This window comes from Methylobacterium sp. R2-1, assembly GCF_014191355.1.
Taxonomy (GTDB): Bacteria; Pseudomonadota; Alphaproteobacteria; order Rhizobiales; family Beijerinckiaceae; genus Methylobacterium.
The window spans coordinates 168,159-223,945 of record NZ_JACHWM010000011.1 but is presented as its reverse complement, the minus strand read 5'-3'; the positions used below and the strand labels follow the sequence as shown (position 1 = coordinate 223,945).

Below are 55,787 nucleotides of genomic sequence, written 5' to 3'. Positions count from 1 at the left end.
TCTCCAGCGTTTCATGTTTAAACCGCAAAGAGCGGTAGGGCAGCTTCCCGTAACAGTGGTCAAAATATTCATCGATCGGCCCTGTGTAGATCATACGGCCAAACTCAACCGATCGTCGCACATCCCTGAAGTCGGCCTCAAGCCGAATCTCGATGTTCGGGCTTTCTAGCATCGCCTCGAACATTTTCGTGTAGCCATACTTAGGCATGGCTTGGAATGTGTCGGTAAAGTAACGATCATCCCGGTTCGTTCGCGTGGGAATTCGCGCCGTCACACTCTTATCAAGCTGCGAAGGGTCCATGCCCCACTGCTTTCGGGTGTACCCGCGGAAAAACTTCTCATACAGCTCGCGCCCGACAGTCGATACCACGACGTCCTCTGACGTCCGGATGTCGGGAATGTTTTCTGCGCGCTCTGCGAACCAAGACGGAAGCTCCTCCGGCGTGAGGTTAAGCCCGTAAAGGGAATTGACCGTGTCGAGGTTGATCGGGATCGGCACCAGCTTGCCATCGACCTCGGCAAGAACGCGATGCTCGTAGGGATGCCACTCCGTGAACCTAGATAGGTAATCTACGATCTGCTGAGAATTAGTATGGAACAGATGTGGTCCATATTTGTGATAAAGTATGCCGTCCTCATTCAATTCATCGTAAGCGTTCCCGCCGATATGGGCCCGGCGATCGATGACTAGAACGCGCTCACCGCGCTCGTTAGCCAAGCGCTCGGCAAGCACAGCACCGGCAAACCCGGCTCCGACAATCAACCAATTATACATAAATCACCCCGCCTGTAAGCTGCTTGCGCCTATCTGCTGCGCCCGGCGCTCGCATCTCCCGAAGCACCATGCCCTTACTTTTAATGCGGCGCCTGCATTCCCTCAGGCGCCTGTCCTTGTAGCTGTTCATAGGCCGCAGGCCGGAACTCGCGCCACCGAGGGATGTCAAGCAGCATCGGGGGTGCGATGACTTTCCCATCCTTCACGAGCAGCGTCATGGGGGAGGATTTCTGCATGAACTCGATCTCGTGGGGCAGCCAGTCGGCGCCTAGCTGCAAGCGTACCGTGGCATCGCAATCATGCCCTGCGGCTCGGCAGAGGTCCCGTGCAACCCGCTCGACCTCTTCTCTGCTCGCTTCTGCGTCCATGGGCCGGTCTCCGTACAATCGGGAGTGAATGGCGCAGGCTGAACACGAGTGCGCTGCCATTGTCCAGAGCGGTAGAGCCCAGCCCTCTCAACCCCGCCGGGTCCGCCCGAGCGGGGTTTTTCATGCGCCGTCCTTGGTCCCCGGATACTGCGCGCTGAAGCCGCCATTCGCCTCAACCTCGGTATAGTGCGCTTCCATGTCCCGCATCACCTGGGCGCCCTGCCTGCCGCACTTGGCGCAGCGGGCGTTCCGACCGAGCCGCGTCGGCGGCAGGTCGGCCAGCGTCACGGTCGCGAAGTGCCCGCAGCCGCAGTGCAGGGCCATCGTCTTCAAGCCCTCGGCGATCCAGTCGGCGACGGTGCGCTCTCGGGGCCTCACGTCTTCTGCGCCCGCGCGAGCACAATCGCAGTCCAAACTGCTCCACGCTTGAAGCCGAGGCTGATCTCCGGGCTGGCGACTACCGAGCTAGCCCAGCCATGACCGGCGATGGCCGCCGCGAGGTCGAGCACGTAGCCGTCGGCAATCGGATAGGCTCTGGTCTCGGGATCTTTCAGATATGCCTCGACAGCCGCGTTCACCTGCTCGTCGGTGACGGCCTTGGCTTTGAAGAGTTCGCCGACAGTCGAGGACGAATCAGCCATTCCGCGAGCCTATCCCGCGAGCCTCGTGGTCACCAACATGTCGCCCGCACAAGTTGCCGAATCAGGCGAATTCTGCTTTGCGAAAACCGTCTAAGCCACTGATAACTCTAGCGTCAAATATTCGGTCTTTTGCATAAAACAGCCTATTTTTCAACAATATGAGCCTGTCTGGGGGACAGGGGGTCGTCGGTTCAAGTCCGGCCACTCCGACCACTTTTCGGGCCAAGACCTCGTCCCTGCTGGAGGGCGACGTCACCGCCCTCCCTTCGTTCCCGTCTTTCATGGTGCTCTTCGAACCTCGAGACCGGCTGCGATCACGCCTTGAGGAGAGCTTGGTCAGGGGCCTCCACGATCACGATGCCTCAGCATCGAGGGCCGTCGGCCCTGGCCGGCGCAGCTTCACGATCGTCTCCCGTAGCCAGCGCTGGCTCGGCACAGCGTCGTTGGACGCGTGCCAGATCATCGAGATCGAGACGTCCGGCAGCGTGATCGGCGCCGGGCTCACGGTCAGGCCCATGCTGTCGGCGAAGAAGCGTGCGAGCCGTGCGTGCATCGTCGCGATGACGGGAGCCTGCCGCACCACGAAGGGCATCACGGAGAATCGCGGTGAGGTCAGCGCGATGACGCGCTTGCGGCCGATCTTGGCCAGCGCGTCGTCCACGACGCCGTGGGCACTCTCGACGAGGCTCGTCAGCAGGTGGGGCAGCCGCACGTAGTCGTCGAGCGAGATCGGCGCCGTCACCCCGACGAGCTCGGCGTTGAAGATGCAGAGGTAGCTCTCCTTGTTGAGGATCCGGCGCTTGTGGTGCGTCTGGCCCTGCTCGAACACGCCGATGCCGAGATCGACCCGCCCCGTATCGAGATCGTCGAGGATGCGGTGCCGATCGACCGTGTGCAGCAGAAGCTTCACGCCCGGCGCCACCGCCTGAAGATGCGCGATGAGCGTCGGCATCAGCAGCACCTCGGTTGAATCCGGGATGCCGAGGGTGAAGGTGAGGTCGGCCGTGGCCGGATCGAAGGCATCCGGCGGCGCCGTGATCTGCTGGATCTGGGAGAGCGCCGCCTGCACCGGCGCCATGAGCGCCAGCGCGCGCGGCGTCGGCCGCATGCCGTCGGGCGCCCGCGTCAGCAGCTCATCCGAGAAGGCGGCGCGCAGCCGCGCCAGGGCGTGGCTCATCGCCGACTGGCTGATGCCGATCCGTCCCGCCGCGCGAGTCACGCTGCGCTCCGTCAGCAGCGCGTCGAGGGCCACGAGCAGGTTGAGATCAAGACGGGAAAGATGCACGTGATCGATGCGCATTATGAAATCGATCCATTTGATTCATGGGCCATGGCCCAGCACATACAGTCTCACGAAGCGACGGGGAGCCCGCCGCCGGAAAAGAGGCTGAACTCGATGTCCAAGACCCTTCTTTCACTCACCACCGCCGCGCTCGCCTTCACCGCTGTCGCGACGGCCTCCGCCCGTGCCGACGAGACCGGCGGCGCTCACAACGTCAAGACGGTCGGTGCGCTGACCCTGGAGACCCAGGGTCTGGCGACCAGCGACCTCTCGGTCCACCGCCAGGGCGGCTTCGCCCTCCCCGGCTCGGTCCAGTGGATCAAAACCCCCGTCGATGAGGTGAGGACACGGCAGGCCGCCTTCTGAGCCGGCCTCATGAGACGCACGGATGTGCCACACGATCCTCCGGCGCCGAACGGCGCCGGAGACATTCTTGAGAAGTACGGGACTGGCCCGCGGTCAGACGCTGCGTCAGGATAGGAGCTTGGATCTGGGTTCCGAGACGCCCGTCACAGCGCGCGGTCCGCGGGCGTGAACCGGGCGAACCGCAGAGCCAGCATCGGCAGCACGGCGAGGTTGAGCACCGTCGAGGTGGCGAGACCGCCGAGGATGACGAGCGCCATCGGCCCCTCGATCTCGCGACCGGGCTCGCCCGCTCCGAGTGCCAGCGGCAGCAGCCCGAGGCCGGTGACGAGGGACGTCATCAGGATCGGCACCAGGCGGTCGGCAGCCCCCTCGACAGCGGCCGCTTCATTCCAGGGCCGGCCCTCCGCCAGCACCATGTGCTCGTAATGTGCGATCATCATGATGGTATTGCGCAGCGAGATGCCGAACAACGTCACGAAGCCGACGATCGAGCCCAGCGAGATCACGGCGCCGCTCGCCGCCACCGCCAGCACGCCGCCGACGAAGGCGAAGGGCAGGTTGACGAGAACGAGGGCGAGGTTGGTCAGCGAGCCTGTCACGACGAGGAGCAGGACCACGATCCCGAGACCGGCCAGTCCCGCGTAGAGCGCGAGTTCGCGCCGCGCCTTCGCCTGCGTCTCAGCCGCGCCCTCGAAGCCGATATCGATGCCCGAGGGCAGCGCGACCTCGCGGGCGATCTTCCGTTTTGCGGCCTCGGTGAAGGAGGCGACGTCGCGCCCCTCCACATTCGCGGTCACCACGCGCACGCGCTGCGCTCCGACGTGGCCGACGGCGTAGCGGCCGGCGGTCTCGTAGATGTCCGCTACCTGGGCGAGGCGGATATAGCTGCCGCTCGGCGTACGCAGGGGCAGGTTGCCGAGCGTCGAGAGGCGCGTGCGCGCGGCCGGTTCGAGCACGACGACGACGTTGAACACGGCGTTGCCCTCGTAGGCTTGGCCCACGATGTCCCCCTGATAGGCGGTGCGCACGATCTCCAGGACTTCGATCGCGTCGAGACCCCAGTGGCGCAGATCGGTCGGGCGCAGGCTCACATTGACCTGCGGCAGGCCTGGCGGCGACTTGAGCTGGACGTCGGCCGCGCCGCGCACCTCGGCGAGTTCGCGCGCCACGTCGCGGGCAGTGGCCTCGATCCGGTCGAGACTCGTGCCGGTGACGCTGACGACGACCGGCGCGGTGAAGCCCGAAACGACTTCCTCGATGCGCTCGGTCAGGAAGGTCTTGAGCGAGAAGCTCGCCCCGGGCGTGGCCGCCATCAGCGCGCGGATGCCGGCCTCCGCCTGCTCCTGCCTCTCGCCGTCGAGGCCCGATTCGAGATCGATATGGATCTCGCTGTCATGCGTGCCGCCGAGATCGTAGCCTGCCTCGGCGCGCCCGACCTGCTGGGCGACCGCGCGCACGCCGGGCACCGCCTTCAGCCCCGCCGCGATCCGCTCGCCGAGCCGAAGTGTCTCCTGAAGCGAAGTGCCGGGCGCGGAGGCCATGTGCAGGATGAGGTGCCCTTCCTTGAGGTCCGGCAGGAACACGCCGCCGAAGAACGGAACCGGCAGAGCCGCCGCGAGGGTCAGGGCGAGGCTGCCGGTCATGACGAGACGCGGGTGACGGTTGAGCCCGGCGAGCCCGCGGACATAGATGCTCCGCACGCGGCGGCTCACCGGCGGCTCGCGGGCCGGCAGGTTCGTGCGCCCGGCGAGTAGCAACCGGGCCAGTGCGGGCGTGACCGTCAGCGCCACGGCGAGCGAGGTCAGCACGGCGAGGATGTAGGCCAGCGCCAGCGGGGCGAACAGTCGGCCGGGCACGCCGGTCAGCGCCAGAACCGGCAGGAACACGAGCAGCACCGCGAAGGTGGCATAGGCGACCGAGACGCGCACCTCCAGGATCGCGTCGAGCACCACCCGCGCGCCGGGTAAGGGCACGGCGGCGCTGCGGTTCTCGCGCAGGCGGCGCATCACGTTCTCGACGCCGATCACCGCGTCGTCCACGACCTCGCCGATGGCGATGGCAAGGCCGCCGAGCGTCATGGTGTTGAGGCTTTGGCCGAACGCGCCGAGCATCAGCACCGCGCCGATCAGCGAGAGCGGGATCGCCGAGGCGCTGATGAGTGCCGTGCGCCAGTCGGCCAGGAAGACGAACAGCACCACGACGACGAGGATTCCGCCGAGCGCGAGCGCATGGACCACGTTGTCGGTGGCCTGCGTCACGAAGTTCGCCGGGCGGAACAGGTCGGTACGCAGCGTGATGCCGTCGCGCTCCAGGCCGGGGCGCATCTCGGCGAGCGCCGCCTCGACTTGCGCCGTCACGTCGAGGGTGTTGGCGCCGTACTGCGCGCCGACCATCATCAGCACGCCGGGCTTGCCGTCGACCAGCGCCGCGCTGATCGCCGGCTCCGGGCCGGCCACGACGTCGGCGACGTCGCCGAGCACCACGCTCGCCCCGCCCTCGTTGATGAGCACGGTGCGCGCCACCGCCTCCGGGGTCAGCGACTGCCCCTCGGTCTGCAGGGTGATGCGCTGGTTGGCCGTGTCGACGAAGCCCGCCCCGCGTACGCCCGTCGCCTTGCGTCCGGCTGAGAGCACGTCGTTCAGACCGATACGGAAGCGGACCAGATCCTGCGGCCTAACCTGGATGCGGATCGAGCGCAGGTCGCCGCCATAGACCAGAACTTCGCCGACGCCGGGGGCCGCGAGCAGGCGCAGGCGCAGGCGCCAATCGGCAACCGTTCGCAGATCCATCAGCGACTGCGTCGGCGAGGTCAGGCCGATGAGAAGCACCGAACTGGTCGATGAGGTCAGTGCCGTCATGGTGGGCGGCAGCACGCCCTGCGGCAGCCGGGCCGTCACCGCGGCCAGACGCTCGTTCACGAGCTGGCGCGCCCGGTAGATGTCGCTGCCTGAGGCGAAGGTGGCGGTGATGACCGACAGGCCCTGGATCGAGTTCGAGCGCATCGTGGCCAGTCCCGGCAGGCCGCTGATCGCGACCTCCAGCGCCTGCGTCACCAGCACCTCGACCTGTTCGGGGTTGAGGCCGGGCGCCTCGGTCTGAACCGTCACCGTGGGCGGGGCGAATTCCGGGAAGACGTCGTACTTGGCGGAATTGAGAGCGACGACGCCGTAGACGGCGAGCGCCAGGACCAGCGCCAGGACGATGCCGGGCCGGCGCACCGCGAAGGCGACCAGTGCGGACTGAGGGCCTGAAGGCACCGAGGCAGGAGCGGGAGCCGGCGCGTGGTCTCGCACCGGCTGACGGGCAGGCCGTTGGCCGAGCATGCTCAATCGTCGTCCGCGTCGGAGGCCTGGATCTGTCCTCTCAGCTCCTCAGAGAGGACGGCCTGCGGCCCGGTCACGACGATCTCCGCCTCAGGCCCGAGATCGTCCACGACATAGGCATCGGCCGAGATTGGCGCATCGGCCTTGAGGGGATGGCGGGCGAAGGCGTCGTCGCCGACGCTGCGGTAGATCCAGGCGCTTCCCTGCCAGTGCACAACTGCGCTCTCGGGCACGGCGATGCCGCTCGTCTCGCGCTCCGAGGTCAGGAAGGCCAGCGTGCTCATGCCCGGCAGAAGCCCGCTGTCGCCGGCCACCGTGTAGAAGTAGCTGACGCCCTGGATGCGCTGGTCGGTCCGGGTCGCGGGCGAGACGTAGCGCAGGGCGACGCGCTCGCTCTGCGGCGGAACCTCGGCATGGGCGATGGCCGGCGGCGCCTTCAGCGTCTCGCCGGGCGGCAGGGTTACCTGCACCAGGAAGTCGGCGCGCTCGATCAGACGGGTGATGACGGGCGAGCGCTCGATGATGGCGCGACCGATCACGGTGCCCCATTCCTGCTGCGCCGTAGCCGCGAGGGTGCGGACTTGGGACTGCGCCGCAGCGAGTGCCGCCTCGTCGGTGCGGAAGGTGCCCCCGGCGGTCTCGAGCTGGACCTGCGTCGCGTACTGGCCGAGGCTGCGCGCCCGGATATAGGCGGACCGCGAGACTTCCGTCTTGGCTTCGGCGGTCTGAAGCTGCGCCTTCGCGCTGGCATAGCTGTTGGTGAGTTCCGTGACCCGGGCGAGGTCGAGGACCGAGCCGAACGCCTGCACCTCGATGCGGTGGGCCATCCGCCTGTGCCTTGCCGTCTCGACGCCGATCCGGCCCTGCTCCTCGTCGCTCAGCCGCACAATGGGCCGGCCGCCCTCGACCGCGACCCGCGCCAATGGGCGGTCCTGCGACGGCGACCGGTGCACCGCGGGCGTGATTGCGCTGGACAGTCGATCACGCAGGTCGGAAAAGACAGGGCCGGCGTTTACACGCAGGCCGGATCCGGCGTCCGTCAGCACGAGCGCACCAAGTGCACCCACGCCGAGCGCCAGCCCCACGGGCAGGACGACCCGCCGCATCACACCATCTCCACAGCCCTCGCGTTCTTCGCGCGATTTGCCACTTTTGCCCGGTTTTGTTTGCGTGGTCTACCCGGATCTCGCGTGCTTGTCCGTTTCGAGTGGATGGTTGGATTCGCAGTGCCCCAAATCGTGCTCGGCCGCGCGATCGACGACGATGAAGGCGATGCATCGGCCACGTCGGTGGCATGGTTCGGGAACGGTCGTCGTGCTGCGCACCACCAGTGATGGGCCTGGTACCGGCCGGGATACGGCCAGCCTCCAAAGCACTGCACCCTGCGACCCTCCGAAGCCCGGAGAGGCGCCTCGTTCACCCGATTGTCCTCAAGCTGCACCGCCCAGTGCCCGTGCGCCGTGACGGCAGAGGATGACGTCTTTCGTTCCCGAGTACCGCCCCGCGGCACTGGACAGATGGGGGCAATCCGCGGATGAAAGGTCGCCTTTAACGAGCGAGTCCTTGAGCCGTGCGCGCCGTGAAGAAGTTTCTGAAGAAGGCGAAGCTGCCGGCCCTGACGACGCGGCGAGCGCCGTCCTCGATCGTTCGCACGCCGTTGCCGGGTTTTGATCCGATCTATTATCTGTATTGGTATCCGGACGTGCGTGCGTTTCCGCAGGGTCCCCTCGTCCATTACATCCATTACGGCTGGCGGGAAGGACGCGACCCGAGCGCCGGCTTCAGCACCGAGGGCTATCTGAAGGCCAATCCGGACGTGCGCGAGAGCGGCTGCAATCCACTCGTTCATTTCGTCGAGTGCGGCCTCGCTGAGGGGCGGCGGGGCTGGCAGAAGAATCCGGACGCGCCTCCGCCGAAGCCGCATCCGCTGGACTATCAATCGGGCAAGCTCCTGCCGCCTCCGAGCCGTGCGTCAGGCAACTGAGGCTGCTCCGCCCCTTCGTGCGGGACGATCCGACGAGGGTGCGGGAGCCCGTCGACGAGCGGGGATCGCTATGGCTTGCAGGCCCTGGATATTTGCCGTGAGGATTGAACCCGGTCATGTCTGAAGGCGATACGCTGGCCAAGGCCCTCGCTGACGTCAGGCAGCGGATGGCCGACCTCCAGGTCGAATACGAGCGCGTCTCCAGCGAACTGGCTAAGCTTCGGGTGGCGGAGACGTCGCTCGCGGCGATCGTCGAGGGAGCGCCGTTGGAAGGCATCATAGGCAGCGGGAGTGGGGGCGCGTCGGCGGTTCCCGGCGAGCCGCGTTCGAGACGCGGCGGGCGTGGCACCCGCGGGCCGCGGGCCAACTCGGCCAAGGGGCGGCTGAAGGCTCTTCTGGAGGGCGCCGGGCCACAGGGCCTGTCGCATGCCGAGATCGCCCGGCGCCTGTCCGACGTCGCACCCAACACGCTCAACACCTATCTCAGCGTCATGGCCAGCAGCGGCGAGGCTGTGCGCCGAGGTGACTTCTACGCGGCCGGAACACCCCGCTCCGCCTCAGACGAGACGCCGGCCGACGGGGATGCGGAAGCCGACGCGGCCGAGTGAGGCGGACGCCCCCAACGCGGGTTACTCGGGAAGCGCGAACACCACGAGCGCGTCACCGGTGCCGAACCCGGACGCCTTGGTGAAGGAAGCGCCGCCCGCGGCCACCGCCACGTATTGACGTCCCTCGACCGTGTAGGTGACGGGCGGCCCGCCGATTCCCGCCCCGCACTGGAAGCGCCAGAGGATTTCGCCGGTCCTCGCGTCGTGCGCGTCGAGATGCCCGTCCTCCTCGCCCGAGAAGACGAGGCCGCCCGCGGTGGCGAGGGTGCCGCCGGAGAGCCGGCTTCCAGCCTTGCGCGACCACGCCACCGCGCCTCCTCGCGCGAGATCGATCGCGGTCAGCGTCGAGAAGGTTGGCTCGCCCTTCGCCTCGCCGGTCTCGGTGTAGCGGATCTCGCCGCGGCTACCGGAAGCGGGCGCAGTCTTCACCGTGTAGGTCGCCGCCCCGTGCCGCACCTGGGCGAAGGCGAGCCCGCTCACCGCGTCGTAAGCCACCGGATGCCACGAGACCGCCCCGAGCGGGCCGGGGCTGACGACCGTCCCTTCCGGACTCGGCGGCACGAACAGGTTCTTGTGCGTGATGAGCGGAGCGGATTTGCCGATGAGCCGCCCGTCCGTGCGGTCGTGGACATAGATCCAGCCGAGCTTGCTCGCCTGGGCCACCGCCTTCATCGGCCCTTTCTCTGTGGGGAGGTCGAGCAGGAAGGGCGGGCTTGCCACGTCGTAACCCCACTGCTCGTGCGGCACCTGCTGGAAGTGCCAGCGGAGCTGTCCGGTCTTCACGTCGAGCGCCACCAGGCTCATCGTGTAGAGGTTGTCGCCCGGCCGGGTCAGTCCGAAATTCTGCGGCGCCGGATTGCCGGTGCCGAGATAGATCAGGCCGAGATCGGCATCGTAGGCCGGCGTCATCCAAAGCGAGCCGCCGCCGACCTTCCAAGCTTCCGCATGCTGAGCCGCGGCAGCCTTTTCCGCTGCGATGTCGCGGTTGAGCGGGATTCCGTCCGGCGTCTTCTCGGCGAAGTCGCCTTCCCAGCCATCGGCCTTGGTAACGTACCAGCGCCAGCGCTCCTCGCCGGTCTTCGCGTCGTAGGCCGCTAGCCAGCCGCGCCGGCCGTAGCCGCCCTCGATCCCGACAACGGCGCCGCCGTCGAGCCCGCCCCGCTCGTCCTCGACATGGAAGCCGTAACCCGCCCCCGTCACCCCGACGATGACGAGCCCATCGGCCACCAGCGGCGGCATCTTGAAGCCGAGACGGCTCGATCCCTGGACCGGCTTGTCGCTTAGGCTCGCGGCGAGTGCCGAGGCGGTCTCGGTCTCACCCTCCTCCGGGCGCACCGCCTCACGATCCCAAACCAACCGGCCGGTCTCCGCATCCAGCGCGATGACGCGGCCATCCATGGTCGCCTCGAAGACGAGGCCTCCGGACACGGCGACACCTCTGTTCGAGGGCGGCCCGAAAATCTTCTCCGTGCGCGCCTTGTGGGAGTAGGTCCACAGCACCTTGCCGGATTTCGCCTCCAGCGCCGCCACGTGGTTGCCCGTGGTCGAGACGTACATCACGCCCTCCACCACCACCGGCTCGGCCTGGAAGTAGCCGGTGACCCCGGTCTGGAAGATCCAGGCCGGGCGAAGGCGAGCGACGTTGCCGCGGTCGATCTGCGCCAGCGGCGAATGGTGGGTGTTGGCGGCGTCGCGCCGGAAGGCCGGCCAGTCACCGGAAGGCCGGGCGGACTCCTGCGCGGACGCGCCCGCCCTCGGCAGGAGGGCCGGCAGGAGCAGCAGCGCGGCGGCGAGGGTTAAGCCTGCCCGGCCGGGGCGCCTAGCCGCGGTCTCGGCAAGCGTTGTCGTATGGCCTTTCACTCTGATCCTCCCATCCGTTGCTTGCTGGCTTTCGGGGACGACGATCATGCCGAAGGGCCGCCAATGTCTTGGCCGCACGACTTTTTCGGAGCCATCCCGCGTTTCCGTCGTTGTCCGGACACATGTACCGTCGGTGCGCCGCCGATGCACCCCATCGGGATGCCTGCGCGGCGGTCACCATACTCAGACGAGAGGACTTGATGCGAACTCTGATCTTGGCCGCAACGCTGGTTTTCGCCGCGCCTGCCTTTGCCCAGACGACGGCGCCGACCGCGCCTCAGTCAGGCGCGCCCGTGACCGGCGGCCAGAACAATACCGGGTCCGATTCGAACGTCACGATTCCGCGGGGCAGCACCGGGGCGGATACGGTGCAGAGCAACTCGGCGGCCGGCGGGAATGCCAACCAGCCCTCACGCGCGGTGCCGCAGGGCAGCGGTGGCGGCGGAAGCGGCAGCGCCGGAGGCAACTGATTTCCGAAAACCGACCGGGACCGGCTACAGCGCCGGGCCCGGCTCAGTGGCGCGGAGCCATCCGCAACTCGAACTGTGCGCCCTTGCCGGACCTCAGCGTCAGTGTGCCGTCGAGCTGGCGGGCGAGATTGCCGATTACACGCATGCCGAGGCTCGCGCGGGCCTTCAGCGGGTCGAAGCCCGGTGGCAGGCCGACGCCGTCGTCGCAAACTGAAACGGTGAGCCCACCATCCTCCCGCATCCCCGCCTCGACGCGGATCTCGCCTTGGCCTTCGGGATAGGCGTACTTGATCGCGTTGGTGACGAGTTCGTTCACGAATAGGCCGAGCGGGATGGCGAGATCGGCCGGCATCGTCACAGCCGCCGCGCGGCAGAGCAGAGCGTGCCCGCCCGCGGTCTCCTTCAGCTTCTCGCACAGCGCTTCGAGGAAGCCGGCCACATCGATCCGGGTGAGGTCCGGCTGACGCCAGAGCTGGTCGTGGACCTGGGCCACCGCCTCGACGCGGGCGCGTGCATCCGCCAGCGCGCTCTTCACATCCTCGTTCTCGGTGCCGCGGGCCTGGAGCGCGAGAAGCCCGGCCACCACGGCGAGACTGTTCTTGACCCGGTGGCTCATCTCGCGGCTCAAGAGGTCCTGACGCTCCAGGGCGACCTTGAGCTGCGCCTCCGAACGCTGGCGCTCGATGGCGCTGCCGAGCAGGTTGGCGAAGCCCTGCATGAAGGCGATGTCGGCCAGGCCGAACACGCCCTCGCGGGTGTCATCCACCTCCAGCACGCCGTAATGGCCCTCCCGGTTGGTGATGATCACGTTCACCGCGCGGCGGATACCGTGGCTCGCCATCAGTTCCGGCGTGCGGAAGCGGGTCTCGTTCTCCAGATGGTTGGAGATGACGGGCCGGCCGGTCTTCAGGGCATAGCCCGCGGGTGAGGCAAGGTCGGCGCCGATCACCGCGCGGCCGATGCAGTCCGGCTCCCAACCGACGCCCGCGCAGACGAGGAGCAGGTCCTGGGCCGGTTGATACTCGAGCGCCTTGCAGAACTGCGCCTGCATGCCTTCCGCGCAGAGCTCGGTCGCCCGTTGCAGCAGCGGCAGGAGCTCGGTGGCGCGCAGGGCCTCGACACCGAAATCGGACAGGATCGACTGTTGGCGCAGCCGAAGGTCGAGGGCCTCCGGTGAAATCTCGATCATAGGGTCGTCTCAGGATTCCCGAGATGCGGGTTTCGCGCGAGCGATGCGCGATTGCAGACGACGGTGTCGGCAACATGGGAAGGTTGGGTGTGCAACGAAAAATGGAAAGGCCCGGCGCCGCCGAGCCCTTCCATTCCACGTTCTTATCGACAGAGCTCGGCCGCGTGCGTCGGTCTCAGGGCTTGGCGTCGAGGAGCTTCTCCGCTCGGCTGATGGCCTCCTCGCAGCCCTTGGCGTCGCCCTTGCTGTCGGCGGTGCGGGCCTCTTCCAGGGCGACCCGGGCCTGCTGGGCCTGATCGCCGCCCTTGCCGGCTTCCGCCGACTTCTCCGGAGGCGCCTCGCGCTGGTCGGTCTGGCCACCGGTGCCGGTCTGTCCCTCGCCCTCGCGGTGGGCTGCGACGGTCTTGCTTCCGGTCGAAGCCGAGATCGACGCCGAGGCCTCCGACTTCGCCCTTCCGTCGAGCTTGGCGATCTTGTCGGAGCAGGGCGAGGCGAGCGCCGACCCCGCCAGCAGGATTCCGGTCAGCGACAGGCCGAAGGTGAGGCGGGCGGTGAGGGTCATGAAGCGTCGGTCCTCGTGCAACACAGATGCCTGGGAAAGTCGCGAGGCGCCCTGAGAGTTGCCGCGTCTGCGCAAACCGGTTTCTGGGCCTACCGAATCCGCCCTCCCCCGGCGAAGGGGGAGGGCGTCGGCCACCGGCCTCAGGTGCTGAGCTGGTCGCGCAGCGGCAGCTCGCGCACCCGGCGTCCGGTGGCGGCGAAGACCGCGTTGGCGATGGCCGGCGCGACCGGGGGCACGCCCGGCTCGCCGACGCCGCCGAGCGGGCTGTCGTAGTCGTTCGAGGGTACGAGATGCACCCGCACCACCTTCGGCGCGGCGTCGATGCGGATGACCTCGTAGCCGTCGTAGTTCGTCTGCTCGGCCCGCCCGTTCTTGAAGGTGATCTTCGAGGTGAGCGCGAGGCCCATTCCCATGATCACCGCGCCCTCCATCTGCGAGCGGACGCGCTCCGGGTTCACCTGCGGCCCGCAATCGACGGCGATGTCGATGGCGTGGACCTTCACCTGGCCCTTGTCGTCGACCTCCACCTCGGCCGCGACCGCGGTGTAGGTCACGAAGCTGTAGTGGCCGGCGATACCGAGACCCCTGCCCTTCTCCAGCTTGCGGCCCCACTTGGCGCCGTCGGCCACCGTCTCGATGACGCGGCGCAGGCGGCCGGTATCGACGGGGTAGCGCTTCGGATCCTCACCGTAGTTCCAGACATCGCCGATCTCGGTCGGGTCGATCTTCCGGGCCGGGCCGATGAGTTCGAGGAGATAGTCCTTCGGATCGCGGCCCGCGGCGTGCGCGAGTTCGGCCACGAAGGACTGGATCGCGAAGGCGTGCGGGATGTTCGAGACCGAGCGGAACCAGCCGATCCGGGTATGGGCGGAGGCTTCCGGGTTCTCGAAGCGCAGGTTCTTCAGGGCGAGCGGGTTGTTGACGAGGCCCATGCCGAGCTCGAACGGCAGCTCGTGCTTCGGATCGGGTGCGAAGATCGAGCCGATCGTCGGCGCCACCGAGCGGTGAAGCCACGCCACCGGCATGCCCTTGTCGTCGACGCCCGCCTCGATCCGCTCGACCGAGATGGTGTGATAGTAGCTGTGCTGGATGTCGTCCTCGCGAGTCCAGACCAGCTTGACCGGCGCGCCGTCCACCGCCTGCGAGCAGAGCGCCGCTTCGACCACGTAGTCGGGCTTCGACTTGCGGCCGAAGCCGCCGCCGAGCAGCGTCACGTTCACCCGCACCTTGTCGGCGGGCAGGTTGAGGCGCTTCATCACCCGGTCATGGGCGGCCTGCGGACCCTGCGTGCAGGCCCAAGCCTCGCAGACGCCGTCCTTGAAGCGGGCGACCGCGGCCGGCGGCTCCATCGGCGCCTGGGCGAGGTGGGGCACGAAGTACTCCGCCTCGAACTTCGCCTTGGCGGTCTTCATCGCCGCATCGACGTCGCCCGCGACGCGCACGACCTTGCCCGGCGCGCGCGCCGCCTTCTCCAATTCCTTGCGGAAGGCGTCGGTGTCGTAGGACGCGTTCGGGCCGTCGTCCCAGGTAATTTTGAGAGCCTCGCGGCCCTTCATCGCCGCCCAGGTGTTCTTGGCGATCACCGCGATGCCGCCGAGTGGCATGAACTCGGACGGGATCTCGCCGCCCTCGATCTTGACGATCTTCACCACGCCCGGGACCTTCTTGGCCTCGGTGTCATCGACGCTGACGACCTTGCCGCCGTAGACGGCGGGGCGCGCGACGACGGCGTAGAGCATGCCGTCGAGCTTCACGTCGAGGGCGTAGATCGCCTTGCCCGTGGTGATGTCGCGGTTGTCGATCAGGCCGATCTTGCCCTTGCCGATGTAGCGGAAGGCTTCGGGCTTCTTGAGCTGCACGCTCTCGCGGGCCGGCACCGGCAGGCCGGCGGCGGCCTCGGCGACGTCGCCGTAGCCGAGCGTGCGGCCGGACTTGGCGTGGGTCAGGACGTGATTCTCGGCCTTCACCTCGCCCGCGGGCACGCCCCACTGCTTGGCGGCGGCTTGGATCAGCATCAGCCGCGCGGCGGCGCCGGCATGGCGGAAATGCTGGAAGAAGTGGCGCAGCGAGCGGGAGCCGTCGGTGTCCTGGTTGCCGAAATGAGTTTCCTCACCCCAGGCCTGGACCACCTTTACCTTCGACCAGTCGGCCTCCAGCTCGTCGGCGACGGTGAAGGCGATCGAGGTGCGAACACCCTGGCCCATCTCGGAGCGGTGGTTGGTGACGGTGACGGTGCCGTCCTTGGCGATGGCGACGAAGACCTTCGGATCGTCGCGCCAGCCGTTGGGCATGCCGTCGGCACCGAACTTCTTCGCCTTCTGCTCCTCAGTCTGACCCTCGTCGGCCTTGGCACGATCGGAGAGCGAGAGGGCGAGCACCAGAGCGCCCATGCCGCCGAGGATGCCGCGGCGGCTGAAGTTGTCGATCCGGACCGGACCGGCGGTGTTCTGGGAGGCGGCGAGTTCGGCCATCAGCTTGGCTTCGTGAATCACAGGCGATCTCCCTTGGTGGCGGGCGCCTGACCGGCAGCCTGATGGATCGCGGCGCGGATGCGCGGATAAGTGCCGCAGCGGCAGATGTTGCCGCTCATGTTCTCGTCGATCTGCTGATCGGTTGGCTTCGGCGTGTCCTTGAGGAGCGAGGCCGCCTGCATGATCTGGCCGGTCTGGCAGTAACCGCACTGGGCCACGTTCAGGTCGCGCCACGCCACTTGGACCGGGTGGTTGCCGTCGGGCGAGAGCCCCTCGATCGTCGTGATCTCCTGGCCCTCCGCCGCTGAGACGGGGGTAATGCAGGCCCGCGCCGCGGTGCCGCCGAGATGGACCGTGCAGGCGCCGCACTGGGCGATGCCGCAGCCGAACTTGGTGCCGGTGAGGCCGAGTTCGTCACGCAGGTACCAGAGCAACGGCATCTCGGGATCGCCGTCGAAGCTGCGTTCGGCTCCGTTGACCGTGAGTTTTATCATCGCTGTCATCTGCCGTTTCAGAATGGAAGGCGCGCGAGCGGATGGGATGTCCGCTCGGCGGCCGGATCGATCTGCCGTTCCCCATGGATGCCGTATCGGGACCGATCCGAGGCCCGACGAGCGGGTGGATCGGTGCCGTGGCGGCCGGTTCACGGATGATACCGTCCGGCTCTTGGTTCGTGCCTATCGTCGGTCGCGGGGGCGGCGTTGTCGCTCCGCCGCGACGATGCGGAGGCCGTGGAACGGCCTCGACTGCATTTCTTATCTAGAATTAATCAGAACTGGGAGGCCATGGCAATCGCACGACTCGGTCGTGTCCGAGGCTTTGGCGTCCCAGAGAGGGGTTCGGGCGTCGTGCGGACGAAACCCGAAAAACCGTCTGTGCGGTGCCGCACACGAACGTTGCAGCAAATGCTGCATCGGCCTCCTCTATTCCCCACCCGACCGCCTGCGGCGGTCGGGGTCGGCTTTCACGGCGTCAGGCAGGCCCGCGTACCACGCGGCGTAGGGCGTGTTGCCGATCATGCGCCGGTTGTGGTCGGGCGCGCCGTCCGTCCACCAGACCGGTCCACGCTCGCCGAGTCCGTGCTTTGCGGCATCCACGGCCGCTCGGGCGCGGACAAGCGCCGCCTCGTCGCCGGAGCGCTTGGCGGCGCGCACCGCGCGTCGGGCATCCATCAGGTCGCGGACCAAGCGGTCGCGCTGCAGGGGTTCGAGATCGGGCCGGTGGCGCCGCCATAGCCGGCCGTGCACGACGATGTAGCGCCCATCCGGTGTTTCCAGCACTCGCATCGCCGCTCCTTCGCGCTGATCCTCGGCGGCGTCCTCACGACACCGTACCGCCGCCCACCTTCCTCCTGCCGCCGCGCGCCGTTCGCGAGGGAGGCCGACGCGAGGACTGACGCCCTCGAATGATGGTTCCGGGTGTTCGCCTCAGGCGAAATCGCCGATCTTGTCGGCGATGACATCGGGCGCCGTCACCGAGGCGTGGCCTGCCTGCCAGAGACGGTGCTCATCCGAGCCTGCGGGATGCGGGTTCCCTGCTGCACCCTCGCGCCGCTCGGCAGCCTGACGGCCGTCGCGATAGGCGGGCGCGTCGGTCTCGTCCCGGTCGATGCCGTCGCCGACCCCTTCCATGGTGCGCCCTCCCCTCGCCGCTCGCGGCCCAGCCGATCCATGAATGTATTGCTGCCCGCATGGATGGCGAGTGTTCAGTCGGAACAACCGGACCGCCCCCTTGCGGAACGGTGTTCCCGTTCGGGCGCAGTTCACTTAAGCCGCGCTTAGGCTGTTCGCTGCGGCGCCAGCCCCGTCGGAGACGAGACGAGGCTTCGAGCGTTTCAGGAACAGCCCGCGCAGCCGGCCCTGCCGGCAGGACCACGCAACACCGAGTACGGCCCCGAGGACGCCCGATGAGTCGCCTGGACGAACTGAAGAACGACCCCGCCTTCCGCCAAGCCGCCCTCGCCGTGCGCGGCGCGGCCAGCACCCTGAGCGGGCGGGCGATGACTCACGAGGAGGCCGAACTCCTGGTGAGCTTCGCGCTCGCCACCTACGCCAATGCCGGCGGCCTGGCCGAGCCGAGCCTGAGCCGGCTGGCGCGCTTCGCCGGCAAGGTCGAGCCGGATGCGAGCTTCGAGAGCATGCTGAAGCACTGAGTCTCGAAGGGAGCCTCGGTGACCGGCCCCCTTCCGCCCTCAGCCGAACGCGCCGACCTCGTGCTGGATGATCCCCGAAATCTCCCGCACCCGCTCGAACATCCGCCGGATCGGCCCGAACAGAGTGTTGTGCTCGGTCTCGTAGGTGCCGACGTCGCGCGGGCCCGGCGGCTCGCCGAAATTGAGGCCCAGCGTCGGGTCGGGCGTAACCGGATAGATCTCGTCGAGCAGCTTCAGGCAGCCGTCGATGTCGAGGCGCAGGAAGCGCTCCAGCAGCATCTCCCGGGTGAGACCCGCCTGCGGCCGGAAGCTCGGGATGTGGGCGGCCAGGAACCAGATCCGGTGGATCAGTGCGAGGCGGATCGCGTGGAGCAGAGCGAGCCGGGTCGACATCGTGGCGAGGTCCGGCGCTGCGGCCTGGAGGAAAAGCCCGTCGCAGGTGAGCCGGCCGAACAGGCGGCGCAGGTCGGGGGCGAGGTTCAGCCGCTCGAGCGCTGCGGCGATTGTGACGAGTTCGTCGCGCCGCGCGTCGCGCCGGGTGCGGCGGGCGCGCTCCAGCCACACCGCCGGATCGAGCGTGTCGATATAGGCGCGCATCACGTCGAGGTCGCCGACGCTGGCGGCGTGCTGCACGAGGCGGAAGGCGCGGGAGAAGCGCACGGAGTTCGCCCGCATGTGGCGAAACAGCTCCGGCGCCCGGTGCGCGGCGCGGCCGACGCCGTGCAGCGAGTTGGCGAGATAGCCGAGCTGCTGCAGGATCGCGTTGTTGGGGATCGCACGCATCTGGCGCGGATGAGTGATCGCGGCCGGCCCCCCGCCGTCCGACTGGCGCGCCACGGGACGCGAGCCCGTGCGGTCGATCAGGCTCGGGCCGAAGGTGCCGAGCAAAGCCGCGTAGCCGCGGTCATCCACCAAGGTTTCCATGTCCTGGCGCACGACGCGAAAGAACTCGGCGGCGAAGTCGGCCTCCTCGTAGATCGGGTCCGCGGTGGGCGCGGCGGCCCGGTCGTTGAGCGCGTAGTCGGCGAAGGCGTCGTCCTCGGTCAGCGCATCGGCGAAGACGTGCTCGGCGATGCGCGCCACCGAGGCTCCGGCGAGTTCGGGCGAGCCGAACATCAGGTAGCCGTCCGAGCCCTGGAAGCTCGATTCCAGTCGCTCACGGATGCCGGAAGCAGCATTGCGCCGGCGCGAATCCTCCGGCGCGAGATAGGCGAGGCGGTCGCGCAGGCTCGTCGGATGGGCACCCCGGCCGATCGACTCGCCGTGGGTGTCGAAGATGACGAGTTCGACGTCGGAAAGGCCATTCTGCGTCATCAGCTCGGTGATGCGCAGACGCAGGCGCTCGATCCAGAAGGTCGCAGCCAACTGGCCGACATAGCGCCCGGAATCCGAGTAGCCGAACTGCACCGAGAGCCGGCCGAGGCGCTTGAGGTGGGCGCGCCAATGCGGGTTGCGCAGCGCATCATCGAGCACGCGGATGCCCTGTTCCAGCGCACTCGCGGTCTCAAACAGCGGCGTGATCTCGAGCTTGTCGGAGATGCCGTAATGGCGCGCGAGCCACAACGCCGCGAGCAGGGTGTAGCCGGTCTCGGTCTCGGCGATGAGGAAGCGCACCGGGTGGGTGCCGTCGACGTGCTTGAGGATCTGGGTGATCGTCATCATCAACCGCGCGGCCGAAGCTCGCTCGGCGGCGAGCGCCCCGAAATCGACGGGGACGGCGCGCACGTCGTTGAGCAGCGTGTTGATCGCCGAGAGGTGGGAGCGGCGTTGAGCGGCGTCGGTCGGCTCGCCTTCCAGATCGATGACCCGGCGCACCGCGTTGTGGATCTGGCTGGCGTTCAGCCGGAAATGCGGCAGCGCGTTCGAGAGGCCGTGTGCGGAAACGCCTGAGCGCAGCACCGCGATGGCGCGGCGGTCCGCGTCGGTTTCGGCGGCCCCGATCGCGGCCGCGAGCCCGGCCAGGATCGGGCCGGCATCGGTTTGTGCCCGCTCACGTTCGATGATGAGGGCCAGCGCGAAGCGGTGGACCGCCTCCAGAGACGGCTTTGTGCCGAGAAGCGGCGCGCCCGCGAGCTGGCGCTCGACGGCGTCGCGCGCGCCTGCGGTCAGTTCGCGCACCACGCGGGTGGCGGGGATGTCGGGCAGGTCGCGCAGGAGGCGGTCGAATTGCATGCGCTTGGAGATCAGCCGGTAGCGCATGGTGTCCCACCAGCCGATATCGGTGCGACCGTCAGTGTCGCAGCCGACCCAGCTGGCAATGGCCAGAGGCTTGGGCACCAGTTCGGTCCAGCGATCCGGCCAGCGGGCGCGGGCGGCGTCCAGGATCGCGCCGTTGAAGGCGTCGATGGCGGCGCGGCCGTGGTTGGCGGCCACGCAGGCCTGCTCGAACTCGTCATCCAGGCTGATCTGCGGATCGGGCCGGGTCGAGCGGGCGGCGGCCTCGCCGATGATCGGCGCCCGCTTGTCGGCATCCGCCAGCGAGGCGGCCCGCGCAATCAGCTCGGCCACGGCCCGCGGCATGCCGAAGGTGGGATGCGCCGTGAACACCGCCGCGAAGGCGGTGTGACCGACGCGCCCGCGGAACGTCTCGAAATCGCCCGAGCCCCGCGCCTCCGCCGCCACGAGCCGGTTCGCGAGGTCCACCACGGGGGGCGGCTCCCCGGCGGACGCGTCGGCATCGAGGCCGACATAGCCGCGCAACCGCTCGGCCCGGGCCGTGAGTGCCCGCCGCCGCAGGGTGGCGAGCAGCGCGTCGAGATCCGTCTCCCCGATTTCGTCGCGATCGAGCCGGCGGGTGATGGCGAGCGTGACCGCCAGGACAGGATTGCGGAACGGGTCCTCGCTCGCCTGCTCGCGGGTTCGAGCGACGAGGTCGAGGAGTTCGGCCTCCAAGTCGCGACCGGTGAGGTCGCGCTCCGTGGGCCGAGCAGGGGCCGCCGCCGGATGTGCGGGCGAAGCGGCGGGCGTCGGCGCGGCTGGCTGCGCTTGGCCGGAGCGTGAATCTTCGAGGGGCATCGAGCGTTCCTGGTCGTGAGCGGCCGGTGACCGTCGGGCGGCGGCGATCACGCGGTTCTCACCCTTCGGCCCGCGACGCAAGGACCGTTCCCGGACGGGGTGGCGTGCAGGGCAATCGCTTGAAAGCGATCACCCTGGCTTTTTGCCGGCCTCAGTCGTCGGCGCCCGCCTCCACGGGCTCAGGCTATCGCTCCGTTCGACGCTTTCCGAGGCTCATGCCTCGAAAAGCCCGCTCCGCGCGGCGCTTTTCGGGCCGCGAAGCCGCTGATGCGGGTTCGAGCAATGGCCCTGACTGCCATGTCCCCGGCACGTGCAACGGCGCGCGATCCGGTCTAGGGTCGGCCCGATCATGGAAACCCTGGTGATCCTGGCCGCGGTGGCGGCGACCCTGCTCGCCTGCATCTTCGTGGCGACGCTCTCCAAGGGGCCGCGCCAGCCTCCCCTGCGCCTTCCCCGCGAGGAGGAATGGGCCGATAACGCGGATGCCGTCTCGAAGGTGCTGACCGCCTCTCAACCCAGCCCGATCGATCGTGGCGCGCAGGTGCTCGATGCCCGCATCATCGATGGCCAGATGACCGGTGGTCCCGTCATCGAGGGGCAGATCATCGAGGGGCAAGTCATCAACGGAGAAGCGGTGGACGGACCTGCGGACAAGGCGCGCGGGAGCGGCGCCGGGACAGCCCGAAGGTTCGACGCGGAAGAACTCGATAGCCAGATGCTCGATCAACTTCTCGACCAGCAGAACCGGACGCTGAAGCAGGCGCTTGCCCCCGACGAGACCCCGCCCACGGCGAAGGACCGGTCGGCCCGATGAGACGGATTGGCCGGATCGCTGCCCTCGCGGCGGCCTGGATGACGCTCGCCCCAGAGATGAGGCCCGCGGCTCTCGCGCAGGACGAGGCCCCCTCGACGCAGGCGCCGACCGAGTCCGACGCGGTGCCGGACACGCCTAAGCCCAAACCCAAGCCGCGGCCCAAGCCCCGTCCGAAGCCGCAAGCCAAGCCCGAGACCAAGCCCGAGGCGAATGCACCGGCTTCGTCGGCGCCCGCGGATGCGAAACCTGTGGACATGAAGCCGGCGGCCGAGCCGGTCGCAGCGGGAGCCGCCGCAAATCCGATTCCCCCCGCCGTTCCGTCGCCGGCCGCGACGAATTTCGCAGCGCCGCCGGTGGCCTGCGAGCCCGGCCAAGCCGTCCGCTATCAGGGGGCCAAGAACATCGAGCTGTGGGTGACCCGCAGCGGCGCCATCACCCTCGACAACCCTTTGCGTCCGCTCACGCCCGACGTGACGCGCGTGCTCCAGGTCGTGGTCGCCGGCAAGGTCGCCACCGCCTACGGGCCGGATCTGCTGTCCCTGCGCCGGGGCGCCTCGCCGGCGACCCTTGAGGGGACCATCGGCGGCAAGATCCAGTGGGATCCCTCCCTGGTGCCTCTCCCCGACAGCCTGCCGATCAACGCGGAGACCGGCGAGCCCCTGGCCGAGCTTCGCTTCCGCGAATGCGGCGCCGCGCCTTCGGGCAAGCTCCTGCCGCCGCCCAAAGCCCGCCGCACGGCGCCCACGCCCGAAGCCGTCGCGGCGGAGGCGGAGAAGGCGGAAAAGGCCGCCAAGGCCGCGGCGCGCGAGGCCGCGAAAGCCGCCGGCGTGAAGCCGCCTCCCCATCTCCCGCCGCCGCGCGCGCCGGGCTCGGCCCTGCCCCAGGGGGCGATTCCCTGACGCAGTCGCCCGCCATCCTCGTGGTTGGTGGGGCCGGCGCCTTCGGAGCGCGGCTCGTCGCCGGGCTCGCCGCCACCACCGAACTTGGCGTGATCGTCGCCGGTCGTGACCTGGCCAGGGCGGAGGCCGTGGCCCGCACCGTGCCGGATGGGCGCGGGCGGGCCGTGCGTCTCGACGCGACACGGGCCGACGCCGCGGAGTTGCGGGTGCTCGGCGCAGCGGTCGTGGTGGACGCCGCCGGGCCGTTCCAGGGCGGCGTGCCGGTCCTCGCCCGCGCGGCGATCGAGGCCGGCCTGCCGTATCTCGATCTCGCCGACGGTCGCGACTTCGTTGCGGCGTTTCCCGTCCTCGATGCGGCGGCGCGGGCGAAGAACGTCGTCGCGCTGACCGGCGCGAGTTCGACTCCGGCCCTGTCGAACGCGGTGCTCGACGCACTGACCGCGGGCTGGCGCTCGATCGAGACCGTGCGGGTCGCGATCGTGCCGGGCAACCGGGCACCCCGCGGACTCTCGGTGATGCGCGCGATCCTCTCCTATGCGGGTCAGCCGGTGCGCGTACTGCGGGCCGGCACGTGGCAGAACCGGCCCGGCTGGGGCCTGCTCGGCCGGATCGCCGTACCGGGCCTCGGCCGGCGCTTCGCCAGCCTGTGCGAGACGCCCGACCTCGACATCCTGCCGGCCCGCTTTCCCCGGCTGCAGACGGCCCTGTTCCGGGCCGGACTCGAACTGCCCGTGCTGCATTGGGGCCTGAGCCTCGCGAGCCTGCCGGTGCGATGGCGCGTCCTGCCCTCGCTCCTGCCTTTCGCCCACCCCTTCCTGGCCATGGCCGGCTGGCTCGACCGCTTCGGTAGCGACCGCGGCGGTATGAGCGTCGAGGTTTTGGGCCGTGACGCGGCAGGGCAGCCGACGCGCGCCGTGTGGAGCCTCGTCGCGGAGGCCGGCGACGGCCCCTTCATCCCGACCCTGCCCGCTCTCGCCGCGATCCGCCGCCTCACCGATCCCTCCGCCGCGTCGATCCCGCCCGGCGCCTACCCTTGCGTCGGCGTGCTGCCGCTCGACGCGATCGAGGCGGAGATGCGCCGCCTGGCCATCCGCACCCGCCGCGACACCGATCATCCCGTGCCGCTGTTCGAGCGGGCGCTCGGCGCCGGCTTCGGGCGGATGCCAGAGGCGGTCCGCGCCCTGCATGGTGCGGTGGGGGACTGCGCCTTCCGCGGCCGGGCCGAGGTTCTGCGCGGGCGTGGACGCCTGGTTGCCCTCGTCGCCCTGCTGTTCCGGCTGCCGCCCGCCATGGAGGACGGGTCGATCCGCGTCACGATGGAACCCGACTTCGAGGTCGGCGCGGAGCGCTGGACGCGCCATTTTCCGGGCCGCCGCTTCTCCAGCCGGATGCGGCTCGCCGGCCCCGATGGAAGCGGGCGGGTGCGCGAGCGCTTCGGCCCGTTCGCGATGGACCTCGCGGTGAGCGCCCACGCCGACGGGCTCGACATGGCGGTGACGGGCTGGCGGCTCGGCCCGCTGCCCCTGCCGCGTTTCCTGCGGCCGACGACGCGGGCGAGCGAGCGGGTCGATGCGCAGGGTCGCTTCCGCTTCGATGTGGCCCTGTTCCTGCCGCTCGTCGGTAGGCTCGTGCATTACCGCGGCTGGCTGGTCCGCTGCGACGAGAGAGAGGACGAGACCCCATGACCGACAGTCTGACGGCCGCGCAGGTGATCGATGCCCTCGGTCTCAGGCCCCATCCGGAGGGCGGGCATTACCGCGAGACGTTCCGCGATCCCCGCATGGTCGAGGGTCGCTCGGTCGGCACCGCGATCTACTACCTGCTCGGCGTCGGCGAGACCTCGGCCTGGCACCAGGTCGACGCCGCCGAGATCTGGCACTGGCATGCCGGCGCGCCGATGGTGATCACCATGAGCCCCAACGGCCACGACGCCTCAGCCCACCATCTCGGACCCGACCTCCTGCGCGGCCAGCGCCCGCAGATCGTGGTGCCCGCGGGCCATTGGCAGACGGCGACGAGCCTCGGCGCCTGGACGCTCGTCGGCTGCACGGTCTCACCGGGCTTCGAGTTCTCCGGCTTCGAGATGGCGCCCGAGGATTGGCGGCCGACCCCGCGCCCTTAGCATTACAGTTGCATTTTTAGACGTGTTGAGTGGCGCTTTGTGTGTTCGAGCTAAGCGCGACGCGCCCTTTGTCGGGATGGGCTGGCCGGGCAGCCGGCGGCTCGCGGGTGTGCCGTGGTGGGTTGGCTCGGCGGGGCGATGGGTGCGACCTACGTGCGCGCCACGATCTTCATCGCCGAGCAGCTGGGGGCCGCGGTGTTCACCGGCATCACGGTGACCGCCGCCATCGACACCTCGGTCGTGCTCGACCATTTCGGCTGGGTCGGGTTCGCCCCGCACAGCGCCGACCCGTGGCGCATCCTCGGCAGCGCCCTGATGATCGGCGGCCTCGGTCTCGTCTGCCTGCGCTGACGCGGTGGCACCTCCCCGGTTGGGACGACGTGCCCCGTCCGGGTCACGCCGAGATCGGCGAGAAGCCGCTCGTCGAGGGCCTCCAACGCCTCCGTGATCGTTTCGCTCCCTGCGCCGCGCGAAAATGCCCACCAGCGGCGCCATCGCACGACGAGCCCGTCGATTCCCCGCCGCAGGGTGTCTCCGAAGCGTTCCATCATTGCCGCCTCCAATCCTGTGACAGGGAGGATGCGATCGATGATGTGATGAGTCGAACGAATTGATTTTACGAGAGTGATAAAGGATGCTCATCGCAACGCTTTGCCACCGGAGCCCGGCCCTGAGCGCGCTCACGCCATCGAACCTCGATCTCGATCTCGTCCGCACCTTCGTGACGATCTGCGAGGCCGGCACCTTCGCCCGAGCCGCCGATCGGATCGGGCGCACGCCCTCCGCGGTCAGCCTTCAAGTCAAGCGGCTGGAGGAGCGTCTGGGGCGAGCCCTGTTCCTGCGCCAGCCTCGGGCGGTCGTGCCGACCGCCGACGGCGAGGCGCTGCTCGGTCTCGGTCGGCGCCTGCTCGCCCTCAATGACGAGGTGGTCGCCTTCTTCGACGCGCCGCCGATGGAGGGCCGCGTGCACTTCGGTGCGCCCAACGATTCCGGCCTGTTCGCCCTGCCGGCCATGCTGCGCCGCTTCGCCGCCACCCACCCGCAGGTCGACGTCGATGTGCGCCTCGATGCGAGCCGCCTGCTGGTGGAGGCGGTCGCGGAGGGCAGCCTCGACCTCGTGCTCTATACCGGCCACCTCCCGTCGAACCGCGCGGCGCAGGTGGTCCATTCGGAGGATCTGGCCTGGGTGGGCCTGCGCGGCGGGCTCGCCGAGGCTCGCCGTCCCTTGCCCCTGGCGCTGTGCCAGAGCGGCTGCACGTGGCGGGCGGCGGCGCTCGACGCGCTGGATCAGGCGGGCATTCCCTACCGGGTCGCCTATACGAGCGAGCATTGCCAGGGGCAGATCGCGGCGGTCGAGGCCGATCTCGCAGTGGCGCCGCTCCCCGTGAGCGTCGCGCGGCCGCCGTTCCAGCGGATCGCGGCCTTGCCACCGCTCGGCAGCTACGACGTTCTGATGCGCCTGCGCGACGGCGCCGGGCCGGCGGTGCGGGCGCTCGCGGGTCACGTGGCAGACAGTTTTCGCACCGACCCCGTCATTGGCAGCCGGCTCTTCGCCTGAGCTGTCAGAGCGTCATTCCCCACGGCCGGGACGGCTTCCGGAGGAAGGTGACGCAGGAACGGAAGCTTGGGTCAAACTCGATCAGCTTGACCATGCGAAGAGTTGCTTTCGACCCTGGCGAGACATTTCGGCTTTCGTGGACATATGCCCGCTCCGGGGGCGCTGCAGCCGTTCAGCCCGCTGCATGGTGCACTGATAGCTTAGGAAGGCGACAACGCTTCTATATTCGACCCTCGGTACATTTAACCTAGCGAGATCTGTGCGCTTCTACGACGCCGTATTCGAGGTTCTCGGGCAGGCGCGCCTTCCTGATTGGACAGACGGGTGGGTAGGTTGGGGAAAGGATTATGACAGCGGGTTCGGGTTCTGGTTATGCAAACCATTCGACACCAACCCACCCGCACCGGGCAATGGGACAATGCTTGCCTTCAAAGCTGAAAGCGCTGCACAAGTCCGAGCATTTCATACTGCAGGACTATTGCATGGAGGAACAGATGAAGGCGCACCAGGGACGCGTAGCTATGTAGCTATTATGAGCCAGAATTTTACGTAGCGCATATGCGCGACCCCGACGGACATAAGCTGGCAGCGGTTTTCCACCGATACAACCCTGATACTGACCTTTGAAAGCGAGACGGATCGACCGGGCAACAGCGGCTTTGTGGTGTTTACCCGCCATTCTTAAAGCATGCGGGTGCATGGCCGCTTTCCCCCAAGCGGCCATTCCCATCGTCAAGCTGACTGGGTTTTGACCCTACAGCGTCACGATGATCTTCCCGAACACCTTTCGCGATTCCAGGCGCTCCAGCCCTTGCGCGAAGTCGGCGAGCGGCAGCACCGTGTCGATGACCGGGGTCAGGCCGGCCGCCATCTTGTCGAGGCTCTCGCGCATGTTGGCGATGCGGCAGCCGAACGAGCCGGTGATCCGGTACTGCTGCTGGAACAACTGCATCAGGTTCATCTGGACCGAGACACCGGAGGTCGAGCCGCAGGTGACGAGCCGCCCGCCGCGCTTGAGACAGAGCAGCGAGCCGTTCCAGGTTTCGGCGCCGACATGCTCGAACACCACGTCCACGCCCTTGCGCTTGGTCAGGCGCCGCACCTCGCCCTCGAAGCGCTCCTCGCGGTAGTTGATGACGTGATCGGCGCCGAGGGCACGCGCCTTCTCGCCCTTCGTGTCGTCGCCCACCGTCGTGTAGACGGTGCAGCCGATCGCCTTGGCCATCTTGATCGCCGCGGTGCCGATCCCCGAGCCGCCGGCATGGACGAGGATCGACTCTCCGGGCTCCAGCCGCGCGTTGTCGAACAGCATGTGCTGGACGGTGCCGAAGGCGATGCCGGCGCAGGCTGCCTGGACGTGATCGACTTGCGCCGGCACCCGCACCACGAGCCGGGCCGGCAGGTTCACCCGCTCGCGGGCGAAGCCGTCGAGATGGAAGCCCATGACGCCGGAAACGTCCTCACACAAGTTGTCGCGGCCCTCACGGCAGGCCCGACACTGTCCGCATGTCAGGGCGCCGTAGGGCACCACGGCATTGCCGACGGACAGCCCTTCGACGCCCTCGCCGACCGCCGCTATCTCGCCCGCGGCCTCGGCGCCGACGGTGAGCGGCAGCTTGCGCTTGGCAAACGCCATGCCGCGAAAGCCCCATACGTCGATGAAGTTGAGCCCGACCGCGCGCACTCGCAACTGTACCTCGCCCGGCCCGGGCGCGGGCGGCGGCTCGACCTCGGTCAGGCGCAGGTCGCGGTCGCCGAAGAGCTGGAGGGCTTGCATTGAAGTGATCTCGTCTGCCGTCGGGATGGGCTGGTCCCGAGCGGGATCCTTGCGGGAAACCGGCCGGGCGAGGCCGCGGCCTTCCGTATCGCGAAACAAGGGCGGCGTGGAGGGCTCCCGCCGCGCTCCGTGCCGACACGCGCGGAGCGGCCCGCGCCGGGTCTCCGGCGCAGGAAGGCGCACGCGTCACATCAGCCCAGATCTCGCTTCTTTCCAATTTTCGTCACGCACTCGCAATATGTGCCGAGTGACTTTTTCGAAGAAGCATGTTTTTTCCGCCAAGAGATGCGAAGAGAGATGATCGACTGGCCCCGTGGCGGGGGAATGGCAGAGCGTATCCGCGCTTTTGAATGGGCGCTGACACCGCTTGGGCCAATCGAAGGCTGGCCGCAGAGCTTGAAGACGGTCGTCGAGATGATGCTCGGCGCGCCCTATCTTGGCTTTATTGCCTGGGGTCCGGCTCTCAATGTGCTCTATAATGACGAATATTACGAAGTCCTCCGAGCGATCGAGCCGCCGCCGCTGGGACGGTCTTTCGTCGAGTGCTGGCCCGCACCGGAGGGTCGGCAGATCGCCGATCAGCTTCTGCTAGGACAGGCGCGCCACACGGCCGACCGCTTCTGGAACATCGCATCCCGCCCGGAGCGGCCCTTCGGCTGGTATACCGCGAGCTGGACGCCGCTGCGGGACGAGGCCGGCCGCATTGCCGGCTTCTACATGGGCGCCTTCGAAACTACCGATCGGGTGATCGCCGAGCGGGCCCTGCGCGAGAGCGAGGAGCACTTGCGCCACACGGTCGAGTCCAATCCCCAGATCTCCTGGACCGCTTCGGCCGATGGGACCATCGACTTCGCGCCGGTGCGGTTCCACCAGTGGACCGGCCTCAGTGGTCTGGGGCAGACCTGGATGGAGGTGCAGCATCCGGACGATGCTGCCCGCATGGCCGAGCACTGGCTGCGATGCGTTCGCACCGGCGAGCCCGCCGACATCCAGCACCGCGTGCGCATGCGCGATGCGAGCTATCGCTGGCTACGCTCGCGGGCCTATCCGCGCCGCGACGGCGAGGGACGCATCGTCCGCTGGTACGGAACGAGCGAGGACATCCACGAATACAAGCTCGCCGAACTGGCTCTGCGCGAGCGTGAGGAGCAACAGGCTTTCCTGCTTCGGCTGAGCGACGCACTGCGTCCCCTCGCCGATCCGGCCGCAATCCAGGGCGAGGCTTGCCGATTGCTCGGCGAGCATCTGAAGGCGGACTACGCCTACTATATCGAGCTCTATGAGGCGCAGGGCTTCGCGGTCATTCGCCAGGATTACGTGAGCGGCAACCGACCCTCGCTCGTCGGCACCTATCCGGTGTCCCTCATCGAGTGGGGCATCCCCCTGTACAAGCAGGGTCAGCCGATCGCTTTCTCCGACGTGACTACGTCGCCTCTGGTTCCTGAAGCCTATCGCGCCGCGGTGGCGAAGGGCGTTCTCGTCGCCTGGATCGGTATCCCGCTGCTCAAACGGGGCGAGCTGGCCGGCGCCCTCTCGGTATCCATGGTGACACCTCGTGCCTGGACCGAAGCCGAGATCGCTCTCGCGCGGGAGACCGGCGAGCGCATCTGGGCGGCGGTCGAGCGGGCTCGGGCCGAACGGACGGCGCGCGAGGCCGATATGCGGCTGCGCACCATGGCTGACGTTGCGCCGGTCCTGACCTGGGACGTGGACGCCAGCGGCACGATCTTCGTCAACAGTCACTATCTCAACTTCTTCGGCGTCACGTTCGATGCCGTCTCCGGAAGGGGCTGGGAACGGTTTCTGCACCCGGACGATGCGGCGGGGCATATCGCCGCCTTCGAGGAGGCTTTCGCGCAGCGCCGGCCTTTTACGCACGAGGCCCGTGTTCGCCGCTTTGACGGTCAGTACCGCTGGCTGAGCAGTTCCGGTCAGCCGCTTGGGGAAGACCGCTTCGTCGGCGTCTCGATCGACATCACCGAGCGCCGACAGGCCGAGGAGCGTGTCCGGCGCAACAACGCTGTCCTTCAGGCGATCAACCTCATCTTCAGCGAGACGTTGGGCGCTTCCTCCGAGGAGGAACTCGCGCGCATCTCCCTCGATGTGGCCGAGGAACTGACTGGCAGTACCATCGGCTTCATGGGTGAGATCAACGAAGCGACCGGTCGCCTCGACGGCCTGTTCTTCAGCGACCGGAGCCGGGCCTGCTATGCTGCGCGCGCGGCCGCAGGGGACAGCAACCTTCCGCCGGGCAAGTTGGCGCTGGGGCTCGCAGTCCACGGCATCTATGGGCGGGTGCTGCGGGATGGCGAGGGATTCATCGTCAACGATCCTGCCTCCCACCCCGACCGCGTCGGCGTTCCGGCCGACCATGTGCCGCTGACCGCCTTCGTCGGCGTGCCGCTGAAGCAGGGCGACAAGACGCGGGGCCTGATCGGACTCGGCAACCGTCCGGGCGGCTACCGGCCGGAGGATCTTGAGGTAGCGGAGGCGCTGGCACCCGCGATCTGGCACGCCCTAAGAGCCAAGCGCGCCGAGCTGCGCCTGCGCGAGAGCGAGGAGCGCTTCCGCCAATTCGCCGAGGCCTCCTCCGACGTCCTCTGGATCCGCGATGCCGAGACGCTGGAGATGGAGTTCGTCAGCCCGGCGCTACGGACGGTCTATGGCCTCGAACCGGATGTGCTCGGGCGCGATGTCCGGCGATGGGCCGGCCACATGCTGCCTGAGGATCGTGAGCGCGCCCTGCAGAACTTGAAGCGGGCCGGGAGCGGTCAATCGCTGCTGAACGAGTTCCGCATCATGCGCCCGAGTGACGGCGCCTTCCGCTGGATCCGCAGTACGCTGTTCCCGCTGCGCGACGAGCAGGGCCGGGTGCGGCGCATCGGCGGTCTCTCCTCCGACACCACCGAGGCCAAACTGCTGACCGGGCACCAGGCCGTGCTGCTGGCCGAACTGCAGCACAGGGTGCGCAACATCATGGCGGTGACCCGCTCGATCGTCGCCCGCACCGGCGAGCGGGCGGAGACCGTGGCCGATTACGCATCTCTAGTCGGAGGGCGGCTTCTGACGCTCTCCCGCGTCCAGGCCTTGCTGACCCGCTCCGCCAATGCGGGCGTGCCGGTGGCGACCATCGTCCACGACGAGGTCAGCGCTCAGGCCCTGCGCGAGGACCAGTACGACCTGTCCGGACCCAAGGTCGAGCTCTCGCCTAAGGCAGCGGAGATCCTGACGCTCGCGGTGCACGAATTGGCGACCAATGCCTTGAAATACGGTGCCCTGTCGGTGCCGGAGGGCCGGGTGCGGGTGCGCTGGGCGCTGTTCGAGAAACGTGGCGAGACCTGGCTGAGCTTCGATTGGGTGGAGGGCGGCGCCCCGGAGGTGGCTCAGGACAAGGGCCATTGGGGTCACGCCACGTCCGTTCGCGGCGGCTTCGGCCGCGAACTGGTCGAGGGCCGCCTGCCCTACGAGTTGGGCGGGCGCGGCCGCCTCGAGATCGGTCCGGAAGGTGCCCGGTGCCGCCTCGAATTTCCGCTGCGCGACGGAGCGAGTATTCTGGAAACGGATGCTCCGCAGCGCGCAACCGTGTCCGGAGGAGCGCTCGACATGACCGGCGAAGCAGATCTGAGCGGCCACCGCGTCCTCGTGGTCGAGGACGATTACTACCTTGCCACCGACACCGCCCGCGCCCTCCAGGGGGCAGGGGCGGAGGTGATCGGCCCCTGCCCGACCGAGGAGGCGGCCCGCGACGCACTCGAGGCCAGCGCACCGGCGGCGGCGCTGGTGGACATCAACCTGGGCTCCGGGCCGTCCTTCACCCTGGCGGCGCTGCTTCGGGAACGCGGCGTGCCGTTCGTGTTCATCACGGGCTACGACGAGGGCGTGATCCCGCCGGATTTCGCAGATGTGGAGCGCCTTCAGAAGCCGGTGGAGCTGAAGCGCGTCGTCCACTTCCTCTCCGAGACGCTGCTGGCCGAGCGGTAAGTCAGCGCGAGCATCGTCCTGTATATCGTATCCAGGACGATGCTCTGGACCCCTGTTTTGCATCGTCTTTTTTCCGAAAGCCGGCGGCCACCTTTCGGGACGATGCTCGAGCGCCGGCTCAATCCGGCGTCAGGTAGCGTCGCCGCGCCCAGCCAAGGGAGCGGTCGAACTTCACCCGGCACCATGTCAGGCCACTCGGCGTCTCGTTGGTGCAGCCGAAGCCGAGCACCCGGCGACCGACCGGGATCTGTCCGAGCGCCGGCGCGCCCGCATCCGGCGCCTCCCGGATCGTCAGGCTGTCGTCCCGCGGCAGCCCCTCGACCCGAAACGTCTCGGCCGCCCGAACGGACATGCCGCCCGCGAGGAGCAGGGCGACGGCGAGCGCGGGCAGGGAGCGGGGCATTGCGGGCGCGTGTCAGGTCCGATGGATGCCCATCATCGCGGTCAGCCCGCCATCGACCGGCAGCACCGCGCCGGTGATGTAGGCGCCGCTCTCTCCGATCAGGAAGGCGGCCAGCGCCGCGACCTCGTCCGGCTTCGCGAAACGCCCGAGCGGGATCTGGCGCTCGATGCCCTCGCGGTGGCTGGCGTAGGCCGCCAGCATCTCCGTGTCGATGAAGCCGGGAGCGATGACGTTGACGGTGACGCCGCGCTTGGCCGACTCGATTGCGAGCGTCCGGCAATAAGCGATCAGCGCGCCCTTGGTCGCTGCGTAGGCCGCATTACCGGCATTGGCCTGAAGGGCTGCCACCGAGCCGATGGCGATGATGCGGCCCGCCCGTGCCCGGATCATGCCGCGCACCAGAGCCTTGGCGATCCGGGTCATCGACCAGAAGTTCACCTGCATTGCGGTCTCGGACCGGTCGCGGTCGAGCATGGCCGCGAGTGCGTCCGCCGACTGGCCCGCATTGTGGACGTAGCCGTAGAAGCCCTGGCCCTCGGCCCAGTCGCAGAACGCCTCCACCGCGTCGCGGTCCGACAGGTCGAGGGCGCGGGCGGTGACGCAACCTTTCCCGTGCGCTCCGGTCAATTCGTCAGCGAGAGCCCCGGCCCGCTCCGGCGAAGAGCGGTAGGTGAAGGTCACCTCGTGGCCAGCCGATGCCAGGGCGCGGACGGTCGCCGCGCCGAGCCCGGAGGCGCCGCCGACGACGAGGACGGATTTCCTTCCCTCGCTCATTCCTGAACTCTCGCCCGCGCTCATGCCGGCTCGTCTCCCAGGACGAGGCAGGTGTTCTGCCCTCCGAAACCAAAGGAATTCGACAGAACCCGCGAGACGCGGGTGTCGCGGGCGCTCCCGACCACGTCAAGGAGCAGCGCGGGGTCGGGCACCGCGTAGTTGATGGTGGGCGGAATGCGGCCCTCGCGGATCGTCAGCAGCGAGACCACCGCCTCGATCGCGCCGGCCGCCGTCAGCGTGTGGCCGATCATCGACTTGTTGGACGAGATCGGCAGCTGTCCGACCCGCTCGCCGAACACCGTCGAGCAGCCGAGCGCCTCCATCTTGTCGTTCTCCGGCGTCGAGGTGCCGTGCGCGTTGACGTGATCGATCCGATCCGGACCGATGCCCGCGTCGTCGAGCGCCGCGCGCATCGCGGCGATCACCGGCGCCCCGTCGGGGCTGGAGCGGGTGCGGTGGAAGCCGTCACCCTTCTCGCCGCAGCCGAGCACGTAGCCGAGGATTTTTGCCCCACGTGCCCTTGCGGACTCGGCGCTCTCCAACACAAGGGCGGCGGCGCCCTCGCCCATGACGAAGCCGTCGCGATTCTTCGAGAACGGCTTCGAGGCGCCCTCCGGCGGGTCGTTCTGGGTCGACAGAGCCGAGAGCAGCGAGAAGCGGATCAGCGATTCCGGGTTCACCGAGCCGTCGGTGCCGATGCAGAGCGCGGCCTCCATCTCGCCCCGGCGGATCGCCTCGACACCGAGCTGGATCGCGGTGGCGCCCGATGAGCAGGCGGTCGAGAGCGAGATCGGCGAGCCGCGGGTGCCGAAGCGGTCGGCCAGCCGGTCGGCCACCGTGCCGAAGATGAACAGGTCGTGCCACGCATCGAAGCGGCGGGTCGCGGCGGCGCGCTGAAGGCCGGCATAGCTCACCTCCCCCGGCTCGCCGGCGGCATCCGCAAGCGCCTGCCGCTGCGGCCATTCCATCTCCACCGGCGGCACCGCCACGAACAGGCCGCCCGGAAAACCCGCACCGATGCCGGACTGACCCACCGCCTCCTCGGCCGCCACCATGGCGAAGCGCTCCGACAGGAGCGGCGCTACGAGCGGGTCGGTGTCGAGGAAATCGACGGTGCCGGCGATGCGGGTACGCAAACCCTCGGTGGGAAAGCGGCTGATGGCGCGGATGCCGGAGCGCCCGGCGGTCAGCGCGTCCCAGTTCTCGGTGATGCCGCGGCCGAGCGAGGTGACGATGCCGAGGCCCGTCACCGCGACGAGCGGGCGTCCCTGGGCGTCGTGGGTGGATGAGGAGCGCGGTTCTGCCATCGGGGCCTCAGACCATTTCTTGCAACCCGGACGCATCCGGAAGGCCGCCGCAGCCGCCGGGACCGGGGCTCCCGTTCCTGCATCGCCGTCCCCCGAAAGCCGGCGGCCACCTTTCGGGACGATGCTCTAGACCCCTGTTTTGCATCGTCTTTTTCCGAAAGCCGGCGACCACCTTTCGGGACGATGCTCTAGACCTTCACGACGCGGATCACGCCCTCGCCACGGCGGTGGCCGACGGAGGTGACCGCCACCTCACGGGCCGAGCCCGCCCCGCAGAGCGCTGCGGCCAGAGCCGCCCCGAACGGGGCCGCGACCTCCATCGGGTGGCCGATCACGTCGCCCGTCGCGCGAATTCCTACGCCCGGCAGCGCCGCCTGGACGCCCGCGATCTCTTCCGCGGCGAGATCGGACAAGCCAGTGGCGCCCGAGAGAACCACGTCCGGCCGCTCGATTCCGGCCTCGCCGATCAGGCGGGTCAGGCTCGCCGAGACGCTGCCCGGCGCGCGCGCCACACGATCGTTGGCCACCGGCATCAGCCGGGCGAAGGCCCTGGCGCCGCGGGCCGCAGCGTGCTCGGCCGCTTCCAGCACGAGGAAGGCGGCGGCGCTGCCGAGGATGAAGCCGCCCCCGCCCTCGCCACCGCGCTCGAAGACCGGCCGGTAGGCGGTCTTGAGGAGGTAGCCGCCCATCTCGTGGATGACCATGACGTCCGGACGCTCGGCGTTGTACGAGCCGCCGACCATCATCGTCTCGACCTGACCCGAGGCGACCCGGGCATGCGCAATGCGCAGCGCATCGACGCCGCTCGACTCCTCGCCCATGAAGGTGCGCGAGGCGCCGGTGACGCCGTGGACGATGCTGATGTTGCCCGCGAGCAGGTTCGAGAGCTGCGCCAGGAACAGGGTCGGCCGCAGGTCGTTCAGGAGCCGCTCGTTGAGGAAGGCGCCGGGATCGTTGGTCCCGCGCAGGCCCGTGAGGATGGCTCCGTCGACCGCGTAGTCGCGCTCGCCGCCACCTGCCGCCACCACCAGCGGGAGCGCCGACTTGTAGGTCGCATCGTCCTTCACACCGGCCGAATCAAGGGCGAGGCCGGCGGCGTAGACGCCGAGCCGCTGCCAGAGTTCCATCTGGCGCTGGTCCGACTTCTTCGGGATTTGCGTGTCGAGGGCGAGTGGCGCGACCGGATGCACCGGATACGGCGCGAACGTCTCGGTATCCGTCCGCGGCGGCGCGTCCGCGGCGAAGGCCGTCAGATGCGTCTCGATCCCCTCGCCCGCGCAGGAGACGAGGCCGATCCCGGTGACGACGACGTCGCGGGCCTGCGGGCGGCTCACGGCTGGGCTCCGTCCAGAAGGCCGATCTTTCGGATACGCTCGCGGATCGTCGCGTCGATTCCGGCGGGGAACGGCATGGTGCGGAACCGGAGTTCCGCGTCGCAGAGCGCCTTGCCGTCGTGGTGGATCGCGGCCTTCGTCACCGCGTAGCCCGAGCCGTCGTGCTCCAGGCTCGCCGTGATGTCGAGGGCAGCACCGGGGCCGACGAAGGAGCGGAAGCGCGCCTTGTCCACGGCCATCAGGAACGGCATCTGTGCGAAGTCGAGATGGGCCAGGATGAGGTAGCCGGAGGCCTGCGCCATAGTCTCCGTGAGCAGGACACCGGGCACCAGGGGGTGACCGGGGAAATGGCCCTCGAAGACTGGGCTCGCCTCAGGAACGAGCGCCCGCGCCTCGATACGGCCAGCGGCGCGGTCGAGCCGCACCACGGAATCGATCATCTCGAAATATTCGAGCCGCATCGCGCGTCAATCCTCGAAGCCCGACGGATCAGGCCTTGGCGGTCTTCTCGGCGACCAGCGCGTCGATGCGCGCGCAGAGGTTCTTCAGCACGAAGTACTGCTCGGCCGGAACCTTGCCCTCGTTGACCTCCTGGGTCCAGCGCTCGAGCGGCAGCTTGATCCCGAAGGCCTTGTCGACCGCGAACGCGATATCGAGGAAGGCGAGCGAATCGATGCCGAGATCGTCGATGGCGTGGCTCTCGGGGCTAATTTTGTCGCGCGGGATGTCCGCCGTCTCGGCAATGATGTCCGCGACGCGGTCGAAGGTGGCGGTCTCGTTCGACATTAGGGCTGGCCGCTTTCTCGATTCTTCATGTCCGGCGTCGCCGACCCCTCACGCGGCACGCCCCCATGGCGCCCGAGCCGGTCTGCGGCCCCGCTTCGCCGCCGGTTCCCGATGGCGCTTCTGAAAAGATCGCGACCCCTTACACGAAGCGGTGGAGCGCGGGCAACCTCGGGCGTCGCGCCGAGCTGCAGCCGGCTTTCCCGTGCGGACGCCGCCTGCGCAGCCTTGCCTGCTCTTCCTCAGCCGGCCGAGCGGCTGAGGTCGAGCGCCGCCGTGCGGGTGTCACCGCCCTGTCGCGGGCGCTCCCGGCCGGTCCGGCGCCCCTCGGCGGGCAGCGACCGCTTGCGCTCCGGCGTGCGCGGGCGCACCAGCTCGCCGAGCGCCACGAAGCGATCGTTGTGCCGCTGCCCCGCATCCTGGATGCCGAAGCCGAGAGCGAAGGAGCGGGCGAGATCCGCATCCGCCGCCACGCCGTAGCGGTCAAGGGCGGCCAGGAAGACCCGCCGGAAACCGAGCGGTGCGCACCACGCCTTTTCGGCGAGCTGCATCGGCCAGGTCCAAAGGCCGTCGCCGCGACGGCTGGCGATTTCCTCGCGGGCGATGAAATAACCACTCGCCGGGTGTTCGACACCGTCGTCGAGGATGCGCCAGTCTCGGTCCGGGGATCGGGTCTGCGCTGCAGGAGCCGGCTGGTCGAGCATGTCGTCGTCGAAGCCGATCTCGATCATGGAAGCCTCCTGCCTCGCTCGCCGCGGTAAGGACAGCGAATCGTCCGGGAACGTTCCATGAACAGTGCTTCCGAGCGCTGGCGAGGTCAAGCCTTTGTTCGCAGTTCGTTCCGATTTGTGCGGGCGTGGTCCCGGCAGCCCGCGCGACCGCACGGCCTGACGCCGGCTCTGGATTGCGGCCCTAATCGCCATAGGTTGCCCGCGCCGCCCCGGCGGCGGAACGGAGCGAAGCAGCGATGTCTGGTAGCGATGAGTCGAAGCTTGAGGCCGCCCGCAGCCAGAGGGTGATGCGCGCCCTCCTCGTTGGCGGGCTGCTGGCGCTGGGTCTCACCATCCTGTCGGGCTTCCTGCGGGCCCTGATCTGGGCGGTGGTGCTCGCCATCGCCCTCTGGCCGCTCTTCGTTCGTGTGCGCCGCCGCTTCCCGCCGGGGCGGCACAACATCCTCTGGCCGGCCGTCTTCACCGGTCTCGTCGCCCTGGTTCTGCTGTTGCCCATCGCCGTGCTCGCGGTCGAGGCGGGCCGTGAGGCGCACGACCTGCTGGCCTATGCCCGCGAGGCCGAGCGCAACGGCATCCCGGTGCCGGACTTCGTCGCCCGCCTGCCCTACGGCGCTGCGGCTGTCACCGAGTGGTGGAACGCCCACCTCGCCCATGCAGGGCTGGCGCATGAATTGACCGAGCGGCTCAACACCACCTCGAACCGCGACCTCACCCGCACCCTCGGGGCAGGGCTGTTGCACCGGGTGGTGCTGTTCGGCTTCTGCCTGCTGGCGCTGTTCTTCCTGTTCCGCGAGGGCGATACCGTGGTGGCCCAGTCGCTCCGGGCGAGCCACCGCCTGTTCGGGCCGCATGGCGAGCGGGTGGCGCGCCAGATGGTGGCCTCCGTCCACGGCACCGTGGACGGGCTCGTTCTCGTCGGGATCGGCGAGGGCTTCCTGCTCGGGATCGTCTACGCCTTCGCCGGGGTGCCGCACCCGGTGCTGTTCGGGGCGCTCACCGCGGTCGCCGCGATGATTCCCTTCGGCGCGCCGTTGGCCTTCGGCCTCGCCGCCGTGCTGCTGCTGACGAGCGGCGCGGTCGTCCCCGCCGTGATCGTGCTGGCGGCAGGCTTCGTCGTCACCTTCGTCGCCGACCACTTCGTGCGCCCGGTGCTGATCGGCGGCACCACCCGCCTGCCCTTCCTTTGGGTGCTGCTGGGCATCCTGGGTGGGGTCGAGACCTTCGGCCTGCTCGGGCTGTTCGTCGGTCCGGCGGTGATGGCCGCGCTGATCCTGCTGTGGCGGGAGTTGACGGAGGGGCCGCAGGAGCCGGCGTGACCCCTCTCAGTGCTTCAGCGGCCGCCCGAGCTTCCTCGCCAGGATCCGCTGCGGGCTCTTCTCGGGGTCGGCCTGATCGGCGACCGCGATGTAGGCGGTCTGCTCCAGCATGTAACGGCCGCCCATGGCGCCGTGCATCACGAGGTCGGAGAAGGTCACCCAGGTCTCACCGGGCTGGAAGCGCACATCCGCCTGGGGTGCCTTGGCCTGATAGTCGAGGTCGCGCTTCAGGGCGTCGTGAAGATGCAGCATCAGGTGGTCGTATTCCGAGCGCTTGGCCTTGGTGATCTTGAGCGCGGCCAGCACGCTCGCCGAGAGGCCGGAATAGCCCGGGAGCTTGGGCAGGAATTTTTCCGCCATCGAGCCGAAATCCTCTCCGACCCGCCACAGCCGCGGCTGACCCTCGGCGTTGATGTTGCGGAAGATGCGCAGGATGCGCCGCTCGCCGATCGGGTTGGAGGGGAAGGCATCGACATGCATGCGCGTGTCGTCGCGCCGCCAGCTCAGCTTGCGCTTGTCGACGTCGAATGGCCGGTAGGAGGTGCCGGCGAGTGAAACCTTGCCGGTATAGGCCGGCAGGTAGGTGTCGATCAGACCTTCCGCAAAGCGGCGGTAGCGCACCAGCAGGTCGCGCAGGCGGGCCTGCTCCTCCACGCTGCCGGCCCCACCCCGCAGTTCGGCGGTCTCGTTGCGGATCGAGACGTTCTTGGCCTTGCCGTCAGCAAAGGGGCGCTCGACGAAGCGCTGCTCGAAGGCGTCGAAGGGGAAATCGAGATCGCGGAAGACGAGGACCGAGCCGCTCTCCAGCGCCTCGACGAGGCCGGGCGCACCCAGCGCCGCCTCGGAGCGGGAGACGGGAAGGACGGGGCTGATCATGGCTGTCATTTCCGCACGATACGATGGTGCGCGGTGTAACCGACAGGCCGACGCTCTGCCAACACGCTAACCCGCCGCGGCTTCTCAACCGGCGGCCGTGGCGTTTTGCGGTGGACGAGACCTTACGTCCGCTTGCTCCGCCGCCCACGCGCGCGTCTCCTGATCGGCAAGCTGGGGATAGGCAACTTGGGACACGGGCGGGGCGTTTCCCCGCCGGACGTCCGCTCCCCGGACGAGGAGCCGGCCATGGCGACGCTGAAGGAATTCGAGGAGGCTCTGCGCGAGCACGGCATGCACATGGCGCTCGCCCTGTTGGAGCGCCTGCGCGAGCGTGACCGGCAGACCCGCACCATCCGCCCGGCCCGGCGCATCACGGGTCAGAAGATGACGCCCGACCTCGCCCGCGCGATCCTGGAGCTGCACGCCTCCACCGGCATGACCCAGCAGGAGATCGCCTTCAAGGTCGGCGTGAACCAGGGCCGCGTCAACGAGGTGATCAAGCGCGGCAAGTGGCTCGACGACGATCCGCACGCCCCCGAGGCGGTAGCCCGCGACCGGGCGAAGGCCCGCATGCGCGCCGATCCTAAACCGCGTCCGAAACCCGCGGTTCGCAAGGAGACGCCGCGCGCGGCCAAGAAGCCCGCCCCCCAGGGGCAGTTCGCGTTCGGGGACCTGTAGGGCGATGTCCGGCGCCGGCGCTGCACTTTGCCGGGTGGTGCGGCCCGGCGAGACGTTCATCGGTAAGCAGGGGCTGTCCTACGCTCCCGGCATTTCGGCGGAATCGGTTGGCGCGACCGGAATCCACCTGCAGATGGTGACGATCCCGCCGGGTGCCCGGGCCAAGGCCCACAAGCACGAGGGCCATGAGACCGCGATCTACGCGCTCGCGGGCACCTCCTGCACGTGGTGGGGGCCGCGGCTGGAGCACCACACCGAGTTGAAGCCCGGCGAGTACTTCTACATCCCGGCCGGCGTGCCGCATCTGCCCTACAATCCGAGTGCGACCGAGCCTTGCACGGCGATCATTGCCCGAACCGACCCGAACGAGCAGGAAAGCGTGGTCCTGCTGCCGGAACTCGATGGGATACATCCGTGACCCGCACGGTTGAGGATGCAGACTCCCTCGCGCCGGACCCCCTCCATGCGACGCGTTCTCGTGTCACTGGCCGTGCTCACGGCCGGCCTCTCGCCGGCTCTGGCGCAACGCCCCTCCACCACGAACCTCACCTGCGCCCAGGCCCGGGCCCTGGTCACGCGGCAGGGCGCAGCGGTGCTCGGCACCGGCGGGCCGACCTTCGACCGCTTCGTACGCGACCGCTCGTTCTGCGAAGCGACGGAGATCGGCCGGCGTGCCTTCGTGCCGACCCGCGACACACCAGGCTGCTTCGTCGGCTTCACCTGCTACGAGCCGAGCCGCGGCGACCGCTTCGGCGATTTCTGACAGCCCAATACACTACCCAATACGAAGACGCCCGGGCCTCAACGGCCGGGGCGCTCGCCTATGGGGCCGTCAGCCTTGCGGCCGAGCGGTTAAGCGGCCTGCTGGACCGAGCCCTCGATCACCGGCTGGCTCGATGGCCGGCTGGCGATCTCGATGCGGCGCGGCTTCTTCGCCTCCGGGACCTCGCGGACGAGATCGACGTGAAGGAGGCCATTCTCAAGTACGGCGCCGGTAACCTGAACGTGGTCGGCGAGCTGGAAGCGGCGCTCGAAGGCCCGGGCGGCGATGCCCTGGTAGAGCACCTCGGCAGACTTGCCTTCGGCGGGCTTGCGCTCGCCCTTGATGGTGAGGGCGTTCTCCTTCACCTCGATCGACAGGTCGGCCTCGGTAAAGCCGGCCACTGCGACGGTGACGCGGTAGACGTTCTCGCCCGTGCGCTCGATGTTGTAGGGGGGATAGGTCGGAGCCGCCTCGGCGCTCACGAAACCGTCGAGAGCCGCGAAAAGGCGGTCGAAACCGACGGTGGAACGGTACAGGGGAGCCAGGTCGAACTGACGCATCACATATCCTCCAGAAGAAGCAACATGCTCTGTGTATTCAGGTCCGCCCGTGGGCCGGACCGTCGCGCCGCCGTCTCGGCCGGCGCTGTGTTGATATTGGTGGGCGCCAAAAACCGCGCAAGGGTCTGCTTGCGCGGTTTTTGCGTGAGCTTGAGCGAAAAATTTTGCGGGACGCGCCTGCCGTGCTGAACCTGAGACCCACCCCCGGCAACCCGGTGCCGCCCGGCGCCCGCCTCGTGCCGGTCGAGACCGAGGACGGCGTGTCGTTGCGGGCCGCGACATGGCAGCCGACGACGCGAAGCGTGAAGGGCACGGTCTGCCTGCTCCAGGGCCGGGCCGAGTTCATCGAAAAGTACTTCGAGACGATTTCCGACCTGCGCGCCCGCGGCTTCTGCGTGGTCGCCTTCGACTGGCGCGGCCAGGGCGATTCCGGGCGGCAGGTCCGCGACGCCCACAAGGGCCATGTCCGCCACTTCGACGATTACCGCCTCGATCTCAAGGCGATCACCGAGACGGTGCTCGTGCCGATGATGCCCGAGCCGTATTTCGGGCTCGCGCATTCCATGGGCGGAGCAGTGGCCTTGATCGGCTCGGCCGAGGGCTGGCTGCCATTCCGGCGGTTCGTCACCGTCGCGCCGATGCTGTCGATCCGCATGGTGCGCTGGCCGGCTGCGGTCTCGCTGCTCACGCGGGGCCTGCACCGGCTCGGCCTCGGGCGTTGCTACGTGCCCTCAGGCAGCAAGGTCTCGATTGCGACGAAGCCGTTTCCCGGCAACCGTCTCTCGACCGATCCGGTGCGCTACGCCCGCAACGCGGCCGCGGCCCGCGAAGTCGGCGCCGGCGCGGTCGGCGATCCGACCATCGCCTGGCTCGCCTCCGCCTTCAGGGCCATGCGCCGGCTGGCGGATCCGGTCCTGATCCGGCGGATCCGCACGCCCTGCCTCATCGTCGGGGCGGGGGCCGACCCCGTCTGCGGCACGCCGACGATCGAGCGCTTCGTCGCCCGGCTGAAGACCGGGCACCTGATCGTGCTGCCGGGAGCCCGTCACGAGATCCTGAGCGAGTGCGACGCGATCCGCGCCGATTTCTGGGCGGCGTTCGATGCCTTCATTCCCGGCCACGCCTCTCGGGTCGCCGCCGAGGAGGCTGAGGCGCTCACGGGTTGAGAATTCTCAGCGCCGCCTCGTGCATCCGGGAGTCGCCCGCCGCGATGATCCGGCCGCCGGCGGTGGCCGGGCCTCCGTCCCAACTCGTTACGACCCCGCCCGCGCCCTCGACGATGGGGATCAGCGCGACGATGTCGTAGGGCTTCAATCCCGCCTCAACCACGAGGTCGATCTGACCCGCCGCCAGCATGCAGTAGGCGTAGCAGTCGGCGCCGTAGCGCGACATCTTTACCTCTCCCTCGATCGCCCGGAAGCGCTCGGCCTCCTCGCCGTCGGCGAACAGGCGCGGATCAGTGGTGGCGAGGATGGCCTCGCCGAGCGCCTCGCCGCGGCGGGTGTGGAGGCGGCGCTCACCCTTGGGGCTGCGCACGCTCGCTGTCTTGCCGTCGCCGAGGAAGCGCTCGCCGAGATAGGGCTGATGCATCAGCCCGCGCACCGCCGCGCCGTGATGGGTGAGCCCGATCAGGGTTCCCCAGGTCGGCAGGCCGCTGATGAAGGCGCGGGTGCCGTCGATCGGGTCGAGCACCCAGACGCATTCCGCATCCGCTCGCTCGGAGCCGAACTCCTCGCCGAGGATGCCGTGGCTGGGCAGCCGGTCCTTGATCATCCGGCGCATCACGGCTTCCGCCGCGCGGTCGGCCTCGGTGACGGGGTCGAAGGCGCGGCCCGTCCCGTGGGATTTGTCGTCCAGCCCGAAATGCGCCCGGAAGAACGGCAGGATCGCCGCCCCGGACTGGGTGGCGAGGTCTTCCATGAACTGGGCGAGATCGACGACGCTCATCGAGGGGCAGCCTCCCGTTGACGGACTGAGACGAAGACGCCGGGAGGCCGTCCCGTCAAGCCGGCTCGGGCAAGGCCTGCCGCGGAGGAGTGGCTGCATCCCGGCGCTCGGCGGCATCCGGGCCGCCCCCGTGGCCACCCTCGTGACGGGCGATGGCGAGGATCGTCTCGATCAGGTCGCGCAGGGAGGTGACGTGGTCGTCCGCCCCGAGCTTGGCCCGAAGCGTCTCGTCGGCGAGCATCGGCTCGTCGAGGCGCCAGAGCCCGGCGACGATCGGCACGGCGTCGATCTTCTGGCGCAGCCGCGAGACGAGGCGGCGCAGATGGGTCGGCTCGCCGGACAGCGCCAGCGAGATCACGCAGACCGCCTGAGCCGGACCCGGCTCCCACGCGCCGATGCGCACCCGCGCGACCTCGGCGAAGGGCACCTGCCGCGTGCCGAAGCCGCGCTTGCGCAGAAGCTGATCGGCGATGGCCGTGGCCGCACCGTCGAGAAAACCGCGGCCGGAGACGAGGAGCACCGCGCCGTCGGCGCGCCACGCCTCGGGCAGGTCTTCCGGTTCGGGCTCGGGGATCGGGTCGCTCTTGCAGGCGCTCTCCCCGTCGCCCGCTCCGTCGGTGATCAGGCGAGAGGCTTTGGAGGCCGGATCGGGCACCGCATCCTCGCGCGTCTCCAGATCCTCCACCAGCGCCGTGATCGAGGCGCGGATCTCGTCCTTCTGGTCGGGGGTGAGCACGCCGCGGGCGGCGTCGCGGGCGGCGAGTTCGAGCCCTCTCAGCACCACGTCGTCGTAATAGGCCGAGAGCGAGCAGTCCCGCAGGATCAGGTCGGCATGCTCCTGGGCCTCCTCGGGGTCGTCGGCGAGCATGCGCTGGTAGAAGTTCTCGACCGGGGTCAGGGCCGGGCGGTTGCTGAACAGCACGTCGAGGAATTCGAGCCGGTCGACGTGGCGCCCGAGCACGACGAGGCAGACGGTGAGCGGCGTCGAGAGCAAGAGTCCCACCGGTCCCCACAGCCAGGTCCAGAACAGGGCCGAGACCAGCACGGAGAAGGGCGAGAGGCCGGTGGAGTGGCCGTAGACCAGCGGCTCGATGATCTGCCCGACGATCGGCTCGACGATGACGAAGAGCGCGAAGGTCGCCAGCATCATGCTCCAGCCCGGATCGACGGCAGCCGCGAGCGCGATCGGTAGCACCGCCGAGAGAACGGCGCCGATATACGGCACGAAGCGCATGACGAGCGAGAAGATGCCCCATAGCACGGGACTCGGCACGCCGATGATCCAGAGCCCGACGCCGATGACGATGCCGAAGGCGGTGTTGAGGGCGAGCTGGCCCAGGAAGTAGCGCGAGAGCCGCCGGGCCGCGTCGTCCATCGCCACGGTGGTGCGGTGGAGGTCGCTGGAGCCCGCGAGCCGGATCAGGCGGTCGCGCAGATCCTCCCGCTGCATCAGGATGAACAGGAGGACGACGATGACGATGCCGGCGGTGGCCAGCGGCTGCGCCACCGGCGAGAGCACGGTGGTGGCAAGTTCGAGCGGGCTCGGGCGGCGCTCCTCCACCTGCACCACCAGGGGCTTGGCCGGTTCCGGCTCGGCCTTGCGGGCGCTGTCGCGGGCGGACTGCTCGCGTTTGGCCCGTTCGGCGCTCTCCGCGTTGTCCTCGCCGCTCTTGTGGATCGCTCGGTTGATGTTGGCGATGTAGTCCATCGTCCGGCCGAGAGAGCCGTTACGCAGCCCCTCGATCTTGCGCTCGACGGTGCGCTGGTAGCGCGGCACGTCCTGCGCGAGTTCGGCGACCTGGACACCGATGACGGTGGAGACCGCCGCGATGAGCCCGGCGGCAAACAGCACCGACACGAGTACCGCCACCGCCCGTCCGAGGCGCAGCCGGCGCAAAAAATTCACCAGTGGGCCCAGAACGAAGGACAGAAGCACCGCGATCGCGATGGGGATCAGCACCTCGCGCGCGAGAAACAGGCCCGCGACGATGATCGCGAACACGACGAGGGATGAGGCAAGCGGACCTTTTGGCGTCTCGGCGGCGGCGACCCGCGTGGCGCGTGGCGGCACGATGAAGCCCTCGCCGGGGGATATGCGCTTCATGTCAGGCCGAACTTCTCTCTCACGCCACGCTTCACCCGAGGCCCAACGATCGCGTCGCGATGTGGGCCTCGGTCCTGCTCAGGGGCCGCACCGGTTTGGCGCGGTGATCGACGCCCGGAGGCACCCGAACTCAAGAAACCGTGAGCGGGCCGAATTCGATCCCTGAAACGTCGCCGCAGCGCGGCGCGCCTCAAGACCCCGGGTGAGAGTCGGCGAAGGGCTCGGCTAAGGACTCGGCGAAGGGACGCAGGCGATACCCCGCCCCTTCCAGTCCGGCGCGCACGGCTTGTGCCATCGCAAGGGCCTCGGGGTTGTCGCCGTGGACGCAGACGGTGTCGATCGCAACCGGGAAGCGTTGTCCGCCGAACGTGAGGACCGCACCCTCCCCGACCATGCGGACGACGCGCGCCGCAGCTTCCTCCGCATCGTGGATCACAGCGCCCGGTGTGCCGCGGAGTGCGAGCGTGCCGTCCTCGGCATAGGCGCGGTCGGCGTAGATCTCGCGCACCATGGACAGCCCGGCGCGCTCGGCGGCGCGCTCGGCGGCAAGCCCCGGCATGACCACTAGGACGAGGCGCGGATCGACACCAGCCACGGCACGCGCCAGGGCAGCGGCCATCGCTTCGTCCTCGTTCGAGAGATTGGCGAGCGCGCCGTGGGCCTTGACGTGGGTGACGCGAGCGCCCGCCAGAGCGGCACAGGCCTGGAGCGCGCCGATCTGATAGGCGATGTCGCGCTCGATTCGTCTTGGGCTCTCCTGAATTCGGTTCCGGCCGAAGCCGCGCAGGTCGAAGAAGCCTGGATGGGCGCCGATGGCCACGCCTCGCATCCGTGCCGCCGCAGCCGTCTCGACCATGATGTCGGGGTCGCCCGCGTGGAAGCCGCAGGCGACGTTGGCCGAGGTGACGATGTCGAGGAGCGCGGCGTCGTTGCCGAGGCGCCAGGGGCCGAAGCCTTCGCCGAGATCGGCGTTGAGATCGATGCGGGCGCTCACTCGGCGGCCCGCACGGATCTCGACGTCTTCCCTTGCCGCGGCCCTCGCTGCGGCGCCGACCGATCGGGGCTTGCCGCAGCTTCGGCCCGCGGCCGCATCATCACGCCGAAGCCTTCCGCCTCGTCGCCGATGAATCGGATGCCCTCTCCTTCGAGCACCGAGCGGATCGCGTCGAGGGTCTTGGCGCGCGGGGCGACCTGATCGCTCTCGATCATGTTCAGGGTCACCACCGAGACCGCCGCGCGATGGGCCAGAACCCCTTGCGTCCACTTGAGAAGGCCGCGGCCGGCGCGGATCTGGGCGGGGGTGATGGCTAAAGGGTTCATGGACGGGAGATGGTCGAAGCTGAAAGAATTTTCAAGTTTCCGGTTGACGCATCCGAGGCACAACCGTAAGCACGGGCCCATCGGCTCAGCCGGGCCGGAGAAGCGAGCGTTACGTCTTACCCGTATCGGGAAAGACTCCGCTCGTTCGCTCCCGCGTCCGGCTCGCGGCTCGAAAGACATCGCCGGCGCGGGCCAGTGGGCATCGGTTATCACCTGTCACGTGAAGCCCCGATCGCCCTTTTGCACGTCCGCGCTTCCCATCGGCCCCGCCTCGACGGAGCAAGGCATGAAACACGACGATCTCAGCGTCGCCGCTTTCGCCCGTCCAGGGTCTGAGCGGCCAGGGTCGAAGCGGTCGTATCCGATCGCACGAGATACGGCCGGTCACGCGGGCCGATAGCGGGCGGTTATCTCAGGGAATCGAACGCCTGGCGCCTTCGGGCTAAGGGCTCGGTTGTCCGCAAGGACATTCCCGTGCGCACCGCCATGCCTGCGTGGCCGCCGTTCCGTCTCGGCCGCCCATCACTTCCACTCCCCATTTCGGCGGCCCCTGCGGGCCGAACGGCGACGGTTACCGGGAGAGCGCTTCGGCACAAGCCGCGGTGGTCGCGGATTCGAGTTCCGCCGGGCATCACGCCCGTAGCTCAGAAAAACCCGTCCCCGACCGCCATGTCCGCAGGTCCGTTCACGGCCGAGGTGTAGGAAAACTTTCAGAGCGCGCGGGCCGAAGAGGAAAGGTTACCGCTCTTACCGGGGAGGTCGCGGGTTCGAATCCCGCCGGACCGCGAGGTTCGTAGCTCAGTGGCAGAGCACCACACGCCTTTTCTCACACCATGACCGCGCGGCCCCTCGGCCGGACAATCGTCCGGCCGAGGGGCGCAAATCGACAAAAGAATCGGCCGTGCGGGCCGATGGAGACAGGTGATCGTCGGCCGAGAGGCCGGGTTCGAATCCCACGGGCCGCGAGGTCCGATGCCCGGGTGGCGGACGGGCGACGCACGCCGCGCGAGCGGGCCGCCTGTCTCCCCTCCATGCCCGCATGGCCGCTGACGGAACAAACGAATTCGGCCGCGCGAGCCGGATTGCGAGGGTGATCTGGTCCTCAGGGTTCGAATCCCAAGCGCCGTAAGGTGCTGTGGTCCCTCGCAAGAATCCACGACCGCGCGGCCGCAACGGGCCTCGGGGCAGCAACCAAAAGAACCCCGCGGAGAGAGGAGCGAGCAATGTTGAACTATGGAAAGCTGTTCTCGCTCCGGCGCACCCCGCAGTCGGAGCCCCTTCCCCGCACCGTGCCGAACGCGGCTGGCGGCCATGCCTTCGCGGTGAGCGACTGGGCCCGGCTCGACCGCTTCCTCGTGCTGGGCTCGGAGGGCGGCTCCTACTACGCAGGCGAGCGGGCCCTGACCCGGGAGAACGCCGCCGCGGTGATGCGCTGCATTGCCGAGGACGGGGCGCGGGCGGTCGCAAGCATCGTCGCGATGAGCGAGGCGGGCCGGGCGCCGAAGCAGGATCCGGCGATCTTCGCTCTCGCGCTCGCGGCCTCCGCGGAGGCGGAAGCGACCCGTCGGCTGGCGCTCGCCGCCCTGCCCCGGGTCTGCCGCACCGGCACGCACCTGTTCCAGTTCGCGGATGCCGTCGAGGCGATGCGCGGCTGGGGCCGGGCGCTCCGGCGCGCGGTCAGCGACTGGTACCGAGCGCGTCCGGTCGACGCGCTCGCCTACCAGGCGGTGAAGTACCGGTCCCGTCAGGGCTGGTCGCACCGCGACCTCCTGCGGCTGGCTCACCCGGAGACGGACGAGCCGGCCCGGAAGGCGCTGTTCGACTGGATCTGCCGCGGCACACTGACCGAGGAGACGCCCGCCCTCGTCCACGCCTTCGCTTCGGTGCAGGCGGAGGGCGTCGATGGCGCCTTCGCGGCGGCGCAGGTGCGCACGCACGGTCTGCCCTGGGAGGCGCTGCCGACCGGTCTGATGACGAGCCGCGCGGTGAACGAGGCCCTGATCGAGCGCATGCCGATCGGTGCCCTCGTGCGCCAGCTCGGCCGGCTCACCGCGGCGGGGGCGCTCGCGCCCTTCACTGCGGCGACCGAGCACGTGGTGGGCGTGCTGTCGGACCGGAAGCGCCTGTTGAAGGCGCGCCTGCACCCGATGGCGCTTCTGCTGGCACTCCGGACCTACGCGTCCGGGCACGGTCAGCGCGGCCGGCTCTCCTGGGAGCCGGTCGGGGTCATCGTCGAGGCGCTGAACGCGGCGTTCTACACCGCCTTCGGAAACGTCGAGTCCACGGGCCGGCGCCTCGTGCTGGCGCTGGACGTCTCCGGCTCCATGGCTTGCGGCTCGGTGGCGGGTTCCGCCCTGACGCCCCGTGAGGCGGCCGCCGCGATGGCGCTCGTCACCGCGGCGACGGAGGAGCACTGGCAGGTTCTCGGCTTCACGGCCGAGGCCGGTCATGCCTGGAGCCAGGGGGCGGCGCTGACCGCCCTGCCGATCGGGCCGTCGATGGGCCTCGATCAGGCAGTCGAGGCCACGGCCGACCTGCCCTTCGGCGGGACGGATTGTTCGCTGCCGATGCGGTGGGCGCTGGAGCGGGGCGTGCGAGCCGACGCGTTCGTGGTCTACACGGACTCGGAGACCTGGGCCGGCCCGGTCCACCCGGTGGAGGCGCTTCGCCAGTACCGGGAGAAGACCGGGATCGCGGCGAAGCTCGTGGTCGTGGGGCTCGTTTCCAACGGCTTCAGCATCGCCGACCCGGAGGATACCGGCATGCTCGACGTGGTCGGCTTCGACACGGCGGCGCCCGCGCTGATCGCGGATTTCATCCGCGGATGATGAGAGGGACGGACGGCCCGGAGCGAGCCGTCCGTCCCGGTCCTAAAAATCCAATCAGACGGAGCGGCACCATGACGACGATCAACGGGCGCGATCCATCCGGGCTTCCACTCGGCCGATATCTTCTGCCCGCGCCGCCGAGTTCGCGAGCATCACGGTCGGGCATTTCGAAACCGGTCAAACGCGCCCGCTCGTGAGGGCAACGATCTGACTTCCGCAGCATGCTTGCAGAGAGACTGGGTTTACACCACCACCGCCATCGCGGCCTTCTCGCCCACCCCGAAAACCCGCTTGTAGCGCTCCACCTCCGCCGCCGGCCCCTGCGCCTTGCTCGGGTTGTCGGAGATCTTCACCGTCGGGCGGCCCTCGGCTTCCGTCACCTTGCAGACCACCGAGATCGGATCGAGGCGGCCCTCCGGCACGAGGCCGCGGAAATCGTTGGTCAGCCGGGTGCCCCAGCCGTAGCCGATCCGCATCCGGCCGTGGAAACGGGCATGGATGCGCTCGATGTCGTCGATGTCGAGGCCATCGGAGAAGATCGCGAGCTTTTCGCGCGGGTCGCAGCCGCGGGAGCGCCAGAAGGCGAGCGCCTCCTCGCCGCCCTCGATCGGCTCCTTCGAATCGATGCGGATGCCGGTCCAGGCGGTCAGCCAGTCGGGGGCGTCGGCGAGGAAGCCGGTGGTGCCGTAGGTGTCGGGCAGCGCCACCAGCAGGTTGCCCGCATAGTCCTGCTGCCAGTCTGCCAGCACTGCGTAGGGAGCCTGGGCGAGCGCGTCGTCGTCGTCACCGCTCAGCGCGGCGTAGACCATCGGCAGTTCGTGGGCATTGGTGCCCACCGCCTCGACCTCGCGGCGCAGGGCGATCAGGCAATTCGAGGTGCCGAGGAACGCTCGCTCGCCTAAGCCTTCGCTCATCGCCTGCACGCACCAATCCTGCCACAGGAATCCGTGACGGCGCCTCGTGCCGAAATCAGCGATGGAGAGGTCGGGCAAACGCTTCAGGCGCTCGATCTTTTCCCAGACGCGGGTCATGGCCCGGGCGTAGAGCACCTGAAGTTCGAATTTGCCGAGACTCCGCAGCACGGCCCGGGACCGCATCTCGTTGAGGATCGCGAGTGCGGGCACCTCCCATAGGGTCGTCTCGACCCAGGGGCCGTGGAAGGTCAGCGCCACCTGTCCTTCGCGCACCTCCAGCTCGTATTCGGGCAGGCGGAACGCCTCGAACCACGCCATGAACTCGGAGGAGAGGATTTGGCGCCGGCCGTAGAAGGTGTTGCCGCGAAGCCAGGTGGACTCGCCCCGGCTCAAGCGGATCGTGCGGGCGTGATCGAGCTGCGCCCGCAGCTCTCCGAGATCGATCTCGTCGGCCACCCGCACGCTCCTTGTGCGGTTCTGGATCGCGAAGGTGACGTTCACGTCGCGGTGACGGCGGAAGATCATCTGCGCCATCAAGAGCTTGTAGAAGTCCGTATCGAGCAGCGAGCGCACGATCGGGTCGATGCGGAAGTTGTGGTCGTAGACCCGCTTCGCGAGGTCGATCATGGGCCGTCCGTGTCCGGGGAGTGTCGCCCGAGCTTGGGGCGGAACGCTTCGGCGATCAACGCCGGCGGGCGCCAGGCTTCGTAACAAAAAAGGCGCTCCTGCCGGGGGCGGGAGCGCCGAACGTCACGGACGGGCACAAGGGCCCCTCACAATGACAGAATCAGGCGAGGTTGACCTTCTTGGTCTCGGTCTTCGGGCTCTCGCCGGTGAGGGAGGCCTTCACGTAGCCGTAGAGGTGGACCATCGTGCTCGACGGGCTGTCCCAGTACTCGCCCTGCTCAGGGTGGATGCGGATCAGGCCGACCTCCGGGTCGTCCTTGCCTTTGGGGAACCACGTCTTGAGGCTCTCCTGCCACTTCTCGTCGATCAGCTTCTGATCGCGGATCACCTCGGCCTTGCCGGCGATCGAGACGTAGGTCTGGCTCGACGGGTCGGAATAGGCGAGGTTGACTTGGTTGTCGCGGCCGATCTCGGCGGTCTTCGGGCTGTGCAGCTTGGTGAAGAACCAGATGTCGCCGTTCTCGTCGATCTCGTTGTTCCACATCGGGCGGCTGTTCAGGGTGCCGTTCTGGTCGGCCGTGGTCAGCATCGCGACCTTGACGTCCTTGGTCAGCTCGAAGAGCTTCTTCGCGCCCTCGTGGTCGCGATGGTTGCCCTGGTGCATGAGATCCGTACTCCGTCTGTCGTCAATGGCGTGTGCCGGGCAGGCCGACGACCCTTGTCTGTGTTCGCCGCCCGGCGATTGCAGCGACAACGAGCGAGGCCGATCTTGGTTCAGGGTGCTCGGGCGAAGCTTTGCCGGAGAGTGGGATGAGGGGTGCGCTGCTCGCCATGCTGCTGGTCGCCGCGGTTCCGGCCTCTGCGGAGGTGCGCTTCGGCCCCGGCGTGCGCATCGGCGGCCACGATTTCTCGAACCGGCGCTATCGCGGCGTCCACATCGAACGGGTGAAGCGTCTGCGCGGTCCCCTCGGCTGCCGGCACCTGCGCCGCGGCTTCTATCGGCGCGGTGACGGCTCGGTCGTGCGCGGGCCGATGGAGGTGTGCAACCTGGTCGCCGTTCCGCCGGACCGGCGGCGGTGAGGCAGCGCGCCCGGGCTGGTGTTTCGCGTGGGGCTGGTTAGATGGACGGGGCGGACGGTTCCGCCCAACGCCCGATGGAGCTTGAGTTTTGGCCATCACCCGCGACGACGTGCTCAAGGCGCTCTCGACCGTCACGGTGGATGGCGGCGGCACCACCCTGCCCGGCTCCGGCCGCCTGTCTCAGGTCCTGATCGATCCGGGCAACCGGGTGATGTTCTCGATCCTGATCGACCCGAGCGAGGCCGAGCGCTTCGAGCCGGTGCGCCGCGAGGCGGAGGGGCGCGTGCTGGCGCTGCCCGGCGTGTCGAGCGTGCTGGCGAGCCTCACGGCCGAGCGGGCATCGAGCGCCCCGGCTGCGGGCGCCGCGCCGCGTCCACCCGCCGGACCCGGCACGCCGCCGCCGCGCCAGGGCAACGCCCAGGGTAACGCTTTGCCCGGCGTGCGCCACATCGTGGCGGTGGCCTCGGGCAAGGGCGGCGTCGGCAAGTCCACCACCGCCTGCAACCTCGCCCTGGCCCTCAGCGCACAGGGCCTCAAGGTCGGCCTGCTCGATGCCGACATCTACGGGCCCTCTGTGCCGAAGCTTCTGGGGCTCTCCGGCAAGCCGCGGGTGATCGAGGGCAAGATCCTAGAGCCGCTCCAGGCCTACGGGCTGAAGGCCATGTCGATCGGTCTGCTGATCGAGCCGGAATCGGCGATGATCTGGCGCGGGCCGATGGTGCAATCGGCGATCACGCAGATGCTGCGCGACGTGGCCTGGGGCGAACTCGACGTGCTCGTGGTCGACATGCCTCCCGGCACGGGCGACGCGCAGCTCACCATGGCCCAGGCGACGCCGCTATCCGGGGCCGTCATCGTCTCGACGCCGCAGGATCTGGCGCTGATCGACGCGCGCCGCGGCGTGACCATGTTCCGGAAGGTCTCGGTGCCGATCCTCGGCGTGATCGAGAACATGGCGACCTTCATCTGCCCGAATTGCGGGGCGGCCTCCGCGATCTTCGGCCATGGCGGCGCCCGCCACGAGGCCGAGCGCCTGGAGGTGCCGTTCCTCGGCGAGATCCCGCTGACCATGGCGATCCGCGAGACCTCGGATGCCGGCCGCCCGGTGGTGGCGACCGATCCGGACGGGCCGCAGGCAAAGGTCTATCGCGAGATCGCCGAGAAACTCTGGGGCAACCTCACCGGCGCGCCCGCCGGCCGGGCGGCGCCCCGGATCGTCATCGAGTGAGTTCGGCCCCGGTCCTCGGCCTGATTCTGGCCGGCGGCCTGTCGCGGCGGATGGGCGGAGGCGACAAGCCCCTACGCCGTCTCGCCGGGCGGACCCTGCTGGAGCGCGTCGCCGAGCGCCTGAGGCCCCAGTGCCAGGGCGGCCTCGTGCTCAGCGCCAACGGCGACCCTGCCCGCTTCCGCGACGTGTTTTCCGGTGAGATCCTGTCCGATCCCGTCCCGGACCATCCGGGGCCGCTGGCGGGTATCCTCGCCGGGATGGAGGCGGCGCAACCCGGCATCACCCATGTCGTGAGCGTGCCCGGCGACGCGCCGTTCCTGCCGCACGACTTCGTGGCCCGGCTCGTTGCCGCCGCGGCAGCGGAGGGCAAGCCGATCGCGCTCGCGGCCTCGGGGGAGCGGCGCCACTTCACCAGCGCGCTCTGGCCGGTGGCGCTTCGCGTCGACCTGCGCGACTGGCTCGGGCGCGGCGAGCGGCGGGTCGGCGGCTTCATCGAGCGGCACGGGGCGGCCGTCGCCTCCTGGCCGGTGGCGCCCGTCGATCCCTTCCTCAACCTCAACGCACCGGAGGATCTGGCCGCCGCCGAGGCGATCTTGGCGCGTCTTCCTTGAGACGTTGTCAAAGCGCCGCTGGCGAGGCCGCAGATGTTGTGCCGGCGCCTTGGAATTCATATTTAAGTAACTGAAACGACGGCCTTTGGTCCGGGGCAAGGTCTCCCATCCTCGCCCTCATCCTGAGGTGCCGCGAAGCGGCCTCGAAGGATCCTCCAGGAAGCACGCGATCCCTGGAGGAGCCTCCGAGGCCGCCGCTTCGCGCCGGCACCTCAGGATGAGGCGGTGGATCGGAGCGGCCGCCCCGCGACGGCCTTTCCGTTTCACCCGGCGGCTTCCTGCGGCGGGTGAACGAACAGAAGAACGAGAGAACGACGTTGGCAGACGACAACGACGCACCCGGCGCCGGCACGCCGCCGCCCGCGACCGACATCAAGCCCGTCTCCATCACCGACGAGATGCGCCGCTCGTATCTCGATTACGCCATGAGCGTGATCGTGAGCCGGGCGCTGCCCGATGCCCGCGACGGCCTCAAGCCGGTGCACCGGCGCATCCTCTACTCGGCCTTCGAGTCCGGCCACCTGCCGGAGCGCAAATACGTCAAGTCGGCCCGCATCGTCGGCGACGTGATCGGTCAGTACCATCCCCACGGCGACCAATCGATCTACGACGCCTTGGTCCGCATGGCGCAGGACTTCTCCATGCGCCTGATGCTCATCGACGGGCAGGGCAATTTCGGCTCGGTCGACGGCGATCCGCCGGCCGCCATGCGCTACACCGAGTCGCGGCTCGCCCGGCCGGCGACCTCGCTGCTCGCCGATATCGACAAGAACACCGTCGATTTCCAATCGAACTACGACGATTCCCGCGAGGAGCCGACGGTCCTTCCGGCCCGCTTCCCGAACCTGCTCGCCAACGGCGCGGGCGGCATTGCGGTGGGCATGGCCACCAACATCCCGCCGCACAATCTCGGCGAGCTGATCGATGCCTGCGTGGCGCTGATCGACGATCCGAGCCTCACCATCGAGGCGCTCAACGAGATCGTGCCGGGCCCGGACTTCCCCACCGGCGGCATGATCCTGGGACGGGCCGGCACCCGGCAGGCCTACGCCACCGGCCGCGGTTCGATCATCATGCGTGCCCGCTCGCATGTCGAGGAGCTGCGCAAGGAGCGCGAGGCGCTGATCTTCACCGAGATTCCCTATCAGGTGAACAAGGCGACGCTGATCGAGAAGATCGCCGAGCTGGTGAAGGATAAGCGCGTCGAGGGCATCTCGGACCTGCGCGACGAATCCGACCGCGACGGCATGCGGATCGTGGTCGAGATCAAGCGCGACGCGATGGCCGACGTCGTGCTGAACCAGCTCTACCGCTACACCCCGCTCCAGACCTCGTTCGGCGCCAACATGGTGGCGCTCAACGGAGGGCGCCCGGAGCTGATGAACC

53 protein-coding genes and 1 tRNA gene (2 of these 54 cut by a window edge) are annotated in these 55,787 nt (G+C 68.9%); 23 read left to right on the top strand and 31 right to left on the bottom strand.

Going from position 1 to position 55,787, the window contains the following annotated elements:
• From glf to FHU13_RS16845, 5 genes are all read right to left on the bottom strand, one after another.
• Nucleotides 1-775, bottom strand: partial view of a UDP-galactopyranose mutase gene (glf, locus tag FHU13_RS16865; RefSeq protein WP_183437001.1) — the 5' portion only. It extends 320 nt beyond the left edge of the window; 775 of the gene's 1,095 nt are visible here — the first part of the coding sequence; it begins with the start codon at nt 773-775; its stop codon lies off the left edge, out of view.
• Between the two features lie 80 nt (nt 776-855).
• The gene (locus FHU13_RS16860) at nt 856-1,143 is read right to left on the bottom strand and encodes a hypothetical protein (RefSeq protein ID WP_183437000.1); all 288 of its coding nucleotides are present in this window, start codon (nt 1,141-1,143) and stop codon (nt 856-858) included.
• A 120-nt stretch (nt 1,144-1,263) separates the two neighbouring features.
• On the bottom strand, nt 1,264-1,521 hold the full coding sequence (locus FHU13_RS16855; RefSeq protein ID WP_183436999.1) for a hypothetical protein: 258 nt from the start codon (nt 1,519-1,521) through the stop codon (nt 1,264-1,266).
• Entirely contained in the window at nt 1,518-1,784 is a 267-nt protein-coding gene (locus FHU13_RS16850) for a hypothetical protein (RefSeq protein ID WP_183436998.1), read from the bottom strand. Before FHU13_RS16850 ends, FHU13_RS16855 begins: the two co-directional genes overlap by 4 nt.
• Nucleotides 1,785-2,136: 352 nt before the next feature.
• Nucleotides 2,137-3,084 (bottom strand): LysR family transcriptional regulator, encoded by a 948-nt coding sequence (locus FHU13_RS16845; protein WP_183436997.1) that lies wholly within the window; start codon nt 3,082-3,084, stop codon nt 2,137-2,139.
• Between the two features lie 96 nt (nt 3,085-3,180).
• Between FHU13_RS16845 and FHU13_RS16840 the strand changes: the two genes are divergently transcribed.
• Complete coding sequence (locus FHU13_RS16840) at nt 3,181-3,432, top strand: hypothetical protein (RefSeq protein ID WP_183436996.1); 252 nt, start codon at nt 3,181-3,183, stop codon at nt 3,430-3,432.
• A gap of 143 nt (nt 3,433-3,575) precedes the next feature.
• On the opposite strand, the gene FHU13_RS16835 is transcribed toward FHU13_RS16840, so the two are convergent.
• Both FHU13_RS16835 and FHU13_RS16830 read right to left on the bottom strand, forming a co-directional pair.
• Nucleotides 3,576-6,755, bottom strand: coding sequence for an efflux RND transporter permease subunit (locus FHU13_RS16835; protein ID WP_183436995.1), 3,180 nt, complete (start codon nt 6,753-6,755; stop codon nt 3,576-3,578).
• A 2-nt stretch (nt 6,756-6,757) separates the two neighbouring features.
• The gene (locus tag FHU13_RS16830) at nt 6,758-7,861 is read right to left on the bottom strand and encodes an efflux RND transporter periplasmic adaptor subunit (RefSeq protein ID WP_183436994.1); all 1,104 of its coding nucleotides are present in this window, start codon (nt 7,859-7,861) and stop codon (nt 6,758-6,760) included.
• Between the two features lie 464 nt (nt 7,862-8,325).
• Between FHU13_RS16830 and FHU13_RS16825 the strand changes: the two genes are divergently transcribed.
• Nucleotides 8,326-8,739, top strand: coding sequence for a hypothetical protein (locus FHU13_RS16825; RefSeq protein ID WP_183436993.1), 414 nt, complete (start codon nt 8,326-8,328; stop codon nt 8,737-8,739).
• A 116-nt stretch (nt 8,740-8,855) separates the two neighbouring features.
• Nucleotides 8,856-9,347, top strand: a complete 492-nt coding sequence (locus FHU13_RS16820) for a hypothetical protein (RefSeq protein ID WP_183436992.1) — start codon at nt 8,856-8,858, stop codon at nt 9,345-9,347.
• 21 nt (nt 9,348-9,368) lie between these two features.
• Here FHU13_RS16820 and FHU13_RS16815 read toward each other — a convergent pair whose 3' ends face one another.
• Nucleotides 9,369-11,255: a pyrroloquinoline quinone-dependent dehydrogenase gene (locus FHU13_RS16815; RefSeq protein WP_210287683.1), complete on the bottom strand. Its 1,887-nt coding sequence runs from the start codon at nt 11,253-11,255 to the stop codon at nt 9,369-9,371.
• Between the two features lie 152 nt (nt 11,256-11,407).
• On the opposite strand from FHU13_RS16815, the gene FHU13_RS16810 reads away from it, so the two are divergent.
• On the top strand, nt 11,408-11,677 hold the full coding sequence (locus tag FHU13_RS16810) for a hypothetical protein (RefSeq protein ID WP_183436991.1): 270 nt from the start codon (nt 11,408-11,410) through the stop codon (nt 11,675-11,677).
• Nucleotides 11,678-11,720: 43 nt separating this feature from the next.
• Here FHU13_RS16810 and FHU13_RS16805 read toward each other — a convergent pair whose 3' ends face one another.
• From FHU13_RS16805 to FHU13_RS16780, 6 genes are all read right to left on the bottom strand, one after another.
• Nucleotides 11,721-12,866 carry a sensor histidine kinase gene (locus tag FHU13_RS16805; RefSeq protein ID WP_183436990.1) on the bottom strand — a complete coding sequence of 382 codons (1,146 nt, stop codon included), beginning with the start codon at nt 12,864-12,866 and terminating at the stop codon, nt 11,721-11,723.
• 175 nt (nt 12,867-13,041) lie between these two features.
• Nucleotides 13,042-13,428: a hypothetical protein gene (locus FHU13_RS16800; RefSeq protein ID WP_183436989.1), complete on the bottom strand. Its 387-nt coding sequence runs from the start codon at nt 13,426-13,428 to the stop codon at nt 13,042-13,044.
• A gap of 140 nt (nt 13,429-13,568) precedes the next feature.
• Nucleotides 13,569-15,920, bottom strand: a complete 2,352-nt coding sequence (locus tag FHU13_RS16795; RefSeq protein ID WP_183436988.1) for a xanthine dehydrogenase family protein molybdopterin-binding subunit — start codon at nt 15,918-15,920, stop codon at nt 13,569-13,571.
• Complete coding sequence (locus FHU13_RS16790) at nt 15,917-16,393, bottom strand: (2Fe-2S)-binding protein (RefSeq protein WP_183437021.1); 477 nt, start codon at nt 16,391-16,393, stop codon at nt 15,917-15,919. The genes FHU13_RS16795 and FHU13_RS16790 overlap by 4 nt, the downstream gene beginning before the upstream one ends.
• A gap of 429 nt (nt 16,394-16,822) precedes the next feature.
• Nucleotides 16,823-17,185, bottom strand: a complete 363-nt coding sequence (locus FHU13_RS16785; RefSeq protein WP_183436987.1) for a hypothetical protein — start codon at nt 17,183-17,185, stop codon at nt 16,823-16,825.
• A 141-nt stretch (nt 17,186-17,326) separates the two neighbouring features.
• Nucleotides 17,327-17,530 (bottom strand): hypothetical protein, encoded by a 204-nt coding sequence (locus FHU13_RS16780; protein WP_183436986.1) that lies wholly within the window; start codon nt 17,528-17,530, stop codon nt 17,327-17,329.
• Nucleotides 17,531-17,805: 275 nt separating this feature from the next.
• Here FHU13_RS16780 and FHU13_RS16775 point away from each other — a divergent pair, with 275 nt between their 5' ends.
• Nucleotides 17,806-18,051 carry a hypothetical protein gene (locus FHU13_RS16775; protein ID WP_183436985.1) on the top strand — a complete coding sequence of 82 codons (246 nt, stop codon included), beginning with the start codon at nt 17,806-17,808 and terminating at the stop codon, nt 18,049-18,051.
• Nucleotides 18,052-18,090: 39 nt separating this feature from the next.
• Here FHU13_RS16775 and FHU13_RS16770 read toward each other — a convergent pair whose 3' ends face one another.
• A complete protein-coding gene (locus FHU13_RS16770; protein ID WP_183436984.1) occupies nt 18,091-21,066 on the bottom strand; it encodes a phosphoenolpyruvate carboxylase in 2,976 nt (991 codons plus the stop codon).
• 349 nt (nt 21,067-21,415) lie between these two features.
• Between FHU13_RS16770 and FHU13_RS16765 the strand changes: the two genes are divergently transcribed.
• The 6 genes from FHU13_RS16765 (at nt 21,416) to FHU13_RS16740 (ending at nt 26,459) form a co-directional block, all read left to right on the top strand.
• A complete protein-coding gene (locus tag FHU13_RS16765; RefSeq protein WP_183436983.1) occupies nt 21,416-21,880 on the top strand; it encodes a hypothetical protein in 465 nt (154 codons plus the stop codon).
• Nucleotides 21,877-22,779, top strand: a complete 903-nt coding sequence (locus tag FHU13_RS16760) for a hypothetical protein (protein WP_183436982.1) — start codon at nt 21,877-21,879, stop codon at nt 22,777-22,779. The genes FHU13_RS16765 and FHU13_RS16760 overlap by 4 nt, the downstream gene beginning before the upstream one ends.
• Nucleotides 22,780-22,799: 20 nt before the next feature.
• A complete protein-coding gene (locus tag FHU13_RS16755) occupies nt 22,800-24,464 on the top strand; it encodes an SDR family oxidoreductase (RefSeq protein ID WP_183436981.1) in 1,665 nt (554 codons plus the stop codon).
• Nucleotides 24,461-24,901: a cupin domain-containing protein gene (locus tag FHU13_RS16750; protein ID WP_183436980.1), complete on the top strand. Its 441-nt coding sequence runs from the start codon at nt 24,461-24,463 to the stop codon at nt 24,899-24,901. The genes FHU13_RS16755 and FHU13_RS16750 overlap by 4 nt, the downstream gene beginning before the upstream one ends.
• A 114-nt stretch (nt 24,902-25,015) precedes the next feature.
• Nucleotides 25,016-25,252: a DMT family transporter gene (locus FHU13_RS16745; RefSeq protein WP_312889599.1), complete on the top strand. Its 237-nt coding sequence runs from the start codon at nt 25,016-25,018 to the stop codon at nt 25,250-25,252.
• A gap of 319 nt (nt 25,253-25,571) precedes the next feature.
• Nucleotides 25,572-26,459, top strand: a complete 888-nt coding sequence (locus FHU13_RS16740; protein ID WP_183437020.1) for a LysR family transcriptional regulator — start codon at nt 25,572-25,574, stop codon at nt 26,457-26,459.
• Between the two features lie 754 nt (nt 26,460-27,213).
• On the opposite strand, the gene FHU13_RS16735 is transcribed toward FHU13_RS16740, so the two are convergent.
• A complete protein-coding gene (locus FHU13_RS16735) occupies nt 27,214-28,236 on the bottom strand; it encodes a zinc-binding dehydrogenase (RefSeq protein WP_183436979.1) in 1,023 nt (340 codons plus the stop codon).
• A 297-nt stretch (nt 28,237-28,533) separates the two neighbouring features.
• On the opposite strand from FHU13_RS16735, the gene FHU13_RS16730 reads away from it, so the two are divergent.
• Complete coding sequence (locus FHU13_RS16730; protein ID WP_183436978.1) at nt 28,534-32,217, top strand: PAS domain-containing protein; 3,684 nt, start codon at nt 28,534-28,536, stop codon at nt 32,215-32,217.
• Nucleotides 32,218-32,335: 118 nt separating this feature from the next.
• On the opposite strand, the gene FHU13_RS16725 is transcribed toward FHU13_RS16730, so the two are convergent.
• The 7 genes from FHU13_RS16725 to FHU13_RS16695 all read right to left on the bottom strand — a co-directional run bounded on the left by FHU13_RS16725 (nt 32,336) and on the right by FHU13_RS16695 (nt 37,549).
• The gene (locus FHU13_RS16725; RefSeq protein ID WP_183436977.1) at nt 32,336-32,620 is read right to left on the bottom strand and encodes an SH3 domain-containing protein; all 285 of its coding nucleotides are present in this window, start codon (nt 32,618-32,620) and stop codon (nt 32,336-32,338) included.
• Between the two features lie 12 nt (nt 32,621-32,632).
• Nucleotides 32,633-33,394 carry an SDR family NAD(P)-dependent oxidoreductase gene (locus tag FHU13_RS16720; RefSeq protein WP_183436976.1) on the bottom strand — a complete coding sequence of 254 codons (762 nt, stop codon included), beginning with the start codon at nt 33,392-33,394 and terminating at the stop codon, nt 32,633-32,635.
• A gap of 20 nt (nt 33,395-33,414) precedes the next feature.
• Nucleotides 33,415-34,701, bottom strand: coding sequence for a beta-ketoacyl-ACP synthase (locus tag FHU13_RS16715; RefSeq protein WP_183436975.1), 1,287 nt, complete (start codon nt 34,699-34,701; stop codon nt 33,415-33,417).
• A 188-nt stretch (nt 34,702-34,889) separates the two neighbouring features.
• Entirely contained in the window at nt 34,890-36,035 is a 1,146-nt protein-coding gene (locus FHU13_RS16710) for a beta-ketoacyl-ACP synthase (protein WP_183436974.1), read from the bottom strand.
• On the bottom strand, nt 36,032-36,496 hold the full coding sequence (locus tag FHU13_RS16705; protein WP_183436973.1) for a 3-hydroxyacyl-ACP dehydratase FabZ family protein: 465 nt from the start codon (nt 36,494-36,496) through the stop codon (nt 36,032-36,034). Before FHU13_RS16705 ends, FHU13_RS16710 begins: the two co-directional genes overlap by 4 nt.
• Before the next feature lie 28 nt (nt 36,497-36,524).
• Nucleotides 36,525-36,821 (bottom strand): acyl carrier protein, encoded by a 297-nt coding sequence (locus FHU13_RS16700; RefSeq protein ID WP_183436972.1) that lies wholly within the window; start codon nt 36,819-36,821, stop codon nt 36,525-36,527.
• Between the two features lie 239 nt (nt 36,822-37,060).
• Nucleotides 37,061-37,549, bottom strand: coding sequence for a hypothetical protein (locus FHU13_RS16695; protein ID WP_183436971.1), 489 nt, complete (start codon nt 37,547-37,549; stop codon nt 37,061-37,063).
• Nucleotides 37,550-37,785: 236 nt separating this feature from the next.
• On the opposite strand from FHU13_RS16695, the gene FHU13_RS16690 reads away from it, so the two are divergent.
• Nucleotides 37,786-38,865 carry an AI-2E family transporter gene (locus tag FHU13_RS16690; RefSeq protein ID WP_183436970.1) on the top strand — a complete coding sequence of 360 codons (1,080 nt, stop codon included), beginning with the start codon at nt 37,786-37,788 and terminating at the stop codon, nt 38,863-38,865.
• A 6-nt stretch (nt 38,866-38,871) separates the two neighbouring features.
• On the opposite strand, the gene FHU13_RS16685 is transcribed toward FHU13_RS16690, so the two are convergent.
• Complete coding sequence (locus tag FHU13_RS16685; RefSeq protein ID WP_183436969.1) at nt 38,872-39,741, bottom strand: Kdo hydroxylase family protein; 870 nt, start codon at nt 39,739-39,741, stop codon at nt 38,872-38,874.
• A gap of 246 nt (nt 39,742-39,987) precedes the next feature.
• Between FHU13_RS16685 and FHU13_RS16680 the strand changes: the two genes are divergently transcribed.
• From FHU13_RS16680 to FHU13_RS16670, 3 genes are read left to right on the top strand one after another with little or no spacing between them, the layout of a single operon-like run.
• Nucleotides 39,988-40,419, top strand: coding sequence for an RNA polymerase subunit sigma-70 (locus FHU13_RS16680; protein ID WP_183436968.1), 432 nt, complete (start codon nt 39,988-39,990; stop codon nt 40,417-40,419).
• A 4-nt stretch (nt 40,420-40,423) separates the two neighbouring features.
• Entirely contained in the window at nt 40,424-40,837 is a 414-nt protein-coding gene (locus tag FHU13_RS16675) for a cupin domain-containing protein (protein WP_183436967.1), read from the top strand.
• 45 nt (nt 40,838-40,882) lie between these two features.
• On the top strand, nt 40,883-41,182 hold the full coding sequence (locus FHU13_RS16670) for a hypothetical protein (protein WP_183436966.1): 300 nt from the start codon (nt 40,883-40,885) through the stop codon (nt 41,180-41,182).
• 89 nt (nt 41,183-41,271) lie between these two features.
• Here the strand turns inward: FHU13_RS16670 and FHU13_RS16665 are convergent, their stop codons facing one another.
• Entirely contained in the window at nt 41,272-41,742 is a 471-nt protein-coding gene (locus FHU13_RS16665) for an Hsp20 family protein (RefSeq protein ID WP_183436965.1), read from the bottom strand.
• Between the two features lie 182 nt (nt 41,743-41,924).
• Between FHU13_RS16665 and FHU13_RS16660 the strand changes: the two genes are divergently transcribed.
• Nucleotides 41,925-42,908, top strand: a complete 984-nt coding sequence (locus tag FHU13_RS16660) for an alpha/beta fold hydrolase (protein WP_183436964.1) — start codon at nt 41,925-41,927, stop codon at nt 42,906-42,908.
• On the opposite strand, the gene hisN is transcribed toward FHU13_RS16660, so the two are convergent.
• From hisN to FHU13_RS16640, 4 genes are all read right to left on the bottom strand, one after another.
• On the bottom strand, nt 42,898-43,689 hold the full coding sequence (gene hisN / locus FHU13_RS16655) for a histidinol-phosphatase (RefSeq protein ID WP_183436963.1): 792 nt from the start codon (nt 43,687-43,689) through the stop codon (nt 42,898-42,900). The two genes, FHU13_RS16660 and hisN, sit on opposite strands and share 11 nt — an antisense overlap.
• Before the next feature lie 55 nt (nt 43,690-43,744).
• On the bottom strand, nt 43,745-45,793 hold the full coding sequence (locus tag FHU13_RS16650) for an AI-2E family transporter (protein ID WP_183436962.1): 2,049 nt from the start codon (nt 45,791-45,793) through the stop codon (nt 43,745-43,747).
• A 190-nt stretch (nt 45,794-45,983) separates the two neighbouring features.
• On the bottom strand, nt 45,984-46,787 hold the full coding sequence (locus FHU13_RS16645) for a LamB/YcsF family protein (RefSeq protein WP_183436961.1): 804 nt from the start codon (nt 46,785-46,787) through the stop codon (nt 45,984-45,986).
• The gene (locus tag FHU13_RS16640) at nt 46,784-47,113 is read right to left on the bottom strand and encodes a multiprotein-bridging factor 1 family protein (RefSeq protein ID WP_183436960.1); all 330 of its coding nucleotides are present in this window, start codon (nt 47,111-47,113) and stop codon (nt 46,784-46,786) included. Before FHU13_RS16640 ends, FHU13_RS16645 begins: the two co-directional genes overlap by 4 nt.
• Nucleotides 47,114-47,832: 719 nt before the next feature.
• On the opposite strand from FHU13_RS16640, the gene FHU13_RS16635 reads away from it, so the two are divergent.
• Together FHU13_RS16635 and FHU13_RS16630 are read left to right on the top strand one after the other, a co-directional pair.
• A tRNA-Ser gene (locus tag FHU13_RS16635) sits at nt 47,833-47,900 on the top strand.
• Between the two features lie 436 nt (nt 47,901-48,336).
• Nucleotides 48,337-49,941: a TROVE domain-containing protein gene (locus FHU13_RS16630; RefSeq protein ID WP_183436959.1), complete on the top strand. Its 1,605-nt coding sequence runs from the start codon at nt 48,337-48,339 to the stop codon at nt 49,939-49,941.
• A gap of 242 nt (nt 49,942-50,183) precedes the next feature.
• On the opposite strand, the gene FHU13_RS16625 is transcribed toward FHU13_RS16630, so the two are convergent.
• Together FHU13_RS16625 and FHU13_RS16620 are read right to left on the bottom strand one after the other, a co-directional pair.
• On the bottom strand, nt 50,184-51,482 hold the full coding sequence (locus FHU13_RS16625) for a nicotinate phosphoribosyltransferase (RefSeq protein ID WP_183436958.1): 1,299 nt from the start codon (nt 51,480-51,482) through the stop codon (nt 50,184-50,186).
• 160 nt (nt 51,483-51,642) lie between these two features.
• Nucleotides 51,643-52,146: a pyridoxamine 5'-phosphate oxidase family protein gene (locus tag FHU13_RS16620; protein ID WP_183436957.1), complete on the bottom strand. Its 504-nt coding sequence runs from the start codon at nt 52,144-52,146 to the stop codon at nt 51,643-51,645.
• A gap of 146 nt (nt 52,147-52,292) precedes the next feature.
• Here FHU13_RS16620 and FHU13_RS16615 point away from each other — a divergent pair, with 146 nt between their 5' ends.
• From FHU13_RS16615 to gyrA, 4 genes are all read left to right on the top strand, one after another.
• On the top strand, nt 52,293-52,562 hold the full coding sequence (locus FHU13_RS16615; protein WP_183436956.1) for a hypothetical protein: 270 nt from the start codon (nt 52,293-52,295) through the stop codon (nt 52,560-52,562).
• 88 nt (nt 52,563-52,650) lie between these two features.
• Nucleotides 52,651-53,790 (top strand): Mrp/NBP35 family ATP-binding protein, encoded by a 1,140-nt coding sequence (locus FHU13_RS16610; RefSeq protein ID WP_183436955.1) that lies wholly within the window; start codon nt 52,651-52,653, stop codon nt 53,788-53,790.
• Nucleotides 53,787-54,401: a molybdenum cofactor guanylyltransferase MobA gene (gene mobA, locus FHU13_RS16605; protein WP_183436954.1), complete on the top strand. Its 615-nt coding sequence runs from the start codon at nt 53,787-53,789 to the stop codon at nt 54,399-54,401. The genes FHU13_RS16610 and mobA overlap by 4 nt, the downstream gene beginning before the upstream one ends.
• 317 nt (nt 54,402-54,718) lie before the next feature.
• A protein-coding gene (gene gyrA / locus FHU13_RS16600; RefSeq protein ID WP_183436953.1) for a DNA gyrase subunit A crosses the window boundary here: on the top strand, nt 54,719-55,787 show its beginning. 1,658 nt of this gene lie beyond the right edge of the window; only the first 1,069 of its 2,727 coding nucleotides appear in the window; the start codon lies at nt 54,719-54,721; the stop codon falls past the right edge of the window.

Coding starts and splice junctions, on each gene's coding strand:
- FHU13_RS16860 (WP_183437000.1), bottom strand. CDS start 1,143: ATGGACGCAGAAGCGAGCAGAGAAGAGGTCGAGCGGGTTGCACGGGAC.
- FHU13_RS16850 (WP_183436998.1), bottom strand. CDS start 1,784: ATGGCTGATTCGTCCTCGACTGTCGGCGAACTCTTCAAAGCCAAGGCC.
- FHU13_RS16845 (WP_183436997.1), bottom strand. CDS start 3,084: ATGCGCATCGATCACGTGCATCTTTCCCGTCTTGATCTCAACCTGCTC.
- FHU13_RS16840 (WP_183436996.1), top strand. CDS start 3,181: ATGTCCAAGACCCTTCTTTCACTCACCACCGCCGCGCTCGCCTTCACC.
- FHU13_RS16835 (WP_183436995.1), bottom strand. CDS start 6,755: ATGCTCGGCCAACGGCCTGCCCGTCAGCCGGTGCGAGACCACGCGCCG.
- FHU13_RS16830 (WP_183436994.1), bottom strand. CDS start 7,861: ATGCGGCGGGTCGTCCTGCCCGTGGGGCTGGCGCTCGGCGTGGGTGCA.
- FHU13_RS16820 (WP_183436992.1), top strand. CDS start 8,856: ATGTCTGAAGGCGATACGCTGGCCAAGGCCCTCGCTGACGTCAGGCAG.
- FHU13_RS16815 (WP_210287683.1), bottom strand. CDS start 11,255: ATGATCGTCGTCCCCGAAAGCCAGCAAGCAACGGATGGGAGGATCAGA.
- FHU13_RS16810 (WP_183436991.1), top strand. CDS start 11,408: ATGCGAACTCTGATCTTGGCCGCAACGCTGGTTTTCGCCGCGCCTGCC.
- FHU13_RS16805 (WP_183436990.1), bottom strand. CDS start 12,866: ATGATCGAGATTTCACCGGAGGCCCTCGACCTTCGGCTGCGCCAACAG.
- FHU13_RS16800 (WP_183436989.1), bottom strand. CDS start 13,428: ATGACCCTCACCGCCCGCCTCACCTTCGGCCTGTCGCTGACCGGAATC.
- FHU13_RS16790 (WP_183437021.1), bottom strand. CDS start 16,393: ATGATAAAACTCACGGTCAACGGAGCCGAACGCAGCTTCGACGGCGAT.
- FHU13_RS16785 (WP_183436987.1), bottom strand. CDS start 17,185: ATGCGAGTGCTGGAAACACCGGATGGGCGCTACATCGTCGTGCACGGC.
- FHU13_RS16780 (WP_183436986.1), bottom strand. CDS start 17,530: ATGGAAGGGGTCGGCGACGGCATCGACCGGGACGAGACCGACGCGCCC.
- FHU13_RS16775 (WP_183436985.1), top strand. CDS start 17,806: ATGAGTCGCCTGGACGAACTGAAGAACGACCCCGCCTTCCGCCAAGCC.
- FHU13_RS16770 (WP_183436984.1), bottom strand. CDS start 21,066: ATGCCCCTCGAAGATTCACGCTCCGGCCAAGCGCAGCCAGCCGCGCCG.
- FHU13_RS16765 (WP_183436983.1), top strand. CDS start 21,416: ATGGAAACCCTGGTGATCCTGGCCGCGGTGGCGGCGACCCTGCTCGCC.
- FHU13_RS16760 (WP_183436982.1), top strand. CDS start 21,877: ATGAGACGGATTGGCCGGATCGCTGCCCTCGCGGCGGCCTGGATGACG.
- FHU13_RS16750 (WP_183436980.1), top strand. CDS start 24,461: ATGACCGACAGTCTGACGGCCGCGCAGGTGATCGATGCCCTCGGTCTC.
- FHU13_RS16735 (WP_183436979.1), bottom strand. CDS start 28,236: ATGCAAGCCCTCCAGCTCTTCGGCGACCGCGACCTGCGCCTGACCGAG.
- FHU13_RS16730 (WP_183436978.1), top strand. CDS start 28,534: ATGATCGACTGGCCCCGTGGCGGGGGAATGGCAGAGCGTATCCGCGCT.
- FHU13_RS16725 (WP_183436977.1), bottom strand. CDS start 32,620: ATGCCCCGCTCCCTGCCCGCGCTCGCCGTCGCCCTGCTCCTCGCGGGC.
- FHU13_RS16720 (WP_183436976.1), bottom strand. CDS start 33,394: ATGAGCGAGGGAAGGAAATCCGTCCTCGTCGTCGGCGGCGCCTCCGGG.
- FHU13_RS16715 (WP_183436975.1), bottom strand. CDS start 34,701: ATGGCAGAACCGCGCTCCTCATCCACCCACGACGCCCAGGGACGCCCG.
- FHU13_RS16705 (WP_183436973.1), bottom strand. CDS start 36,496: ATGCGGCTCGAATATTTCGAGATGATCGATTCCGTGGTGCGGCTCGAC.
- FHU13_RS16700 (WP_183436972.1), bottom strand. CDS start 36,821: ATGTCGAACGAGACCGCCACCTTCGACCGCGTCGCGGACATCATTGCC.
- FHU13_RS16695 (WP_183436971.1), bottom strand. CDS start 37,549: ATGATCGAGATCGGCTTCGACGACGACATGCTCGACCAGCCGGCTCCT.
- FHU13_RS16690 (WP_183436970.1), top strand. CDS start 37,786: ATGTCTGGTAGCGATGAGTCGAAGCTTGAGGCCGCCCGCAGCCAGAGG.
- FHU13_RS16685 (WP_183436969.1), bottom strand. CDS start 39,741: ATGATCAGCCCCGTCCTTCCCGTCTCCCGCTCCGAGGCGGCGCTGGGT.
- FHU13_RS16680 (WP_183436968.1), top strand. CDS start 39,988: ATGGCGACGCTGAAGGAATTCGAGGAGGCTCTGCGCGAGCACGGCATG.
- FHU13_RS16675 (WP_183436967.1), top strand. CDS start 40,424: ATGTCCGGCGCCGGCGCTGCACTTTGCCGGGTGGTGCGGCCCGGCGAG.
- FHU13_RS16670 (WP_183436966.1), top strand. CDS start 40,883: ATGCGACGCGTTCTCGTGTCACTGGCCGTGCTCACGGCCGGCCTCTCG.
- FHU13_RS16665 (WP_183436965.1), bottom strand. CDS start 41,742: ATGCGTCAGTTCGACCTGGCTCCCCTGTACCGTTCCACCGTCGGTTTC.
- hisN (WP_183436963.1), bottom strand. CDS start 43,689: ATGAGCGTCGTCGATCTCGCCCAGTTCATGGAAGACCTCGCCACCCAG.
- FHU13_RS16650 (WP_183436962.1), bottom strand. CDS start 45,793: ATGAAGCGCATATCCCCCGGCGAGGGCTTCATCGTGCCGCCACGCGCC.
- FHU13_RS16640 (WP_183436960.1), bottom strand. CDS start 47,113: ATGAACCCTTTAGCCATCACCCCCGCCCAGATCCGCGCCGGCCGCGGC.
- FHU13_RS16630 (WP_183436959.1), top strand. CDS start 48,337: ATGTTGAACTATGGAAAGCTGTTCTCGCTCCGGCGCACCCCGCAGTCG.
- FHU13_RS16625 (WP_183436958.1), bottom strand. CDS start 51,482: ATGATCGACCTCGCGAAGCGGGTCTACGACCACAACTTCCGCATCGAC.
- FHU13_RS16620 (WP_183436957.1), bottom strand. CDS start 52,146: ATGCACCAGGGCAACCATCGCGACCACGAGGGCGCGAAGAAGCTCTTC.
- FHU13_RS16615 (WP_183436956.1), top strand. CDS start 52,293: ATGAGGGGTGCGCTGCTCGCCATGCTGCTGGTCGCCGCGGTTCCGGCC.